The organism is Streptomyces sp. NPDC051452, assembly GCF_044454765.1.
Lineage (GTDB): Bacteria > Actinomycetota > Actinomycetes > Streptomycetales > Streptomycetaceae > Streptomyces.
The window spans coordinates 168,854-223,804 of the sequence record NZ_JBITEB010000015.1; the positions used below are offsets into that span (position 1 = coordinate 168,854).

General features: G+C 72.8%; 50 protein-coding genes and 1 pseudogene (1 of these 51 running past the window's edge). 30 read left to right on the forward strand and 21 right to left on the reverse strand.

Annotated features, from left to right (window positions below; genetic code table 11):
- Together tgmB and ACIBA9_RS29315 are read left to right on the forward strand one after the other, a co-directional pair.
- Nucleotides 1-288, forward strand: the 3' portion of a protein-coding gene (gene tgmB, locus ACIBA9_RS29310; RefSeq protein ID WP_399367633.1) for an ATP-grasp ribosomal peptide maturase. It extends 666 nt beyond the left edge of the window; the window shows 288 of its 954 coding nt (coding positions 667-954); its start codon lies beyond the left edge, outside the window; it ends in the stop codon at nt 286-288.
- 65 nt (nt 289-353) lie between these two features.
- On the forward strand, nt 354-1,253 hold the full coding sequence (locus ACIBA9_RS29315; RefSeq protein WP_399367635.1) for a Gfo/Idh/MocA family protein: 900 nt from the start codon (nt 354-356) through the stop codon (nt 1,251-1,253).
- Nucleotides 1,254-1,344: 91 nt separating this feature from the next.
- Here the strand turns inward: ACIBA9_RS29315 and ACIBA9_RS29320 are convergent, their stop codons facing one another.
- The gene (locus ACIBA9_RS29320; protein ID WP_399367637.1) at nt 1,345-2,244 is read right to left on the reverse strand and encodes a GNAT family N-acetyltransferase; all 900 of its coding nucleotides are present in this window, start codon (nt 2,242-2,244) and stop codon (nt 1,345-1,347) included.
- 330 nt (nt 2,245-2,574) lie between these two features.
- On the opposite strand from ACIBA9_RS29320, the gene ACIBA9_RS29325 reads away from it, so the two are divergent.
- From ACIBA9_RS29325 to ACIBA9_RS29350, 6 genes are all read left to right on the forward strand, one after another.
- On the forward strand, nt 2,575-3,681 hold the full coding sequence (locus ACIBA9_RS29325) for a PP2C family protein-serine/threonine phosphatase (protein WP_399367639.1): 1,107 nt from the start codon (nt 2,575-2,577) through the stop codon (nt 3,679-3,681).
- Between the two features lie 255 nt (nt 3,682-3,936).
- A complete protein-coding gene (locus ACIBA9_RS29330; protein WP_399367641.1) occupies nt 3,937-4,404 on the forward strand; it encodes a hypothetical protein in 468 nt (155 codons plus the stop codon).
- Between the two features lie 165 nt (nt 4,405-4,569).
- Nucleotides 4,570-5,811, forward strand: a complete 1,242-nt coding sequence (locus ACIBA9_RS29335) for a serine hydrolase domain-containing protein (RefSeq protein ID WP_399367643.1) — start codon at nt 4,570-4,572, stop codon at nt 5,809-5,811.
- Nucleotides 5,812-6,169: 358 nt separating this feature from the next.
- Nucleotides 6,170-6,790, forward strand: a complete 621-nt coding sequence (locus ACIBA9_RS29340) for an L-threonylcarbamoyladenylate synthase (RefSeq protein WP_393899750.1) — start codon at nt 6,170-6,172, stop codon at nt 6,788-6,790.
- A 120-nt stretch (nt 6,791-6,910) separates the two neighbouring features.
- The gene (locus ACIBA9_RS29345) at nt 6,911-7,666 is read left to right on the forward strand and encodes a dienelactone hydrolase family protein (RefSeq protein WP_399367645.1); all 756 of its coding nucleotides are present in this window, start codon (nt 6,911-6,913) and stop codon (nt 7,664-7,666) included.
- A gap of 285 nt (nt 7,667-7,951) precedes the next feature.
- A complete protein-coding gene (locus ACIBA9_RS29350; protein ID WP_399367647.1) occupies nt 7,952-9,151 on the forward strand; it encodes a glycoside hydrolase family 64 protein in 1,200 nt (399 codons plus the stop codon).
- Between the two features lie 65 nt (nt 9,152-9,216).
- Here the strand turns inward: ACIBA9_RS29350 and ACIBA9_RS29355 are convergent, their stop codons facing one another.
- Nucleotides 9,217-11,586, reverse strand: a complete 2,370-nt coding sequence (locus ACIBA9_RS29355) for a M4 family metallopeptidase (protein ID WP_399367649.1) — start codon at nt 11,584-11,586, stop codon at nt 9,217-9,219.
- A 377-nt stretch (nt 11,587-11,963) separates the two neighbouring features.
- On the opposite strand from ACIBA9_RS29355, the gene ACIBA9_RS29360 reads away from it, so the two are divergent.
- From ACIBA9_RS29360 to ligD, 6 genes are all read left to right on the forward strand, one after another.
- Complete coding sequence (locus ACIBA9_RS29360) at nt 11,964-13,268, forward strand: low temperature requirement protein A (RefSeq protein ID WP_399367651.1); 1,305 nt, start codon at nt 11,964-11,966, stop codon at nt 13,266-13,268.
- 120 nt (nt 13,269-13,388) lie between these two features.
- Nucleotides 13,389-14,891, forward strand: a complete 1,503-nt coding sequence (locus ACIBA9_RS29365; protein WP_399367653.1) for a metallophosphoesterase family protein — start codon at nt 13,389-13,391, stop codon at nt 14,889-14,891.
- A gap of 88 nt (nt 14,892-14,979) precedes the next feature.
- Nucleotides 14,980-16,008 (forward strand): LLM class flavin-dependent oxidoreductase, encoded by a 1,029-nt coding sequence (locus ACIBA9_RS29370; RefSeq protein ID WP_399367655.1) that lies wholly within the window; start codon nt 14,980-14,982, stop codon nt 16,006-16,008.
- A gap of 221 nt (nt 16,009-16,229) precedes the next feature.
- Nucleotides 16,230-16,952, forward strand: coding sequence for a YoaK family protein (locus ACIBA9_RS29375; protein WP_399367657.1), 723 nt, complete (start codon nt 16,230-16,232; stop codon nt 16,950-16,952).
- A gap of 155 nt (nt 16,953-17,107) precedes the next feature.
- Nucleotides 17,108-17,716: a DNA polymerase ligase N-terminal domain-containing protein gene (locus ACIBA9_RS29380; protein ID WP_399367659.1), complete on the forward strand. Its 609-nt coding sequence runs from the start codon at nt 17,108-17,110 to the stop codon at nt 17,714-17,716.
- 3 nt (nt 17,717-17,719) lie between these two features.
- Nucleotides 17,720-18,739 carry a non-homologous end-joining DNA ligase gene (gene ligD / locus ACIBA9_RS29385; RefSeq protein ID WP_399367661.1) on the forward strand — a complete coding sequence of 340 codons (1,020 nt, stop codon included), beginning with the start codon at nt 17,720-17,722 and terminating at the stop codon, nt 18,737-18,739.
- Nucleotides 18,740-19,063: 324 nt separating this feature from the next.
- Here ligD and ACIBA9_RS29390 read toward each other — a convergent pair whose 3' ends face one another.
- The 3 genes from ACIBA9_RS29390 to ACIBA9_RS29400 are packed head-to-tail and all read right to left on the reverse strand — an operon-like array spanning nt 19,064 to nt 22,297.
- Complete coding sequence (locus ACIBA9_RS29390; RefSeq protein ID WP_399367663.1) at nt 19,064-21,394, reverse strand: SpoIIE family protein phosphatase; 2,331 nt, start codon at nt 21,392-21,394, stop codon at nt 19,064-19,066.
- Between the two features lie 55 nt (nt 21,395-21,449).
- Nucleotides 21,450-21,917, reverse strand: coding sequence for a peroxiredoxin (locus ACIBA9_RS29395; protein ID WP_399367665.1), 468 nt, complete (start codon nt 21,915-21,917; stop codon nt 21,450-21,452).
- Nucleotides 21,914-22,297 carry a DoxX family protein gene (locus ACIBA9_RS29400; RefSeq protein WP_399367667.1) on the reverse strand — a complete coding sequence of 128 codons (384 nt, stop codon included), beginning with the start codon at nt 22,295-22,297 and terminating at the stop codon, nt 21,914-21,916. The genes ACIBA9_RS29395 and ACIBA9_RS29400 overlap by 4 nt, the downstream gene beginning before the upstream one ends.
- A gap of 251 nt (nt 22,298-22,548) precedes the next feature.
- On the opposite strand from ACIBA9_RS29400, the gene ACIBA9_RS29405 reads away from it, so the two are divergent.
- The 3 genes from ACIBA9_RS29405 (at nt 22,549) to ACIBA9_RS29415 (ending at nt 25,092) form a co-directional block, all read left to right on the forward strand.
- Entirely contained in the window at nt 22,549-23,148 is a 600-nt protein-coding gene (locus tag ACIBA9_RS29405; RefSeq protein ID WP_399367669.1) for an SH3 domain-containing protein, read from the forward strand.
- A 188-nt stretch (nt 23,149-23,336) separates the two neighbouring features.
- A complete protein-coding gene (locus ACIBA9_RS29410) occupies nt 23,337-24,107 on the forward strand; it encodes an XRE family transcriptional regulator (protein ID WP_399367671.1) in 771 nt (256 codons plus the stop codon).
- Nucleotides 24,108-24,195: 88 nt separating this feature from the next.
- Entirely contained in the window at nt 24,196-25,092 is an 897-nt protein-coding gene (locus ACIBA9_RS29415) for a transglutaminase domain-containing protein (protein WP_399367673.1), read from the forward strand.
- On the opposite strand, the pseudogene ACIBA9_RS29420 reads toward ACIBA9_RS29415, so the two are convergent.
- Nucleotides 25,043-25,691: pseudogene (locus ACIBA9_RS29420) on the reverse strand (TetR/AcrR family transcriptional regulator). The gene ACIBA9_RS29415 and the pseudogene ACIBA9_RS29420 overlap by 50 nt on opposite strands.
- Nucleotides 25,692-25,925: 234 nt before the next feature.
- On the opposite strand from ACIBA9_RS29420, the gene ACIBA9_RS29425 reads away from it, so the two are divergent.
- Entirely contained in the window at nt 25,926-26,879 is a 954-nt protein-coding gene (locus tag ACIBA9_RS29425) for an ATP-dependent DNA ligase (RefSeq protein WP_399367674.1), read from the forward strand.
- Nucleotides 26,880-26,929: 50 nt separating this feature from the next.
- Here ACIBA9_RS29425 and ACIBA9_RS29430 read toward each other — a convergent pair whose 3' ends face one another.
- From ACIBA9_RS29430 to ACIBA9_RS29470, 9 genes are all read right to left on the reverse strand, one after another.
- Nucleotides 26,930-27,358: a hypothetical protein gene (locus tag ACIBA9_RS29430; RefSeq protein ID WP_399367676.1), complete on the reverse strand. Its 429-nt coding sequence runs from the start codon at nt 27,356-27,358 to the stop codon at nt 26,930-26,932.
- A 242-nt stretch (nt 27,359-27,600) separates the two neighbouring features.
- On the reverse strand, nt 27,601-28,215 hold the full coding sequence (locus tag ACIBA9_RS29435; RefSeq protein WP_393902453.1) for a TetR/AcrR family transcriptional regulator: 615 nt from the start codon (nt 28,213-28,215) through the stop codon (nt 27,601-27,603).
- A gap of 58 nt (nt 28,216-28,273) precedes the next feature.
- Nucleotides 28,274-29,176, reverse strand: a complete 903-nt coding sequence (locus tag ACIBA9_RS29440; protein ID WP_399367678.1) for a 3-hydroxybutyryl-CoA dehydrogenase — start codon at nt 29,174-29,176, stop codon at nt 28,274-28,276.
- Nucleotides 29,177-29,211: 35 nt separating this feature from the next.
- Entirely contained in the window at nt 29,212-30,384 is a 1,173-nt protein-coding gene (locus ACIBA9_RS29445) for an acyl-CoA dehydrogenase family protein (protein ID WP_399367680.1), read from the reverse strand.
- A 109-nt stretch (nt 30,385-30,493) separates the two neighbouring features.
- A complete protein-coding gene (locus tag ACIBA9_RS29450) occupies nt 30,494-31,666 on the reverse strand; it encodes an acyl-CoA dehydrogenase family protein (RefSeq protein ID WP_399367682.1) in 1,173 nt (390 codons plus the stop codon).
- A gap of 106 nt (nt 31,667-31,772) precedes the next feature.
- The gene (locus ACIBA9_RS29455; protein WP_399367684.1) at nt 31,773-33,827 is read right to left on the reverse strand and encodes an acetate--CoA ligase family protein; all 2,055 of its coding nucleotides are present in this window, start codon (nt 33,825-33,827) and stop codon (nt 31,773-31,775) included.
- 1 nt (nt 33,828) lies between these two features.
- A complete protein-coding gene (locus ACIBA9_RS29460) occupies nt 33,829-34,020 on the reverse strand; it encodes a ferredoxin (protein WP_399367686.1) in 192 nt (63 codons plus the stop codon).
- 103 nt (nt 34,021-34,123) lie between these two features.
- The gene (locus ACIBA9_RS29465; RefSeq protein ID WP_399367688.1) at nt 34,124-35,410 is read right to left on the reverse strand and encodes an NADH-ubiquinone oxidoreductase-F iron-sulfur binding region domain-containing protein; all 1,287 of its coding nucleotides are present in this window, start codon (nt 35,408-35,410) and stop codon (nt 34,124-34,126) included.
- Nucleotides 35,407-36,291 (reverse strand): hypothetical protein, encoded by an 885-nt coding sequence (locus ACIBA9_RS29470; protein ID WP_399367690.1) that lies wholly within the window; start codon nt 36,289-36,291, stop codon nt 35,407-35,409. The genes ACIBA9_RS29465 and ACIBA9_RS29470 overlap by 4 nt, the downstream gene beginning before the upstream one ends.
- 419 nt (nt 36,292-36,710) lie before the next feature.
- Here ACIBA9_RS29470 and ACIBA9_RS29475 point away from each other — a divergent pair, with 419 nt between their 5' ends.
- The 8 genes from ACIBA9_RS29475 to hemC all read left to right on the forward strand — a co-directional run bounded on the left by ACIBA9_RS29475 (nt 36,711) and on the right by hemC (nt 45,878).
- Entirely contained in the window at nt 36,711-37,886 is a 1,176-nt protein-coding gene (locus ACIBA9_RS29475) for an aromatic ring-hydroxylating dioxygenase subunit alpha (protein WP_399367692.1), read from the forward strand.
- A 197-nt stretch (nt 37,887-38,083) separates the two neighbouring features.
- Entirely contained in the window at nt 38,084-39,259 is a 1,176-nt protein-coding gene (locus tag ACIBA9_RS29480; protein WP_399367694.1) for a spermidine/putrescine ABC transporter substrate-binding protein, read from the forward strand.
- Nucleotides 39,260-39,262: 3 nt separating this feature from the next.
- Nucleotides 39,263-40,165, forward strand: coding sequence for an ABC transporter permease (locus tag ACIBA9_RS29485; RefSeq protein WP_399367696.1), 903 nt, complete (start codon nt 39,263-39,265; stop codon nt 40,163-40,165).
- Nucleotides 40,162-41,043 carry an ABC transporter permease gene (locus tag ACIBA9_RS29490; RefSeq protein WP_399367698.1) on the forward strand — a complete coding sequence of 294 codons (882 nt, stop codon included), beginning with the start codon at nt 40,162-40,164 and terminating at the stop codon, nt 41,041-41,043. The genes ACIBA9_RS29485 and ACIBA9_RS29490 overlap by 4 nt, the downstream gene beginning before the upstream one ends.
- A gap of 5 nt (nt 41,044-41,048) precedes the next feature.
- Nucleotides 41,049-42,128: an ABC transporter ATP-binding protein gene (locus ACIBA9_RS29495; protein WP_399367700.1), complete on the forward strand. Its 1,080-nt coding sequence runs from the start codon at nt 41,049-41,051 to the stop codon at nt 42,126-42,128.
- Between the two features lie 27 nt (nt 42,129-42,155).
- On the forward strand, nt 42,156-43,475 hold the full coding sequence (locus ACIBA9_RS29500) for a flavin monoamine oxidase family protein (protein ID WP_399367702.1): 1,320 nt from the start codon (nt 42,156-42,158) through the stop codon (nt 43,473-43,475).
- A complete protein-coding gene (locus ACIBA9_RS29505) occupies nt 43,468-44,901 on the forward strand; it encodes an aminobutyraldehyde dehydrogenase (protein WP_399367704.1) in 1,434 nt (477 codons plus the stop codon). The genes ACIBA9_RS29500 and ACIBA9_RS29505 overlap by 8 nt, the downstream gene beginning before the upstream one ends.
- A 41-nt stretch (nt 44,902-44,942) precedes the next feature.
- On the forward strand, nt 44,943-45,878 hold the full coding sequence (gene hemC / locus ACIBA9_RS29510; RefSeq protein WP_399367706.1) for a hydroxymethylbilane synthase: 936 nt from the start codon (nt 44,943-44,945) through the stop codon (nt 45,876-45,878).
- Between the two features lie 68 nt (nt 45,879-45,946).
- On the opposite strand, the gene ACIBA9_RS29515 is transcribed toward hemC, so the two are convergent.
- From ACIBA9_RS29515 to ACIBA9_RS29530, 4 genes are all read right to left on the reverse strand, one after another.
- Complete coding sequence (locus tag ACIBA9_RS29515; RefSeq protein WP_399367708.1) at nt 45,947-46,477, reverse strand: hypothetical protein; 531 nt, start codon at nt 46,475-46,477, stop codon at nt 45,947-45,949.
- 191 nt (nt 46,478-46,668) lie between these two features.
- Nucleotides 46,669-47,529, reverse strand: a complete 861-nt coding sequence (locus tag ACIBA9_RS29520; RefSeq protein WP_399367710.1) for an ABC transporter permease — start codon at nt 47,527-47,529, stop codon at nt 46,669-46,671.
- The gene (locus ACIBA9_RS29525; RefSeq protein ID WP_399367712.1) at nt 47,489-48,361 is read right to left on the reverse strand and encodes an ABC transporter ATP-binding protein; all 873 of its coding nucleotides are present in this window, start codon (nt 48,359-48,361) and stop codon (nt 47,489-47,491) included. The genes ACIBA9_RS29520 and ACIBA9_RS29525 overlap by 41 nt, the downstream gene beginning before the upstream one ends.
- A 15-nt stretch (nt 48,362-48,376) precedes the next feature.
- Nucleotides 48,377-48,862, reverse strand: a complete 486-nt coding sequence (locus ACIBA9_RS29530) for a MarR family winged helix-turn-helix transcriptional regulator (protein WP_399367714.1) — start codon at nt 48,860-48,862, stop codon at nt 48,377-48,379.
- A 248-nt stretch (nt 48,863-49,110) separates the two neighbouring features.
- On the opposite strand from ACIBA9_RS29530, the gene ACIBA9_RS29535 reads away from it, so the two are divergent.
- The gene (locus ACIBA9_RS29535) at nt 49,111-49,902 is read left to right on the forward strand and encodes an RNA polymerase sigma factor SigF (RefSeq protein WP_393902473.1); all 792 of its coding nucleotides are present in this window, start codon (nt 49,111-49,113) and stop codon (nt 49,900-49,902) included.
- 169 nt (nt 49,903-50,071) lie between these two features.
- Complete coding sequence (locus ACIBA9_RS29540) at nt 50,072-50,899, forward strand: VOC family protein (RefSeq protein WP_399367717.1); 828 nt, start codon at nt 50,072-50,074, stop codon at nt 50,897-50,899.
- Between the two features lie 49 nt (nt 50,900-50,948).
- On the opposite strand, the gene glgX is transcribed toward ACIBA9_RS29540, so the two are convergent.
- Together glgX and ACIBA9_RS29550 are read right to left on the reverse strand one after the other, a co-directional pair.
- Entirely contained in the window at nt 50,949-53,117 is a 2,169-nt protein-coding gene (gene glgX, locus ACIBA9_RS29545; protein WP_399367719.1) for a glycogen debranching protein GlgX, read from the reverse strand.
- Nucleotides 53,114-53,617 carry a pep a2 gene (locus tag ACIBA9_RS29550; protein ID WP_399367721.1) on the reverse strand — a complete coding sequence of 168 codons (504 nt, stop codon included), beginning with the start codon at nt 53,615-53,617 and terminating at the stop codon, nt 53,114-53,116. The genes glgX and ACIBA9_RS29550 overlap by 4 nt, the downstream gene beginning before the upstream one ends.
- 303 nt (nt 53,618-53,920) lie before the next feature.
- On the opposite strand from ACIBA9_RS29550, the gene ACIBA9_RS29555 reads away from it, so the two are divergent.
- Together ACIBA9_RS29555 and ACIBA9_RS29560 are read left to right on the forward strand one after the other, a co-directional pair.
- Nucleotides 53,921-54,220 carry a DUF5133 domain-containing protein gene (locus tag ACIBA9_RS29555; protein ID WP_362165320.1) on the forward strand — a complete coding sequence of 100 codons (300 nt, stop codon included), beginning with the start codon at nt 53,921-53,923 and terminating at the stop codon, nt 54,218-54,220.
- Between the two features lie 107 nt (nt 54,221-54,327).
- Nucleotides 54,328-54,951, forward strand: a 624-nt coding sequence (locus ACIBA9_RS29560; RefSeq protein WP_399367724.1) for a maltotransferase domain-containing protein, incomplete at its 3' end; no start/stop codon positions are given.

Consider the following 54,951-nt stretch of genomic DNA (forward strand, 5'->3'; position numbering starts at 1 on the left):
CCGGACGCGCACCCGGACGACGTGGACGTCCGCTTCGCCCCGTCGGTCTCGCCCTGGCTGCCCGCGGACGTGCCCCGGCGGGTCGCCGAGAGCGTGCGGCGCTACCTCGGCGACGCCGGACTCGCCTACGGCGCCTTCGACTTCGCGGAGGACGCCGACGGCATCTGGTGGTTCCTGGAGTGCAACCAGTCCGGTCAGTTCGGATTCGTCGAGATGGACACGGGGCAGCCGATCGCCGCCACCATCGCCGGCTGGCTCGCCGAGGCGGGGGACGGCGAGCGTACGTAGAGGACGGATGGCCGCGGCCCGGCGTCTTGAGGCCGCGGGGAACGGCACGGAGAAAGGAACGCGACATGCGCATCGGACTGCTGGGGACGGGCCCGTGGGCCCGGGCGGCGTACGCACCCGCCCTCGCCGGGAACACCGGCGTCGACTTCGCCGGAGTGTGGGGACGCCGGCCGGAGGCGGCCACCGGGCTCGCGGAGCAGTACGACGTCACCGCCTACGCCGACGTCGACGCGCTGCTGGCCGACGTGGACGCCGTGGCAATGGCCCTGCCGCCGGCGGTGCAGGCGGAACTGGCGGTCCGCGCGGCGCGGGCGGGGCGGCATCTGCTGCTGGACAAGCCGCTGGCGGTGTCGGTGGCCGAGGGGCGCGCCGTCGTGGAGGCGGTGGAGCGCGCGGGAGTGGCCTCGGTGGTGTTCTTCACCGCGCGCTTCCAGAAGGAGCCGGAGGCCTGGATCGAGGATCAGGCGGCGCAGTCCGGCTGGTTCACCGCGCGGGCGCAATGGCTGGGAGCGGTGTTCACGGCCGACAGCCCGTTCGCGGCCTCGCCGTGGCGCCGGGAGAAGGGCGCGCTGTGGGACGTCGGCCCGCACGCCCTGTCGGTGCTGCTTCCGGTGCTCGGCGACGTGCGGCAGATCGTGGCTGCCGCACACGCGCCCGCGGACACCGTCCACCTGGTCCTCGACCACACCACCGGCGCGTCGAGCACTCTCACGCTCAGTCTGACGGCGCCGCCCGCGGCGGCCGGTGCCGATGTGGAGCTGAGGGGCGAGGCCGGGGTGGCGCACCTGCCGGGAAGCTCCGAGGGCGCCGTACCCGCGCTCTCGCGTGCCGCCGACGCCCTCGCGGCGGCCGCCCGCACGGGCCGCCCGCACGCCTGCGACGCCGCGTTCGGTCTGCGTGTCACGGAGATCCTGGCGATGGCGGAGGCCCGGTTGGCGGCGGCCGGCCCGGACCACAGCGACTGACCCGACCGAGCCGGCCGTCCCCGGCCCGTCCGGCCTGCCCCGGCCGGACGGCCCGGACGGATCGGACGGGCCGGACGGGTCGGGCAGAGGGTCACCGGCCGCTGTCGGCCCAGTAGCTGATCCGTTCCCGTACGACCGGGTAGCCGGCCCGGGTGAAGTGCGCGGCCATGGGCGAGTTGCCGCGGTCGGTGGCGGCGGCGATGAACTCGGCGCCGTGCCCGGCCAGGAAGTGGGTGCAATCGGCGAGCAGATCGAAGGCGTAGCCGTGGCCTCGCTGCTCCGGCACCACACCGATGAAGCCGACGCACGGTCCGGAGGGGTTGCGGGCCGGGATGTGGATACCGACCGGCTCGCCCCCGGGGGTGCGGGCGATCCGCCACCAGGTGCGCGGGGAGGGCATCCAGTGGAAGACGTCGAGTTCCTCGCGCGCGGCCAGCTCCACGCCGCCCCGCTCGATCGCCCGGCGGGCGTGGGCGTCCAGGGTGATCGAGTGGATGCGGCGCAGCAGGCCGAGGAAGACGGCGTCGTCCGCTTCGGGGTGGAACACGAGGCGTCCGGGCCGCTCCGGCAGCCCGCACTGCGGCGTCCAGCGGTAGAGGTAGCGCTCCACCAGCGGTGTGTAGCCCGCGGCACTGGCGGCGGCCGCACGGGTGTCGACGGCTCGGCGCAGCCGCGGGTCGTCGCGCCAGCCGGCGGGCACGTCGATTTCGACTTCGTCGGTCTGCCAGGGCGCGGTGCGCAGCAGCTCGGCCCCGGCCTCCTCCTCACCCTCGGCCACGTCGAACCAGTTGATCACGAGCGGCTCGGGGTCCTCGGGCCCCGCCCACCAGGCGGCGCGGGCGACGACGCGGCCGTCACTCAGGGCGACGCGCCGCCAGTCGGGGCGGTAACGGGTCTGCCGGTGCTTCTCGCGAAAGCCCAGCGGGTCGGGCATGGTGTCGAACAGGTGGGCGCTGCTCTCGTCGAGCGCGCGGATGACCGGATCGGTCACGGATCCTCCGGGGTGCATGCTGTGTCCAGCGGGGAGCGCTCCCGGTCAGGCCTGGCACACCCGGGCGACGGGGACGAGGGAGCGCGGGATGACAGTGGCCATGACGCTCGCCTCCTTCCGTCGGTCTCGGGCGTGCGTGACGACCATATGCGGGCCGCGACCCGGGCGTCCACCGCTTTTCGACCGGCCGTCCGGCGCCGCGCCTCTCCGACGGCGGCGCCCGGCGCCGCGCGCGCCTCTCCGACCGTGGCGCCCGGCGCCGCCCCCTTTCCACCGGCGCCCGGCGCCCGGCGGGAGGCCCGGTCCTGGTGGGCGGCGTAGCGTGGGGATGTGGGATCGGTGCGCGGCTCGGCGTCGCGGAGGCACCCGGAAGACCGCGGCTGGTTGCGGGGCGCGCCGCCACCGTGGTGGGTCAGGGTGCTGCCCGTCCTGCTGCTCGCGGCGGTGACCACGGCCTCGCTGGTCACTCCGCACGCGAGTGATCTCGGTTTCCTGCTGGGCGCGATCCCCCCGCTGGCGGTCCTGTCCTACGGCCCGTTGGCGACCGCGGTGCTGGGCGTGGGCGTGGTGGTGGTGCTGCACCTTCCCGCCACCCATCTCAACCGCCCCGGCAACACCGATCTGCTCACCATCGTCTTCGTGGCGGTCCTGAGCGTTTTCGTGTCCTATGTGCGCAGTCGCCGCGACGCCCAGCTGGACACGGAGCGGGCGATCGGGGAGGCGGTGCAGCAGGCCGTCATGCCACCGCTGCCGGAGCGGGTCGCGGGCATCGGGTGCACCGGCTTCTACCGGGCCGCGCAGAACGGCACGCTGGTGGGCGGCGACTTCTTCGACGTGCGCGAGGGGCCGCGGGGTGTCCGGGCGGTGATGGGAGACGTGCAGGGGCACGGGCTGTCGGCGATGGCGACGGTGGTGTCCCTGCTCGGCGCGTTCCGGGAGGCGGCGCTCGACCAGCCGGACCTGGAGTCGGTGGCGGCGCGGATGGACCGCAGGCTGGGACTGGACTCCGCGGCCGTGCGGCACGGGGAGCTGTTCGCCACCGGGGTGCTGCTGGAGTTCTCGCCCGACGCGCGTGTGATGCGCGTGGTGGCCTGCGGGCATCCCGCGCCGGTCCTGCTGCGCGCTGGGCAGGCCAGGGAGGTGACCGCCCCGCCCGGCGCACCCTTCGGGCTCGGGCTGGCCGACATCGGTCCGCCGAAGGAGGTCGCGGTCCCGCTCGGCCCCGGTGACCGGCTGTTCCTGGCCTCCGACGGCGTGTGGGAGGCGCGCAACCCCGCCGACGCCTTCTATCCGCTGATCGAGCGGCTGGCCGCCATGACCGGCACGGCGTCCACCGAACTGCCGGACGCGGTGTGGACGGACCTGCTGGGGCTGCGCTACGAGGTCCGCGACGACGCCACGATGCTGGTCCTGGCCCCCGGCACGCCGCCCGCCTGACGTGCGCGGGACGCGCCGGGATCCCGGCGGCCCGGTCGGGGCGTGGCGCGCGCCATGACGAACGGGTGAGCGGTGTTCGAACGCACCGACTCAAACGCCAGGCCCCGCCACCCCTTCCGCCACGTAGAAGTATCTACGAGCATGCATATGCCGGGTTGCTGTGCGGACGCACGAACTGCCCGGTCGCACACGAAGTGCCCGGCCGCGGCCGTACCCCGCGACCGGAGCGGCGAGCGAGGACACCCGGAGCGGTGCATGACGAACACGATGTGGACGCGGGGCGTGGAGTGGCTGGCCGCGGCGGCGGCCGACCCGCGCGTCTGCAAACGGGAGTGGGACCACGGTGAGGGCATCGCGCTGCTGGAGGCGGGTCGCTTCTGGGAGGTGCTGAGCGTTCCGGAGCGGCTGGGGCTGCTCACCCTGGACCTGCTGTGGCGGCCCACGCTGCCGGTACCGGGTCCGACTCTGGTGGACACCGCCGCGGGCCGGGTGGGCTTCTTCCTGCCGCCGGACCCGTCCGGGGGCTGGGTGGGTGCCGGCCTGCGGCACTGCGGTAAGGGGTCCTGGGTCGCCGTGCCACCGCCGTACCGGCCGGCCCGCTTCCTCGAGTGGCTCGTGCCGCCCGACGGCAGCGGCGCGCTGCACTCCCCCGCCACCCTCGAGGAAGCGCTCCGGCAGGCCAACGGCACCCTGGCCGTCCTGACGCCGCCCTGCGGGCCGTAGCGGACCGGGCGCGACGCGCGAGGAGCGCGCGCCGGTCTGCGCGCCGTACCGTGTGCGGGCATCCGGTCCGACGGGCGTGGCGGGGCGGCCGCTCCTATGCTGGGTAGGTCGGGGCTCCGGCGTCCCGCTCATCGCGTGGTCGCGTCTCACGGCTTGGAGTCGCCCATGTCGCACCCATCCGCGCGTCTGCGCAGGGGAGTTCTGGCCGCCGCGACGACCGCGACGCTACTGGCACCGCTCGGCGCGGGAGCCGTCCCGCTCTCCGCACCGGCCGCGTTCGCCGCCGAGTCGCCCGGCCCGTCGCCCCCGGCGTCGGACCCGCGCCCCCTCACCTCCGACGTGGCACGCCAACTCGACGCGTCCGTAAAGCGGGTGATGCGCGAGGCGAACGTCCCCGGTGTGACCGTGGGGATCTGGTCACCCGGACAGCGGGACTACGTCCGCTCGTTCGGGGTGGCCGACAAGGCAACCGGCCAGAGGATGGCGTCCGACCTGTACATGCGCATCGGCAGCGAGACCAAGACGTTCACCGTGACCGCGCTGCTGCAACTGGTGGACCAGGGAAGGGCCGGCCTGGACGATCCGATCGGCAAGTACATCGACGGCGTCCCGAACGGCGACCGGATCACGCTGCGCGAACTGGCCGGCATGCGCAGCGGGCTGTTCAACTACTCGGAGGACGACGGCTTCTTCAAGGCGCTGACGTCGAACCCCGAACGTCCCTTCACACCACGGCAGTTGCTCGACTACGCCTTCAGGCATCCGGTGCTCTTCGAGCCGGGGAAGAAGTTCTCCTACTCCAACACCAATCTGATCCTGCTCGGTCTGGTCGTTGAGAAGGAGAGCGGGCGGCCGCTCGGGGACTACATCAGGCAACACATCCTCGATCCCGCCGGCATGAAGGACACGCTCTTCCCGACCGGGAACGAGTTCCCCGCGCCGCACGCGCAGGGTTACACGAACCAGACGGCCGACGGAAAGGTCGCGGACTCGGCCGACTGGAACCCCTCCTGGGGCTGGGCGGCCGGAGCGATGATCTCGACCCTGGACGATCTGCGCGTGTGGGCGCGCACCGTCGCCACCGGCCAACTGCCCGACGGCGACCGGATGATCAGCCCCGCCGCGCAGCGGGAGCGGCTCGTCACCCCGGCGACGACGATCCCGGACGCCGGTTACGGCCTGGGCATCTTCAACGTGCGGGGGTGGATCGGCCACAACGGCTCACTGCCCGGCTACGAGTCCCTGACCATCTACCTGCCGGCGACCCGGACCACCGTCGTGGTCCTCCTCAACACGGACATCGACCACGGCCACCAGGAACCGAGCACCCTGTTCGGGCAGGCGATCACCGAGATCATCTCCCCGCGGCACGTCTTCGACCTGCCGGCCGAGCCGGCCGCCAGGTGAGGACTCGGCCGGCGGTCGGGAAAGACCTGCCGGTCCCCTCCGGCCAGGCATGGCTTCGCCGCCCGGACATGGCTTCGCCGGCGGCCCGGGGGGGATGGGGCCGCCGGCGAAGACGCCGCGTCCGGAGCGGGGGGGGGTGGCCCCGGACGGCTAGAAGGTCGCATGCCCCGGAAATTTCGCGCTACACACGGGAACTCGCCCGCCGGGCCCGCGAGTGGCGAAAACGGTTCGGGCGGCCGGTTGGGCCGCGATCGGTGCCGGGGATCGGGGGCCCGGGGATCCGGTTGCCCGACGGCCCCGGGGCGGGGAGCCGGCATCCCGGCGCGTGGAACTCCGGGCGACGGCTTAAGCTCGGCGGATGGCGAAGTACTTCGACGTGCACCCCGAGAACCCGCAGCCGCGCAGCATCGGACAGGTGGCCGACGCGGTCCGCTCGGGCGCGCTCATCGCATATCCCACCGATTCCTGTTACGCGCTGGGCTGCCGCCTCGGCAGCCGGGACGGCATGGACCGGATCCGTTCCATCCGCCATCTCGACGACCGGCACCACTTCACTCTGATGTGCCGGGACTTCGCGCAGCTCGGCCAGTTCGTACGGGTGGACAACGACGTCTTCCGGGCGGTGAAGGCCTCCACTCCGGGGAGTTACACGTTCATCCTCCCCGCCACGCGCGAGGTGCCGCGCAAACTGATGCACCCGAAGAAGAAGACGGTCGGCGTGCGCATCCCGGACCATGTCGTCACCCAGGCCCTGCTGGCCGAGCTGGACGAGCCGCTGCTGTCCAGCACGCTGCTGCTGCCGGACGAGGCGGAGCCGTTGACCCAGGGCTGGGAGATCAAGGACCGGCTCGACCACGCCGTCGACGCGGTGGTCGACTCGGGCGACTGCGGTACCGAGCCGACGACGGTGGTGGACTTCTCCAGCGGTGAGGCGGAGATCGTCCGACGGGGCGCGGGTGACCCCAGCCGGTTCGAGTGAGGCGGAGCACACCGGGTGCGCCGGGTGGGGATCTTGCGTGACAGCATGGGGCGGTAGCCGCGGCGTCGGGCGGCTCCGCGCCGGCTGACGCCCATGCCCCGAAGGGAGCGCCTTCTCACCATGCCCGATGTACGAGGATCCGCCGTCGACATCCCCACCGAGGACGGCGTCGCCGATTCCTACCTCGTCCACCCGGCCGACGGGCGCCCCCGTCCGGCCGTGCTGTTCTACCAGGACGCCTACGGCCTGCGCCCGCACCTGAGGTCGATGGCCGACCGGCTGGCCGGCGCCGGCTACACGGTGCTCGTGCCGAACGTGTTCTACCGCGCGGGCCGGGCCCCGGTCCTCGACCTGCCCGAGTTCATCGACCCGGCCGCCGACCCGACGATCTGGGACCGGCTCGGCCCGCTCGTGTCCTCGCTGACGCCGGACCTGGTCGAGCGGGACGCGGGCGCCTATCTGCGCTGGCTGGCCGACAGTCCGCTGGTCGCCGACGGTCCGGTCGCGCTGACCGGTTACTGCATGGGGGCCAGGCTGGCGCTGTGGACGGCCGCCGCCTTCCCGGACCGGGTCGCCGCCGCGGCCGGTTTCCACGGCGGCCGGCTCGCCACCGACGATCCGGGCAGTCCGCATCTGGGCGCCCCCGACATCACGGCGGAGCTGTACTTCGGACACGCCGACGACGACCCGTCACTGCCCCCGGAGCAGATGGCGCGGTTCGAGGAGGCCCTGACCACCGCCGGAGTACGGCACACCTGCGAGGTCTACCCGGATGCCGGACACGGCTACACGCAGGCGGACACGCCGGCCTACGACCGCGAGGCCGACGAACGCCACTGGGCGGCACTGCTCGGCCTACTCGAACGCACCTTCTGACCTCGGCTCGGGATACCACCACGGCGAACCGCCGCCGACGACCGCCCGCGGACCGGAACGCCCCGCCCGCCGGGCGGTCGGCAGGGGTGCGCACCGCACTCGGGCGCAGTGCTGCGGCACGGCCCGCCACTCGCCGCGCCGGCGGCCGCGGTGCCAAAGTCGGCTCATGGCCGCGGATCGCGTCCGAGTCATTGACATGGACGCACCTCCGCACGACTCTGAGAGCGCTCTCATAGCTGGTACGGACCAGATCCGTACGACCCCGACCCCACACGGAGGTGGAGAGTGCCTCACACGCTCGCACGCCCCGCGCTGCCCCTGGCGGCCACGGCGGCACTGATCGGCGGACTCCTCGCGTTCGGCGCACCCGAGCGCGCCGATGCCGCCGTGCCGGACACCATCCCCTTGACCATCACCAACAACTCCGGCCGTGCCGACGCCGTCTACGTCTACGACCTCGGCACCCAGCTGTCCTCCGGGCAGCAGGGCTGGGCGGACGCGGGCGGCACCTTCCACGCCTGGCCCGCGGGCGGCAACCCGCCCACGCCCGCTCCGGACGCGTCGATTCCCGGGCCGGCCGCGGGACAGTCCAAGACGATCCGCATACCGAAGTTCTCCGGGCGGATCTACTTCTCCTACGGCCGCAGACTCGACTTCCGGCTCACCACCGGCGGGCTGGTGCAGCCGGCCGTGCAGAACCCCACCGACCCCAACCGGGACATCCTGTTCAACTGGTCCGAGTACACCCTGAACGACTCCGGGCTGTGGCTCAACAGCACCCAGGTGGACATGTTCTCCGCGCCGTACGCGGTCGGGGTGCGGCGGGCCGACGGCAGCACGCTCACCACCGGCCACCTCAAGTCCGGTGGCTACACGGGCTTTTTCAACGCCCTGCGCGGACAGCCGGGCGGCTGGGCCAACCTGGTCCAGACGCGGTCCGACGGCACGGTCCTGCGCGCCCTGTCCCCGCTGTACGGCGTGGAGACCGGGGCGCTGCCGGCGAACGTGATGGACGACTACGTCAACCGGGTCTGGCAGAAGTACTCGACCTCCACGCTGACCGTCACGCCCTTCACCGACCAGCCGAACACCAAGTACTTCGGCCGGGTCTCGGGCAACGTCATGAACTTCACCAACTCCTCCGGCGCGGTCGTCACCAGCTTCCAGAAGCCGGACGCCTCCAGCATCTTCGGCTGCCACAAGCTGCTGGACGCGCCGAACGACAACGTGCGCGGGCCCATCTCCCGTACGCTGTGCGCCGGTTTCAACCGCTCGACGCTGCTGACCAACCCCAACCAGCCGGACACCACGGCCGCGAACTTCTACCAGGACACGGTGACCAACCACTACGCGCGCAAGATCCACGCGCAGATGGCGGACGGCAAGGCCTACGCGTTCGCCTTCGACGACGTGGGCAACCAGGAGTCGCTCGTCCACGACGGTGGCCCGCAGCAGGCGTATCTGACGCTGGACCCACTGAGCTGAGCGGGTATGGCACGGTCCCGCACCCGAGGACAGCGGGGTGCGGGACCGTGGCCGTAGGGCGGGGCTCAGCTCGTCGTCAGGGCCGTGTCGTCCACGACGAAGCTGGTCTGCAGCGAGGAGTCCTCCACGCCGTTGAACTTCAGCGTGACCGTCTGACCCGCCAGCGAGGACAGGTCGAAGGTCTTCTGGCTGTAACCCGAGGCCTTGTTCAGGTTCGAGTAGGTCGCCAGGGTCTTCGAACCGGCGGTCACCGTCAGCTTGTCGTACTGGGCGCTGGTGGTGGTCTCCGCCGAGTCGATGTGCAGGTAGAAGGTCAGGCTCGCCTTGCAGCCGGCGGGGATCGTCACCGACTGGGACAGGGTGTCGGTGTGCGTCGTGCCGTAGCCGTTGAGCCAGGCCTTGTACGAGCCGCCGTGGGCCGCCTCACCGGTGTCGTTGGTGATGACGCCGCTGGTCGCGGTCCAGCCGCTGCTGCCGGACTCGAAGCCCGGGTTGCCCAGCAACTGTGTCGAGGTGCAGCCGCCACCGCCGCCGGTGGAGACCGTCCAGGTGAAGGTCGCGGTACCGGTCGCACCGGTGGAGTCGGTGACCGTGACCGTGGTGCTGGAGGTACCGGCCGCCGTGGGCGTGCCGGTGATCAGGCCGGTGGAGCTGTTGATCGACAGACCCGCGGGCAGACCGGAGGCGCTGTAGCTCAGCGCGCCGCTGTTGGTGCTGCTCGCCTGAACCTGCAGACTCACGGCCGTGCCCACGGTCGAGGACTGGTTGCCCGGGTTGGTGACCGTCACCCCGTTGCTCGGCGGGGTGATGTGGCTGCCGACGTTGATACCGGCGAAGGCGTTGCCCACCCCGGCGTACTGCGTGGAGTTGGTGCCGTACAGCGCGGCGGCCGCGTTGAGGGCCGCGGTGCGCGCGCCCGCGTAGTTGGTGCTGGACGTCATGTACGTCGTCAGCGCCTTGTACCAGATCTGCAGGGCGGCGGCGCGGCCGATGCCGGCGACGGCGACACCGTCGGAGGTCGGGCTGTTGTAGGTCACGCCGTTGATGACCTTGGTGCCGCTGCCCTCGGACAGCAGGTAGAACATGTGGTTGGCGGGGCCCGAGGAGTAGTGCACGTCGAGGTTGCCGACGCCGCTGTACCAACTGTCGGCCGAGCCGCCGTCCTTGCTCGGCTTGTCCATGTAACGCAGCGGCGTGCCGTCACCGTTGATGTTGATCTTCTCACCGATGAGGTAGTCACCGACATCGGTGGAGTTGTTGGCGTAGAACTCCACGCCGGTGCCGAAGATGTCGCTGGTGGCCTCGTTCAGGCCGCCGGACTCGCCGGTGTAGTCGAGGTTGGCCGTGGCGGCGGTGACGCCGTGGCTCATCTCGTGGCCGGCCACGTCGAGCGAGGTCAGCGGGTCGGAGTTGCCGGAGCCGTCGCCGTAGGTCATGCAGAAGCAGGTGTCGTCCCAGAACGCGTTCACGTACGCGTTGCCGTAGTGCGTCCGGGAGTACGCGGCGACACCGTCGTTGCGGATGCCGCTGCGGCCGAAGGTGTTCTTGTAGAAGTCCCAGGTGGTCGCGGCGCCGTAGTGCGCGTCGGCGCCGGCCGTGGCCGCGTTGGAGGTGGTGCCGTTGCCCCAGGTGTCGCTGGTCTGGGAGAACAGCGTGCCGGTACCGGAGGTGCCGTGGTTGAGGTTGTAGGTCTTGTGGCCGCCGCGCGAGCCGTCGGTGAGGGTGTAGTTCGAGCCCGACTGCGTGGTGGTCAGCGTGACCTGCCCGCTGTACTGGGTGTTGCCGATACCGGTCCTGACCGCCTGGAAGCGGTACAGCTCGGCGCCGGTGGTGGCGTCCGTGACGACGTGCAGCTGGCTGGGCGTGCCGTCGTCCTGGAAGCCGCCGATCACGCTCTCCCAGGCGAGCTTCGGGGTGCCGCTGCCCGCCCAGATCACCTTGCGGACACTGTCCGTGGTGGCCTTCTCGGCGTCGAGGGCCTTGGCTGCCTTGAGCGCCTTGCTCTCGGCGGCGGACTTGGTGAAGACGGCGGTCGTCCCGGCGACCTTGATGGCCCGCTTGTTGTTGAAGGTGGTGCTCACGGATCCCGCGGCCAGGGAGGCGGGCGGAGTGTGCACGACGAGGTCGCCGCCGAGGACGGGGAGGCCGGCGTAGGTGCGCTCGTAGCGTGTGTGCACGGTGCCGTCGTTGTCCTTGACGACGTCCTTGACGACCAGCTTCTCCTTGGCGCCGAGGCCGAGGGTGCGGGCGGTCGCCGCGGTGTGCTGCCGGGCGCTGTCGAGCAGCGCCTGGCGCTGCGCAGGGGAGAGCTTGGCCTCCAGGCCGCCGCTGCGCAGCGGCGCGGGGTGGGCCGCCGCCGGCGTGGCGGCGGCGGAGCCCGTCTGCATGCCGACGGCGAGGAGGGCCGCGGTGGAGACCAGGGCGGCTCCGACCATGGCCCGCTTGTGGCCTCTGGGGGGAAGGGGTCTGTGGGGAAGACGTCTCACGCGTACTCCTCCTGCTGCGGCCGCCGGGTCGCGGCCGGTGACAGACCGGGCAGAGGGGTCTGCTGCCCGGGAGAGCTGGGCTGTGCGGGACCGTGATCCGTGCGCACACCAGGGAGGTGCGGTGTACGGCGCACACCAGGTGGTGCGGTGTGCGGCCTACACCAAGGAGGTGCGGTATGCGGGGGAACACTTGCAGATTGACTCGAACATGTCAGTCAGATAGAGGTCATTCGAGGGTTTTCCCTATGCCCCCTGCGGCCCGGAGCCCGGGCGGAACGGGGCCTGTCGCGCGGCAGGACCCGCCGGTGGGCGGCATGATCCTGCCCATGAGCGCAACACAACCCCCCGACGGCAGGCTGGCCCACAGCCGGGTGCCCATGACCGGCCGCGACCCGGAGCAACACGGCCGGGTCTCCTCCCCCTTGGAGCTGTTGTACGACCTGACGTTCGTGGTCGCCGTCGGCACCGCGGCGTCCCACCTCGCGGAGATGGTCGCCGAGGGGCGCCCCGGGCCGGCGGTCACCGCGTTCGTGCTGGCCATGTTCGCGATCAGCGTCGCCTGGATCAGCTTCAGCTGGTTCGCGTCCGCATTCGACACCGACGACTGGCTCTACCGGGCCCTGACGATGCTGCAGATGATCGGGGTGGTGGTGTTGTCCCTGGGGCTGCCCGCCCTGTTCGACTCGGTCCGGGAGGGCACCCACCTCGAACTGCGGGCGATGGTGATCGGCTACGTCGTGATGCGCGTCGCGATGGTGCTCCAGTGGCGGCGCGCCGCCCGGGAGTCGAGGGAGTTCCACGCGGTGGGCAGCGCGCAGATCCGCTGGACCGTCATCGCGCAGGCCGGCTGGCTCGTGATCGCCTTCGTGGCTCTGCCACTGCCGTTCGTGTTCCTCGCCTTCGCCCTCCTCGGCGCGTTGGAACTGCTGTTGCCGGTGCTCAGCCAGGGAGGCGCGGGCACCACGCCCTGGCATCCGCACCATGTCGCCGAGCGGTACAGCCTGTTCGCGATCATCACCCTCGGCGAGGGTGTCGTCGGCACGGTCGCCTCGTCCGGCGATCTGCTCGGCGGCGCCACGGGCACCCACTGGACCGGCAACGCGGTCGCCGTCGTCGTGGCCGGTGTGGGGCTGACCTTCGGCATGTGGTGGGTGTACTTCACCACGCCCTTCGGCGATGTCCTCGTCCACCGCCGCGACCGCGGCTACCTCTTCGGCTACGGACACATTCCCGTGTTCATCGGCATCGCCGGGGCCGGCGCGGGGCTGCACGTGGCCGGACTGCACCTGGAGCACCACTCGGAGATCGGGGGCGTGGCCGTGGTCCTCTCGCTGGCCCTGCCCGTGGGCCTCTTCCTGCTGATGGTGTATCTGTTGCACACCCTGCTGCTGTCCCAGGCGGACAGGTTCCACCTGCTGCTGATCTCCGTCACGCTCGCCGTCCTCGCCCTCGCCGTCCTGCTGGCCGCGGTGGGCGTGCCGGTCGCGGTCTGCCTGCTCGTGGTGATGCTCGCTCCCTTCGTGACCGTGGTCGGCTACGAGACGGTCGGCCACCGGCACCAGCGGCGCATGCTGGAAGCCCTCGCCGCACGCCCCGCCGGCCAGGCCCGGCCCGGGAGTTCCACCGGCTGAGGGCGGACGTGGGCCCGCGCCGCCCGGGCTCGCCCCACAACACCCCTGACAGGCCCCCGGGATGGGTGTTCGCGGGCCCCGCATCCCGTCATTGACCGGCGCGTTGTTACCGTGCACCGCGTGTCTGACTCCTCACGCGATACCGCACAGGGCGCCGGCTGGGGCTCGGCCGAACGCGGCGCCTACCAAAGGCTGATGCCCGGCCATGTCGAGAAGCTGTCGTGGCTGAACCCGAAGACGCTGTGGGCCGCCCGCAACGGCGTACTGGCGTCCTGGTTCGGCGACCCCACCGGCCGCACCCGCGGCCGCTGGGTGGCGCGGCGGGAGGCGGCGGGGGCACCAGCCGACAAGGTGATCCGGCGCGAGGTCCCGGACCGGTTCTCCTTCATGGTCCTCGGGGACACCGGCGAGGGCGACGCCTCCCAGTACGCGGTCGTGCCAGGGTTTCTGAAGGTCGGTCAGGACACCGAGTTCGCGGTGATCGCGAGCGACGTCATCTACCCGGTGGGCAGCGCCGACGACTACGGTGACAAGTTCTTCCGGCCGTACCGGGACTACCAGGCGCCGATCTACGCGATACCGGGCAACCACGACTGGTACGAGGACCTCGGCGCCTTCATGCGCGTCTTCTGCGCCGACACCCCGCCGCTCGATCCCGGGCCCCGGCCCCGTCCGCTCACCCGAGCCTGGTGGCGCGCCCGGCTGTGGCACCGGCCCGGCCCCACGGACGAGCAACGCCTCGCGGCGGCGCGGCAGTTGCGGGCGGCTCCGGCGCAGCGGGCCGAACAGCCCGGGCCGTACTGGGCGATCGACGCCGGGCCGGTCCGGATCGTCGGCATCGACACCGGCCTGCTGGGCACGGTCGACGCCGAACAGGGCGCGTGGCTGCGCGAGGTGTCGCGAGGGCCGATGCCGAAGATCCTGATCACCGGGTCACCCCTGTACGTCGACGCCGAGCACCACCCCTGCCCCATCGAGGGCGGCGGCACGGTGGACGACATCGTCCGGGCCCCGGAGCACCGCTACGTGGCCGCGATCGGCGGCGACATCCACAACTACCAGCGCTATCCGGTCGACGTGGACGGCCGCCTCGTCCAGTACGTGGTCGCGGGCGGCGGCGGCGCCTTCATGCACGCCACGCACACCATCCCGCGGGTGTCGGTCGCGGGAGTCACCGAGCGCGACTTCCGCTGCTACCCGCTGCGCGGGGACTCGCTGGCCTTCTACAGCCGCCTCTACGGCCGCCGGCTGCGGATGCCCCGCTTCTTCGACCTGACCGAGGCCGAGGCGACCGCGGTCGTCAGCGAACGCCTCGGTGTCGAACCGGGCCGGGCGCCGAGCCCCGGCGCCCGGGTCACCAGGCGCGCGCGGCTGGTCGCGGACCTCCTCGGCGCCGGACGGCGACCCGAGCGGGCCGCGCGGTTCCGGCTGCCGGTGCGCAAGATCTACACGCAGTTGTTCTCGCCGTCCTCCACCACCTACAGCCCGCCCTTCTTCAAGTGCTTCCTGCGCCTGGACGTCACGCCGGACGCGGTCCGGCTGCGCTGCTTCGCCGCGACCGGAAACCGCGCGCAGGAGCTGGATCCTCCGGTGGAGGACGAGGTGGTCATCCCGCTGCGCTGATCACACACGCATCACACGGCTGTCACACTCGCCTGCCACAATCGCGGCAGGACCGACGTACGAAGCCGTGCGACCGCTGGAGGAACCCGTGCCGTCCACCCCCCGCCCCCTGCGCAGGCTGGGCTTCCTCACCATCGGCCTGTTCGACGCGGCGGATCCGGCCCGGGGGCACGAGTCCACGCTGGAGATCATCGAACTGGGCGAGCGGCTCGGTTTCGACAGCGCATGGGTCCGTCACCGGCATCTGCAGTACGGCATCTCGTCCCCGGTCGCCGTCCTGGCCGCCGCCTCCCAGCGCACCCGGCGCATCGAGCTGGGCACCGCGGTGACACCGCTGGGCTGGGAGAACCCGCTGCGGCTGGCCGAGGACCTGGCGACCGTGGACATCCTGTCCGGCGGCCGGCTGAACCCCGGTGTCAGTGTCGGTCCGCCGACCCACTTCGAGCAGGTCGCGGGCGCCCTGTACCCGGACACCGCCGACGTGGAGGACTTCGGCTACGAGCGGGTGCGGCGGTTGCTGGACCTGGTGCGCGGCAAGCCGGCCACGGACTTCAGCGGGGTCGAGGGCTTCGAGGTGTTCTCCGATGTGGTCCAGCCGCACTCCCCCGGTCTCGGCCGGCGCCTGTGGTACGGCGGCGGCAGCCTCGGCTCGGCGCGCTGGGCGGGCGAGCACGGCATGAACCTCCTGACCAGCAGCGTCGTCAAGGCCGAAGGCGACGGCGCCGCGCCGGACTTCGCCGCGGTCCAGCTGTCCCACATCCGTGAGTTCCGGGCCCGTCATCCCGACGGTGAGGCGGCCCGTGTCTCCCAGGGGCTGGTGGTGATACCCACGGACTCGGCGACACCGGAGCAGCGCGCCAGGTACGCGGAGTACGCGGCGAGGCGCCTGCCCCGTACCTCCTCACCGCAGGGTCCGGCGCGGCTGCTGTTCGCGCCGGACCTGGTCGGCACCTCGGCGGAGCTGGCGGAACGGCTGCACGCGCACGCCGCGTTCCGGGAGATCGACGAGGTGGCGTTCGCGCTGCCGTTCACCTTCGAGCACGCGGACTACGTGCAGATCCTGAAGGACATGGCGACGAAGCTGGGGCCGGCCCTGGGATGGCGGCCGGCGGACTGACGTACGGGCGGGTCGGGCGCCCGCGCCGGCTCACCACCGATGCTCGTCGATGGGCCCCCGACAGATCGTGACACCGCCGCCCCTCCCACGGTGCACTCCTGCGCGACGGAAGTACTCCGGGATGCGGTCCACCGCTCGGCGCCGGAGGATGGGGGCGGCTGGTGTGCCCGGGCCGATGGGCGCCCGGCACTTCCTTGTCGGGCAGTCGATCGGCGGACGATGTGAACGGTGCCCCGGCGCCCCCGCGGTTGCGCATCGCGGTCGTGCTGTTCGCGCTGACCGTGACGGCCGGCGCGGTCGACGCGATCACCTTCCTCGGGCTCGGGCACGCGTTCGCCGCGCTGACGACGGGCAACGTGCTGTTCCTGGGATTCGGTGTGACACGGGCGGGAACGCCCGTCGCCCGCCCCGCCGAGGCTCTCGTGGCTTTCGTCCTGGGGGCCGTCGCCGCCCACACGGTCGTCACCCGGCTCGGTCGTCGTGGAGGCCGGTGGTTCGTGCCGGCCCTCGCCCTGGAAACGGCGATGGTCCTGCTCGCCGGGCTGGTCGTCGTCCTCACGAGCGGACAGGGGGCACCCGCCGAGCTCGTCACGGCGATCGCCGTCGTGCTGCTCGCGGCCGCCATGGGCTGGCGCAACCGCGTGATGGTGCAGGCGAGCATTCCCGACATGCCGACCACGGTCCTGCAGATCACCCTGGTCAAACTGCTCGCCGGGCTGCTGCCCGGGCGTACGGCGGAGGCACGGGAACCGGCGCTGACCCGGGTCCGGCGGCTGGCGACCGTCCTCGGTGTCTTCGTCGGCGGGGTCGCCGGCGCCCTGCTGCTGCGCCTCGGCCCCGGACCCGCCCTGTTGTGCGTGGCGGGGCTGTCGGGCCTGGTCACCGCACTGTATGCCAGGGCGCGCCGGCTGCGGCCCGCGCCGGAATCCGCACGTGTGCGGTGAGCTACGGCCGCTCGACGCGTTCCCGCGCGACGTCCGCGGTGGCGGCGTCGGGGGCCGAGCGCACCGCACGCCCGGCCGGACGGTCTCGCGGGCTGACCGCCCCGCCGCGGGGTACTCGGGCGCCGCTGGGACCGACGCACGGAAGGGAGCCGGACGTGGCGGCGGAGGACCGGCTGCGGACGTACCGCGGCAAGCGAGACTTCGAACGGACCCGGGAGCCGTCCGGCCAGGCGGCCCGGGAGGACGGCGACCGGCCCCGGTTCGTGGTCCAGATCCATGACGCGCGCCGGATGCACTTCGACTTCCGGCTCCAGGTGGGCGACGTCCTGAGATCCTGGTCGATCCCGAAGGGGCCGTCCACCGACCCGGGCGACAAGCGGCTGGCCGTGCCGACGGAGGACCATCCGCTGGACTACGAGAACTTCGAGGGCGTGATCCCGAAGGGCGAGTACGGCGGCGGCACCGTGATCGTGTGGGACCACGGCACCTACGAGCCGGCGAGCCACGACCGGCGGGGGCGTCCGGTGGACTTCGCGGAGTCGCTGGAGCGCGGGCACGCCACGTTCCGGCTGAACGGCACGAAGCTGCACGGCGAGTACGCCCTCACCCGCTTCAGGGGCAGCGACGGCGAGGACGCCTGGCTGCTGGTGCGCAAGGGCGCGGCGCGCTCGGACGGGCACGGCACCCCGGACCCCCGGCGGGCCCGCTCGGTGCGCAGCGGACGCACTCTCGCCCAGGTGGCGGCGGCCGACGGCGAGGAGTGAGAGGTGGGGTCCGGATCCGGGGTGCTGGACGCCCTGCCCGACGATCGGCGGCGGCTGCTGCGGCCGGCCGCGCCGGGCACCGAGCTGGCCGCGTCCCCGATGCTGGCCACCCTCAGCGACCGGCGGGACTTCGGCGCGGGCTGGGTGTTCGAACGGAAGCTGGACGGCGTGCGGCTGCTGGCGGTGCGGGAGGGTGAGCGGGTGCGGCTGCTCTCGCGCACGGGGCAGCGGCTGGACGACACCTATCCGGAGATCGTCGCGGCGCTCGCCGGGCAGGAGTGCGCGGACTTCACCGTGGACGGCGAGGTGGTCGCGTTCTCCGGCGGCCGTACCGACTTCGCGCGCCTGCAGCGGCGGATGGGGCTGACCCGGCTCCGGGACATCGAGGCGTCCGGGGTCGCGGTGACGTACTACGTCTTCGACGTGCTGCGGCTGGAGGGCGCCGACACCCGCGCGCTCCCCTTGCGGGCGCGCAAGTCGCTGCTGCGCCGGGCGCTCACCTACCGGACCCCGCTGCGGCTGACCCCGCATCGCAACGCGGGCGGCGCCGAGCTGCTCGCCGAGGCCTGCGGCCGGGGCTGGGAGGGGCTGATCGCCAAGCGGGCCGACGGGCCGTACCGGACCCGTAGGTCCACGGACTGGCTGAAGCTCAAGTGCGAGCAGGCGCAGGAGTTCGTGATCGGCGGCTTCACCGAGCCGGCGGGCAGCCGCGTCGGGCTGGGGGCGCTGCTGCTCGGCCACTACGAGGGTGACCGGCTGCGTTACGCGGGCAAGGTCGGCACCGGTTTCGACCGGCGCACCCTGCTGGCGCTGCGCGAGCGGCTGGACGGGGCGCGCCGGGACACCTCGCCGTTCACCGGGGTGGTACGGGAGTCACGCGCCCGCTGGGTGGAGCCGGAACTGGTCGCGCAGATCGCCTTCACCGAGTGGACCCGGGACGGGATGCTGCGGCACCCGCGGTTCCTCGGCCTGCGTACGGACAAGCGGCCGCAAGACGTGGTGCGGGAGCGTCCGGCGGCCTGAGACGCGGCCTTGCCGCGGGCGCAGCACGTACACCGCCCGTTCGGCCGGCGTCAGTCGCTCCAGCAGGACCGGCATCGCCGTCGAGACCTGCTCCGATCCGGGAGCGCTCGGCGCCGCTGAACCGCAGATATGCGTCCTGCACCGCGTCCTCGGCCTCCGTGGCGGAGCTGGGCAGCCGGTAGGCGAGGCCGAACAGCCGGGCGCGATGCGCTGCGAACTCGTCCGCCGACGACAGCCGGTGTGTCGCCGTCCGGTCTATCGCGGGCCGGTTCATTCGCGGGCCGGCCGCGGCCGTGGGCCGCCGAAGCCGGGTGGCCCGGTGGCTCAGGCGTCGGGCAGTGGCTGCTCCGCCCAGATCGTCTTGCCGCCGCCCGTCTGCCGGCTGCCCCAGCGCTGGGTGAGCTGGGCGACCAGCAGCAGGCCCCGGCCGCCCTCGTCGTAGGCGTGCGCCCGGCGCAGGTGGGGGGAGGTGGAGCTGGCGTCGGAGACCTCGCAGATGAGCGCGCGGTCGCGGATCAGGCGGAGCTGGATGGGCGGTGCGCCGTAGCGGATGGCGTTCGTGACGAGTTCGCTGACGACGAGTTCGGTGACGAAGGATGCCTCCTCCAGACCCCAGGCGGCCAGTTGCTCGCCGGTCGCCTGACGCAGGACGGCGACCTGCGCGGGGTCGGGCGGGACGTCCCAGGTGGCGACCCGGTCGGCCCCGAGGGCGCGGGTGCGCACGAGCAGCAGGGCCACGTCGTCTCCCGGCTGGTCGGGCAGGACGGCCTTCAGGACGCTGTCGCACAGCGCGTCGAGGGAGTCGCACGGCACGCTCAGCGCTCGGCACAGGTCGTCGGCCGCGGCGTCGGCATCCCGGCCACGGCCCTCCAGCAGACCGTCGGTGTAGAGGGCGACGACGGATCCCTCGGGCAGTTCGAGTTCCGATGCCTCGAAGGGCAACCCGCCGACGCCGAGCGGCGGCCCCGCGCTCAAGGGGACGGACTCGGCGCTGCCGCCGGGCAGGACGACGGCCGGGGCCGCGTGGCCGGCGGCGGCGAGCGACAGGCGGCGGGAGACGGGATCGTAGACGGCGTACAGACAGGTGGCGCCGGCTTCGGCGACCTCCTCGCCGCTGTCGCCGGAGGCCAGATGGGTGACCAGGTCGTCGAGGTGGGTGAGCAGCTCGTCCGGCGGCAGGTCCACGTCGGCGAGGGTGCGTACGGCGGTGCGCAGCCGGCCCATGGTGGCCGAGGACTGGATGCCGTGGCCGACCACGTCGCCCACGACCAGGGCGACCCGGCCGCCGGAGAGCGGGATGACGTCGAACCAGTCGCCGCCGATGCCGGCGACCGATCCGCACGGCAGATAGCGGTGGGCGACGTCGACGGCGGCCTGCCCGGGCAGTCCGCGCGGCAGCAGGCTGTGCTGGAGGGCGAGGGCGGTGGAGCGTTCGCGGGCGAAGCGGCGCGCGTTGTCGATGCAGACGGCGGCCCGGCTTGCCAGTTCCTCGGCGAACACGGCGTCGTCGGGGACATAGGCGTCCGGGTGGGCCACGCGGACGCAGAGGGCGACGCCGAGGGTGGTTCCGCGCGCCCGGAGCGGCACCGCGATCATGGAGTGGACGCCCTGTCGGAAGGATTCGCCCTCGGGTGATCGTGTGTTGCGCTCCTGGAGCCACGCTACGAACCCGGGCTCGCCGGCCTGGCCGATCACGGCGTGGCCGTCGCGCAGCGCGCGGGCGGGCGGCGAGGGCGGCTGGTAGAGGTGGGTCTCCCCCAGGGCCACGGCCGCGCCGGGGGTGCCCGACCGGGTGGATCCGTGGGCGACGCGCTGGAGGGTGACGCCGCCGTCGGGGACCACCGGCGGCTCGTCGGCGCCGAGCACCCAGTCGAGCAGGTCGACGCCGGCGAAGTCGGCGTAGCGCGGCACCAGGAGTTCGACCAGTTCCTCGGCGGTGCGGACCACGTCCAGGGTGGTGCCCAGAGCGGTCGCGGCCTCGTTGAGCAGGGCCAGCCGGCGCCGGGCCCAGTATTGGTCGGTGTTGTCGAAGGCCGCCATGGCGACGGCGGTCTGGTCGCCCGAGGCGTCCCGCAGCGGCCACATCTCGATGCTCCACAGGTGCTCCCGGTTCAGTGCGGGGGCGCGGGCGAAGCTCTCGTAGCGGACGGGACGGCCGGTCTCGGCGACCTCGCGCAGATGGCGCAGGAAGCCCCGGTCGTAGTCGGTGTCCTCGACGGTCTCGGGGAAGTGGCGGCCCGCGAGCGCGGATTCCGGGACGCCCATCACCTTGCAGGCGGCGTCGTTGACGCGCAGATACCGCTGGCGCAGGTCGAAGACCGACATGGCGGGCGAGGCCTGGTCGAAGGCCTGCGCGGCGAGGAGGGTGCCGGCCGGGGCCGCCGTGACGACGTATCCGGCCGGCTTGCCGGCGGCGCCGGTCACCGGGCAGGCGGTGAGGGCCAGCTCCACGCGCCGGCCGTCGCGGTGGCGCAGGGTGGCCGCGCCGGCCCGGGCGGCGACGGCGTCGGCCGGAACGTCCTCGGCGAGCAGGTCCGCCGCGGGCCGGCCCACGACGTCCTCGGCCCGATGGCCGGTGAGGAGCCGCGCGCCCTCGCTCCATCCGGTCACCCTGCCCTGGGCGTCCATGACCGCCACGGCGGCGACATGCTCCATATCACCAAGGATGATCCGATTGTTCCGGCGCATCAACCGCGGAACCGGGCGGGGGTCAGCCCCCGTGGGCGCGCAGGGCGGCCAGGGCCCGGTCGGCGTGGGAGTTCATGCGCAGTTCGCTGCGGACGATCTCCAGCACCGTGCGGTCCTTGGCGATCACGAAGGTGACGCGTTTGGTGGGGGCGAGGGAGAAGCCCCGCCTGACGCCGAACCGCTCGCGGACCGCGCCGTCCGCGTCGGAGAGCAGGGGCATGCCGAGGGTGTGGCGCCCGGCGAACTCGCGCTGCTTGTCGATGCCGTCCCCGCTGATCCCGACGGGGTGTGCGCCCACGGCGGCGAATTCGGCGGCCAGGTCGCGGAAGTGGCAGGCCTCGGCGGTGCAGCCGGTGGTGAGGGCGGCCGGGTAGAAGAAGAGCACGACGGGCCCCTCGGCCAGCAGCTCGGTGAGCCGGCGCGTGGTACCGGTCTCGTCGGGCAGGGCGAAGTCCTCGACCTTGTCACCGACCTCGACGCGTTCGGTCATGACCGCCCCTTCCCTTCGTTCCGGGCGACCCCGCGGGCCCACAGCACCAGCGGGATCTGGAGCGGCAGCCGCGCCAGGGCGGCCGTCCGCAGCGGCGCGGGGCGGTGTCGCCAGTCCACGGCCATCTGCACGTTGGCCGGGAACACCCCGACGAAGAAGGCCGCGGCCGCCTTCGCGGCGGCCGCGCGGGTGCGGGGCGCGGCGATTCCGGCCGCGAGGGCCAGTTCGAGAGCCCCGCTGCCGTAGGTCCAGGCCCTGGGTGAGCCCGGCAGCCGGCCGGGGATGGTGGCGTCGAACTGCCGGGGGGTGGTGAAGTGGGCGACTCCGGCCGCGGCCAGCAGACCGGCGAGCAGCAGGGGCGAGCGTTCGGACCGGGACACTGTTCCTCCTCTGGGCACCTGACGCCGGATATTACTCGAAAGTAGGCGCCGGCAGGGCCGGTTCCCCGCGCCCACCTCGGTGCGGACGCTCCGGCGAGGTCCCTCGAGCCGGATCCGGGGCCGACGCCCGTCCCGGGGGACGTCCCGGCCGTCCCGGGGGACGCGGGGACGGCATTCGGAGGGTTCACGGCGGTAACGCTGAGTGTCGTGACCGCTGCTCGTGGTCACGAGAACGACAGCCGGAGGTTTCCATGATCCGACGGACCCTGAAGAGCGGCCTGCTGGCCACGGTCGCGGTGCTCGCCTTCCTGCCCACGGCGGCCGGGGCCGCCTCGGCGAGCGCCGCACCCGTCCGTACGGCGCCCGCCGCCGCCGTACGGCACGACCACACCCAGCGCGCCGGTGACCGCTCGCGCCACATCGGGCTCCGTGTCCGCCACCACCGAAGCCACCTCACCCACCGCGCCCAGCACCGGATCCACCACCTCGAGTACCGGGTGGGCCGCACCGGCCGCTTCCCGCTGCCGGCCGCCGTGCACCGCCTCACGGCACGGACCACGGGCACCACGAGCGCCGCGTACCGCTTCGCGGTGCTCGGCACGGCGCGGCGCGTCGCCACCCCCGCGTCCGGCCGGGTCGCCACCCGGCACACCCGGCTCAATGTCCGCTCCGGCCCCGGCACCGGCTACCTGGTCACCGGCCACCTGCGCGCGCACCGGGTGGTGCGGCTGACGTGCCGGACCCACGGCTCCGGGGTGTTCGGCAACCACACCTGGTACCGCCTCCCGCACCACGAGGGGTACGTCTCCGCCCACTACGTGCGCGTCAACCGCGCCCTCCCCTGGTGCTGACGCCCCCTCACCACCACCTCCCCTGAACACCGAAGGCCCGTTCGACGACCCCCGAACGGGCCTTCGGTACGCCGTCGCCTCACCTTCCTCATACCTCACCGGCGTTCCGGGCACCAAGCGAACGGGAAGCCATTCCGAGCAACAGGGGCGAAACCGCCCATAGCGGAATGGGAGTCGAGGAAAGCACGATGCGGCACCCCCGAGGAGCGACCACGCCGAGCGAGCCATTGACGGCGGCCCTGCGCGAGCTGAAGGACCGAACGGGTCTGAGCCTCGCGGCACTGGCCGCGCGCACCCCGTACAGCAAGTCCGCCTGGCACCGGTATCTGTCCGGCGCCCAGCGGCCCCCCAGGCCCGCGGTGGAGGCGCTGTGCCGGCTGGCCGGCGCGGATCCCGCCGCCGTACTGGCCCGGTGGGACGCCTGTGCCGCGAAGCCGCCCGCGGACCCGCCCGAGGCGCCCGGCCCGAACCGCCCGGCCGGCCGGCGCGGCCGGTTCCCGCTGCCGGCGCTCGCGCTGTGCGGCGCGGCGGCGGCACTCGCCGCCACCTTCGCCCTGTCCGGGCACCCGGGGCCGGTGCCCACAGCGCAGCCCCTGTCGGGGGCGCCCCGCTGCCACGGCCGCTCCTGCCAGGGGCAGTTGCCCGAGGTGTCGGCCTGCGTCCGGGACGCGCAGACCCGGAGTACGGCGTCCGACCCGGCCTACGCCGTCCGGCTGCGCTATTCGCCGGCCTGCGGCACCGTCTGGTCCGAGGTCCGGATCCACACCCCGCGGCCGCGCGAGGTGTCCGTCCGGGCGGGCCAGGACGTGCTCTCGGCGACCTATCCGGCCGACGACTCCACCGGCTACAGCAGCCCGATGCTCCCGGTGTCCTCGCCGCGGGGCGTCGAGGCGTGCGCCGAGGTGGACGGGAAACTGGCCTGCACCGGCCTGGACGTGGAGCCGGACTCCCCTCGATGACGTTGCGACAGACATAATTGAACATGTTCAATTTTCCTGTCACGATACGTCACGCCACCGTCGGGTGCCGGACGAGAGGACCACGGTCATGACGAGTTCGCTTCTCACGCCCCGACGCCGGGCCCGCGCGCGCATCACCGGCGCCGCCACGACCGACAGCGGCGCGCACGCGGGGAGTCACACCGGGAGTACGGCCCCCACGCGCATCCTCGACTGGCGGCATCCGGCCGTCGCCTCCCTCGTCCAACGGCTCGACATGCCGACGTCGGCGGACGCGGCCGATCCCCTCCGGCGGACAGCGGCCCTGCGCCGGGCTCACCGCTGGATCGCCGCGACGGTCCGCCCGGTCTACTCGGTACGGGACGAGCGGCCCGTGTCGCAGGTGCTGCGCCGTGGCCGCGGCTCGTGCAGCCAGCGGCTGGCGGTGCTGGAGTCGGTGGCACGAGCCTGCGGGGTGGCCACCCGGGTGCGCGGACTGCTGGTGGACGGCAGGTTCTGGTATCCGCGCTTCCCCCTGGTGCGTCCGCTCGTCCCCCACCAGGTCGTGCTCGCCTGGCCCGAATTCCACGTCGAGGGCCTGCCACCGGCCGCCCACCCGGCAGCGCCCTGGCTTACGGCGTCCGAACTCTTCGGCGACCTGGAGGAGTTGAGCGGGCGGCCGGGCGGCGGCTTCACCAACTCCGGCCCGGAGACGCTGTTCGATGCCCTGTCCCGGACGGCGATCGACTGGGACGGCACCACGGCGTGCCCGGCCACCGGTCCGGCGTGCGACCTCTCGGCCCATGTGCTCGCGGACCTCGGCCACTTCGACTCGCGCGACGCGCTCTTCGCCCGGCACGGTCAGACCCTGTGCGGGTTGGCGAGGCTGCTCGCCGAGCCGGTCCTCGGCCACCGCTCGGCGGGCGCCCGGTGGGATCCCGCCGACGACACGTCCCTCACCGTGGACCGTCCCTCCGGCGGAGCGGCCGCCGGCGGGCGGGACTGACCGGCGCCGGCCACAGGCCGCCGATCGCGTCGGCGAGTCCCGTAACGGCCTCGCTCCGGCCGGCACGCGGCGTCGCGGAGCCCTCGGCCAGGGCCCGTTCCCGCTCGGCGCAGGTGAGCGGGATCAACAACACCCGGACCATCCGGCCGCGTTCGGCCCGCACCTCGGGCGGCGTCTCCGGCATGGCGCGGTCGAGCCCCTCGATCGCCCACCGCAGCGCCGGTGAGGCCGGCGACTCCTCGGCCATGATCTCGTGCAGCGCCGGGTCGGTCATCACGCGGGCGCGGAACCGTGCGTACCGGGTGGGGCTGCCGAGCCCGGCCAGATGGTCGGGCACCGGGCAGCCGACCCGGTCGCGTACGTCCCCGGAGTCGCCGGCCGCCGCGAGGGGAGCGCTCCCTGAGCGTCTCGATGCGTTCGGCGTGCCGACGGGCGAACGCGCGGACCGGGTCGGCCCTGGTGCCGAAGTGGTAGCCGACCGCGGCGTTGTGGCCCTGACCAGCGGCCTCGCTGATCCGGCGGTTGGCGACGGCGTACCCGCCGTGTTCGGCGAACAGCGGTTCCGCCGCGGTCAGGATGGCCTCCCGCGTCGCGCTCACCTGCTCGGCCCGCGCCGTCCTGCGCCATGCTCACCACCGCTCCGAGGTCCAGCCGGGGAAGCCTCCCGTCCATCCGCCACGCGCCACCCGCGCCGGGCGTGTCCCGGGACCGTGGCGCGGGCCCGTTCAGGGGAACGGTTACCGAAAGGCGCGTGAGGGCGCGGAGCGCGGTCGAGACCTTCAGCCGTGACCGCCGTGACCCCGCCCCTCCCGCCCCTCCCGTTGATTCCGCCGATGCTGGCGACACCCGGCAGCCTGCCGCCCCCCGCGCAGGACGAGCGGTGGGCGTACGAGACCAAGCAGGACGGCCAGCGGGTGATGGTCTACCTGCCCGGCGACGGCAGCGTGCTGTTGCGTGCCCGCTCGGGCGAGGACATCACCGCCGCCTACCCCGAACTCCACCCGCTCGGCGAGAGCCTCGGGGCCGCGCCCGCGGTCCTGGACGGCGAGGTGCTGGCCCTGGACGAGCGGGGCCGCTCCGACTTCCAGCTGCTGCAGAGCCGGATGGGCCTCGCGCACGCCCCCGCGCGTGCGGCACACCGGGCCGCCCGGGTGCCGGTGCATCTGGTCCTGTTCGACGTGCCGTTCCTGGGGGAATCCCTGGTGCGGCTGCCGTATCTGCGGCGGCGGGCCCGGCTGCGGGAACTGGGGCTCTCGGGACCGCACTGGTCGACGCCGGGCGCCGTGACCGGGCATGGCGCCGAGGCGCTCGCGGCGACCAGGGAGCACGGCCTGGAGGGCCTGGTGTGCAAGCGGCTGGACTCGGTGTACGAGCCGGGGGTGCGCTCCCGCGCCTGGGTCAAGATCCGGAACACGCGTGCCGAGGACGTGATCGTCGGCGGCTGGCTGCCCGGCAAGGGGCGGCTGACCGGGCTGCCGGGTGCGGTCCTGGTCGGTCAGCGGGCGGGTGGCCGGCTGCGGTACGTCGGTGGGGTCGGCACCGGCTGGAGCGAGGCGGAACGCACGGAGCTGGCGGCGCTGTTGCGGGCCGCCGCGAGCGACCGGTGCCCCTTCGACCCGGTCCCGCGCGTCACGGGCGCCCACTGGGTGCTGCCCCGGCTGGTGGGCGAGGTCGGCTACAGCACCCGTACCCGCTCCGGGATGCTCCGCCAGCCGTCCTGGCTCCGGCTGCGCCCCGACCTGGCACCCGAGGACTCCTCGGCGGACCTGCCGGAGGAACCGGGCTAGGTCGTGTCCGACGGGTCAGCCACCGGCGAAGGCCGACCCCGTCCATGAGGTCACTTCACTTCGACCGTGACCTTCCACGGCGTGATCACCAAGGGACAGACGTGGCCCGGGTCGGGGCGGCAGCGGCGTTGCGTGGTGACGGTCGCGGTACCGTCGTGTTCCGCGTGCAAGACCGCTGACGCGCCGCCGCTCGGTGCCGTAGCACCGGTGGTGCGCCGGAGAACGGTGGAGTCGCTGGACGTCGGGGTGCTCCAGCTCCAGGTGAGTCCGTTTTCGTGGGAGCTGGTGAGCCGGACTTCGATGTCGTCGCCCAGGGTCGCGGTCACGGACCGGCCGTTGTCCGAGTTCGTGAGCACAATGCGCTGGGCCCGGCCGGACGCCTGGCCGTGGGCAGCCGCCGGTGTCGTAGCGGCGGCCACGACGGCGACCAGGGCCAGTGCCGTGCCCCATGGAGCGGCAGACCACTTCGTTCCCACCATGATTACCTTTCCCTTGATCCCGCCGGGCGGACGTCACTCCCGCCGGCAACAGCAGACCCATCCTTCCGATCAGCTCAGCGCGACGGCGAACATTCGGGGGCAAACCACCCGACCGAGGGTGGACGACTGACCCATCGGACACGCCCTGGTCGCCATGGCGCCCCAGGCCCGAGCCATGTGCTGTCGGGGCGGTAGCTTCCCCAGGACACTGATGGCCGCCTTGTTGGCCCGCCGCCGCCGGCCTAGCCCTGCGGCAGGGTCGGTGGGAGGCCCAGTGCGCCGGCGACCTGGTGCCAGACGGCGGTGAGCGCCGTGTCCAGGGTGACGGCGGGATCGCGCAGCATCAGGCGGATGCCGTAGCCGTCGCTCAGGGAGAGGACGAGGGTGCTCAGCGCGTCCACGTCGGTCGGGGTGAACTCGCCGGACGCGATGCCGCGCCGGACCGCGCCGGCCACCCAGGCGTGCAGTTGGGCGTAGAGGTCGACTGCGAAGAGGCGGGTCGTCTCGTCGCGCAGCGCCCGGGCCCACAGTTCCTGCCACAGCCGCCAGTCCTGGTGCAGTTCGGGGTCGGTCGGCAGCAGGTTGCGCAGGATGCGGGCCAGCACGACCGCCGCGGGCGTGCTGTCCGCGTCGCGTTCGGCGTCCAGCGCGGTGTGGGCGAAGGAGTGCGTCATCGCCTCGGTGAACAGCTTCTCGCGCGTGTCGAAGTGGTAGTGCAGCAGCGCGGTCGACACCCCGGCCCGCTCCGCGACCATGCGCATCCGGATCTTCTCGAAACCGGTCTCGGCGATGACCTCGCACGCCGCGGTCAGGATGCGCTCGCGGGTCTCCGCCGTGCTGCGCACCTTGGTCGTCACCCTGCCGCTCCCCTCGTTCGCCGATCCTACGCCGCCACCATCTTCCCTCACGCTTCCCTCACGGCCGCCGCACCGGTACGGCCGTCTCCTCGCGCCGCCCCGTCGGATAGGTGTGGAAGCCCCGCCCGGACTTGCGTCCCAGCAGGCCCGCCTCCACCATCCGGCGCAGCAGGGGCGGCGGCGCGTACAGCGGCTCGCGGAACTCGGCGTACAGCGACTCGGCGATGGCCCGGGTGGTGTCCAGGCCGATCAGGTCCGTCAGGGCGAGCGGACCGAGGGGGTGCGCACAGCCGAGGACCATCGCCCGGTCGATGTCGTCGACGCTCGCCCCGCCCGCCTCGACCATGCGGATCGCGGCCAGCAGATACGGCACGAGCAGGGCGTTGACGACGAAGCCGGCCCGGTCCCGGGTGCGTACCACCTCCTTGCCCAGCCTGCCGGTCACGAAGGTCTCGGCCCGTCGCACGGTGTCCTGCGAGGTGAGCAGCGAGGGCACGAGTTCGACCAGCCGCAGGACCGGTACCGGGTTGAAGAAGTGCACGCCGACCACGCGTTCGGGCCGGCCGGTGGCAGCGGCCAGCCGGATCACCGGGATGGAGGAGGTGTTGGTGGCGAGGAGGGCGCGGTCGTCGGTGAGGACGGTGTCGAGGCGGGTGAAGAGGTCCGTCTTGAGCCGCTCGTCCTCCGCGACGGCCTCGATGACCAGGTCCCGGTCGTCCAGCGCCTCGAGCTGGTCGGCGACGGTGATCAGGGCGGAGGCACGCTCGCGGTGTACGGCGGTGAGCCTGCCGAGCGCGGTCGCCCGGTCCAGTGAGCGGTCGATCCGCAGGCGGCCGGCCCGGGCCGCCTGCGCGTCGCGTTCGACCACCGTCACAGGCAGCCCGGCCCGCGCACAGACCTCGGCGATGCCCGCACCCATCAGGCCGCAGCCGACGACTCCGACGCGTTCGATGTCGGTCATCCGAGCTTCCCTTCGATCCGTGTCGGCCGGTGTCTTCAGGCGCTGGGCAGGTCCAGCACCCCGGTGCCGCGTTGGACGAGTTCGTTGGCGATGATCAGCCGCTGGATCTCGGAGGTGCCCTCCCAGATGCGGTCCACGCGCAGCTCGCGGTAGAGCCGTTCGACGGCGTAGGAGCGGTCGTAGCCGCGTCCGCCGTGGATCTGCAGGCACCGGTCGATCACCCGGCCGGAGGCCTCGCTCGCCGAGAGCTTGGCGATGGCCGCCTTGGCGTGCAGCCGCTTGCGGTCCCCGGCCGAGGCCTGGTCGATCTCCCAGGCCACCTGGTGGGTGTAGGCCCGGTTGACGGCGATGTCCACGGCACTGTCGGCAAGCATGCCCTGGATCAGCTGGTAGGAGGCGATCGGCGCCCCGAACTGCTCCCGCTCCACGGCCCAGTCCCGGGCCAGCTCCAGCGCCCGCTCCGCCGCGCCGACCGTGCGCGCCGCGATCATCAGGCGTTCCTCGGTGAACCAGGAGCGGGTGATGTCGTACCCCTCGCCGACACCGCCGAGCACGGCGTCCTCGCCGACCTGGACGTCGGTGAAGGTGAACTCGGGGTGCTCGTAGACGAACGTGTGCATCCAGCGCGGGACGCGCGTCATCTCGATGCCGGGGGTGTCCTTGTCGACGAGGAACAGGGTGGGCGCGCGTTCCGGGCCCGCCGCGGCGAGGACGATCATGAAGTCGGCGTGGTCGCCGACGGTCACGAACCACTTCTCGCCGTCGAGGACCCAGCCCCGGTCGTTCCTGGTGGCGGTGGTCGCGAGGTTCTGCGGGTCCGAGCCGGCACCGGGCTCGGTGACGGCGTAGCAGTCCCGCCGCTCGCCCCGGATCACCGGGACGAGGAAGCGCTCGTGCTGCTCGGGGGTGCAGAACCGGAGGGCGTTGGCGGGGCGCCACACCATGTCCCACAGCGCGCCCGTCAGCCGTCCCAGCTCTTCCTGCACGGTGACCTGCTCGGCGATGGTGAGTCCGGCGCCGCCCCACTCGGCCGGCATGTTGACGGCCTGGAGCCCGGCGTCGAGGACCGCGTCACGGATCCTGGCGTGGGCGTCGGCCGGCAGGCCGTTGTTCTCCTCGCACTCCAGCTCGTAGGCGGCGATGAGGTCGGTCAGGGCGCGGGCGTCGGCCTTGAGGCGCACCTGGCGCGGGGTGAGACGGAAGTCCATGGAGGGTCCTCGCAGTTCGGGTGTGGGTGGCGCGGGCGGGCGGATACGGAAGGGGAGCGGGACGAGAGGCCAGAAGCCGGCGGGGGCGGGCGGGGGTCGGCGCCCGGTGTCAGGGCGTGGGCAGTGCCAGGGCGCGCGTGCCCCGCTTGATCAGCTCGTTGGCGATGATCAGCCGCTGGATCTCGGAGGTGCCCTCCCAGATCCGGTCCACGCGCAGCTCGCGGTACATGCGCTCGACGGGGTAGGTGCGGTCGTAGCCGCGTCCGCCGAAGATCTGCAGGCAGCGGTCGGCGACCCGGCCGGCCGCCTCGCTGGCGGCGAGCTTGGCGGTGGACGCCTTGGCGTGCAGCGTCTTGCGGTCGGTGTGCGGCTGGTCGGCCTCCCAGGCCACCTGGTGGGTGTAGGCCCGGTTGACGGCGATGTCCACGGCGCAGTCGGCGAGCATGCCCTGGATCAGCTGGTAGGAGGCGATCGGCGCCCCGAACTGCTCCCGCTCCACGGCCCAGTCCCGGGCCAGCTCCAGCGCCCGCTCCGCCGCGCCGACCGTGCGCGCCGCGATCATCAGCCGTTCGTCGGTGAACCACTCCTTGGTCAGCTCGTAGCCGTTGCCGACGCCGCCGAGGACGTCCTCGTCTGCCACGAACACGTCGGTGAAGGTGAACTCGGGGTGCCCGTTGACGGCGGAGTGCATGAAGCGGGGCAGCCGGGTCAGCTCGACGCCGGGCGCGGCCTTGTCCACGAAGAACAGCGTGGGCAGCCGCTCGGGGCCCGCGTCCGCCTGGACCAGCAGGAAGTCGGCGATGTCCCCGCAGGTGACGAACCACTTCTCACCGTTCAGCAGCCAGCCGCCGTCGGTCCGGGTCGCGGTGGAGGTGCCGGAGGACGGGTCGGATCCGGCGCCGGGCTCGGTGACGGCGAACGCGTCGAACCTCTCCGCGCGGATGACGGGCAGCAGGTACTTCTCGCGCTGGCGCTCGTCGCCGTGGGCGAGGACGTTGGCGGGGCGCCAGGGGATGTCCCACAGACAGTTGGTGACCTTTCCGAACTCCTCCTCGACGATGACCTGGTCGAGCAGGCTCAGCCCGGCGCCACCCCACTCGACGGGCATGTTGATGGCGTAGACGCCGGCGTCCATGGCGGCCCGGGTCAGTTCGGCGACCAGCGGCTCGGGCAGCGGGCCGCCGGCCTGCTCGGACTGGTCCTCGTAGCGCATCAGCAGCCGGGCGTAGTCGGCGGCGCGGCGCTTGAGATCGGCCTGTTCGGGGGTGTAGCGCAGGTCCATGGGGGCCTCTCGGTTCTCGCGGGACGGGTGCGGGGCGGTGGGGGCGGATGGCCGAGCCGTAACCGGGCCACGGTCGGGGCGGGGGCGGTCGGCCGGGTCGAAGCGGTCAGGCGAGTACGGCGCGGGAGTCCAGGGCGAGGACCCCACCGGGGCGTACCAGGAGGGGGTTGACCTCGATCTCGGCGATCTCCGGGTGGGCGGCGGCGAACGTGGTGATGCTCTCCACGGCGGCCGCGGCGGCGGTGATGTCGACGGCCGGCCTGCCGCGTACGCCGTCCAGCAGGGCGGCGGTGCGCAGCCCGCGCAGCAGGCGCTCGGCTCGGTCGGCGGGCACGGGGGCCAGTGCGAAGGCGACGTCGTGCAGCGCCTCCGCCAGGATGCCGCCGAGGCCCACCATGGCCACCGGACCGAAGCGCGGGTCGTGGTGGACGCCGACGATCAGCTCGATGCCGTCGGACAGGTCGGCCATGGCCTCCACCGAGTAGGCGGGTGCCGCGAGGCGGGCGTGCATCTCCCGGAAGGCTGCGAGCAGTTCGCCGGGGCCGGCCAGGTTCAGCGCCACACCCCCCGCGTCGGACTTGTGCAGCAGATGCAGGGCCTTGAGCACGTAGGGCCCGGAGAACTCGGCCACGGCGGAGCGGAGTTCCTCTTCGTCGTGGACCTCCCGCGCCTCGGGGAAAGGGAGTCCGGCCGCCGCGAGTGCGCGGCGGGTGTCGAGGTAGCCGCTCGCGCGCAGCGGCGGGGCGGGCGCGGGAAGGGGCGTGAGGTGGCCGCCGTCCCTGCCCGGTGCGGTGGCGGCGAGGGCGCGGGCGGCGTCCTCCGTGGCGTCGAACACCGGGACGCCGGCGGCCGCGAGGATACGGCAGCTCGGTGACCGCGGATACATCGACTGCACCACGAGGGGCTTGGCGGTGGACCGATGGCGGGCGGCGATGAGGCGCGCGGCCTGCTGCTCCCCGTGCGCCAGTGCCGTACCGCCACCGCCGAGCCCGCCGTCGGCCGCCGCGTAGCCGCCGAAGTATCCCGTCAGCAGGACGGCGTCGGCCTCCTCGGCGGCCAGGAGCGCGGCGACGGTCCGGGCGTAGGAACCGGGATCCTGCTCGCCCATGCCGGCCAGGTCGACCGGGTTGGCGACGGCGGACTGCTCCCACAGCGCCTCGCGCAGCAACCCCCGTGTCATCGCCGGCAGTTCGGGCACGGTCAGGCCGGCCGTCTCGACGGCGTCGGCGGCGACGACACCGTGTCCACCGCCGTCCGTGAGCACGGCGACCCGGCGCCCGGCGGATCGGCGTCCGCCGTCCAACGCGGCGAGGACGACGGTCAGTTCCCGGGGACTGGTGACGAGTTCGACGCCGGCGTCCCGGCAGGCGGCGCTCACCACGTCGGCGGAGGTGGTGAGGGCACCGGTGTGCGACTGGGCGCTGCGCGCGGAGGCGTCACCCCGACCGGCGGTCAGCAGCACCACCGGTTTCCCGGCGTCGGCGGCGGCCTCGGCGAAGGCACGCCCGTCGCCGAAGTCCTCCGCGTAGACGGCGATGGCGCGGGTGCCCTCGTGCCGGGCGCAGTCGGCGAGGAGGTCGACGAGGGTGACGTCGGCCTGGTTGCCCAGCGATACGAAGCGGGAGAAGCCCAGGCCGTGGGGGTCGAAGCGGAGCTGGAGTTCGAGGGCGAGGTTGCCGCTCTGGCTGAGCAGCGCCACGCCGCCGGGGGTGAAGGAGTCCGAGGCCAGGAAGAGGTCGGTGGTGTTGTCGGCCAGGCCCAGACAGTTGGGGCCGACCATGACGGCACCGGCGGCCCGCACCCGTTCCGCGACCGCCCGCTGGCGGGCGCGGCCCGCCTCACCGGTCTCGGCGAACCCGGCCGTGATCGCGACGATCGCCCGGGCACCGCAGTGCAGGGCCTCCTCGACGGCCTCCTCGAAGCCGGCGGCGGGCACCGAGACCACGGCGAGGTCGACGGATTCGCCGATCGCGCTCAGGCTGGGGGCCGCGGTACGGCCGAGCACGGTGCCGCCGCGCCGGTTGACCAGGTGGAGCGGGCGGCGTCCGTTCGCCCGAAGTGCCTGGGCGGCGATGGCGTGGCCGTACTTGGCGGGATCGTCGCTGGCTCCGACTACCGCGACGGAGACCGGGTCGAAGAGGGCCGACAGATCGCGCCCCATCTCACTTCACCAGCTTCAGCGCGGAGTTGGGGCACGCGGCGACGGCGGCCTCGGCGGCCTCCTCGCCGCCTTCGGCGACGGGCGCCCCGCGCAGTCGCGCATAACCCCACTCGTCGAGGTCGATCAGCTCGGGGGCGGGTTCCTGACACAAGCCGTAGCCCTGGCAGCGGGTGGCGTCCAGCAGCAGTTTCATGACGGTCCTCTCGGTACGGCGGGGACGGTGCGAGGCGGGGGCGGTGTGAGAGTTCGAGAGAGTGGCCGGGGGCGGGTAAGGCGCGGGGGGGGCAGGAGGCGGATCAGGGCACCGGCACGGTGAAGCGACGGCCGTCGTCCGGCGGTGCGCCGGCGTCGGCGCAGGCGGGGCAGCCGAAGACGCGGTGCCCCTCGACTCGGTCGGGGAAGTGGGTGAGCAGGGAGCCGGCGACGCGGGCGGCGGCGTCCGGCAGCCCGCAGGCTCCGCGCCCGGGGAGCCCTTGCGACCAGCGGCGCAGTCTGCCGGACGTCTCGGTGTCCGCCTCCCCGCGCGCGACGGCCTCGAGGGTTTCGGCCAGGGCCCTGGTGCCGGAGACGCACACCCCGCACTGCCGGGCGCTCTGCGCGGCCAGGTAGGCGACGGCCTCGGCGGCCACGGCGACCGGACAGTCCTCGGGGTGCAGGAAGTGCAGTGCCCCGCAGCCGAGGGCACCGCCGGCCGCGCTCAGGCGGTCGTGATCGAGGGGCAGGTCCGCCCAGCCCGTGCCGTGCAGACCGCCGAACAGGCCGCCCAGCAGCACGGAACCCGCACTGCGGCGGCCGCACAGATCGGCGAGGGCCCCCAGACGCGTACCGGCGGGCACCTCGGCGAGGACCGCCGTGTCCCCGGGGCCTGCGCCCGCTCGGGTGCCGCTCGTGCCGGAGAGGGTCACCAGATGGGCCCAGGCGACGGTGTCCGCCGCCTCGGGCCGTGCGTGCATCAGCGCGATGCGGGCGAGGGTCTCCACGTTGGCGACGAGGGTGGGAGCACCGCCGACCCCGCTCTCGAAGGGGCGCGGGGGTTTCGCCCGGGGCAGCGCCGGACCGCCGTCGACGCGCCGTACGACCGCGGTCTCCTCCCCGGCGACGTAGGTGTGCTCCGTTCGTACGACGTCGATGGGCGGCCCCGCCGGACGCTCGGCCAGCGCCCGGCGCACGGCCCGCTCGGCGGGGGCGTCGGAGAGGTAGACCCAGCCGCGTTCGGCGCCGGTCATGGCCGCGGCCAGCCGGATGCCGTCCAGCACGGTGTGCGGGCGGTGGCGCAGCAGCCAGCGGTCCTTCACCGAGCCCGGCTCGCCCTCCTCGCCGTTGGCGACGACCACGGGCACGCCCGGGGCGTCGCGGACGGCGCGCAGTTTGACGGCGGCGGGGAAACCGGACCCGCCCCGGCCCCGCAGGCCCACGGCGGCGATCCGGTCGAGCAGTCGGCCGGGGACGGGCAGTGCCGCGTAGCCGCCTGCGGCCAGGTACCGGGAGACGTCCTCAACGCCGCCGGACAGCCGGGCGGCGGCCGCCGGCGGTTCGAGGAGGCCGGGCCGTCCTTCGGGGAGGAGGGAGAAGACGCCGGTCATGCGGTGCTCCTGGGCTCGGAGGATCCGGAGGAAGGGAGGCCGCCTTCGGCCGCGTCGGCGCCGTCGCGGCAGCCGGATCCGGAGGAAGGGAGAGAGCCGGCCACGCCAGCACCGTCACCCCGGCCAGACCCGGAGGAAGGAAAGGAGCCGGCCACGCAAGCGCCGTCGCCACCGCCGGATCCGGAGGATGGGAGGGCACCGGCCGCGCCGTCGCCGTCGCCCGGGCCGGATCCGGAGGAAGACAAGGGACCGGCCGCGCCGTCGCCGTCACCCCGGCCAGACCCGGAGGAAGGAAAGGAGCCGGCCACGCAAGCGCCGTCGCCACCGCCGTCGACGTGGGTACGGTCACCGGTCGCCGTGCCGACGCCCGTGCCGTCTCCCCCGACGCCCGTGCCGTCTCGCCCGACGCCCGTGCCGTCTCCCCCGAAGGCCCCGGACCCGGCCCCGGACCCGGCCCCGGCCCCGGCCCCCGCCCGCAATCGGGCCAGCGCCCGCTCCAGGTCCCGCCGCCGGCCGGCGGTACGGGCGTAACCGGCCCCCGGCAGGCCGATCAGCATGCGGTGGTGATCGAGGACGACCTCCCCGGCCACGAGCGCCGGCCCCGGATCGGCGGGCGCCGGTCCCGTCGCGGAGGCCACGACCAGGTCGGCGACCTCGTCGAGGTAGCGCAGCCAGCCGCGCTGGGTACCGCGCAGCACCAGCCGCTCGACGCGACGCCGCTCGGCGGCGACGAGACCGGACGGCGGTCTGCGATCGACGGTGTCGTGGCCGGACGCCGGACGGTCGCCCGCGGCGGACCGCAGGGCGGCCACCACGGTGGGCAGTTCCTTCTCGGGCTCCGGGGTGAGACCGAGCCAGACCAGACTTCGGCGAGCGCTCATTGCGTGCCTCCGGGTGCGTGCCTTCGCGGTGGTAGCGGCGACGGCGCGGCGCGGCGATGGCGGACGGGGATGCTCCGCTGCCCGCTCCCGCTAGATGCGTCGGGGGAGCGACTCGGGCCGCGAGTCGGGCCGCGAGTTGAAGACCGGTCGGGCGGGGAGAGGAGCGGGGCGGCTCGGACGGGCCGCTACCACGGGACGCGCCCGGGCAGCCCTCTGCTGGAGCCGACGCGTCCGACCTGACACGACACTAACTAACTGATTAGTCAGCCCACAAGTCTTGACTTGGCCCCACCCTGGTCCCACTCTGACTAACCAATTAGTCAGTCGGGATCGCCGGCCGGGTCGCAGTGGCACCGGCCGGGCCTCCCGCCCGCAGCCTCACCGCCCATCGCCGCCGCCGCGGCGCGGAGGAGGACTCCATGCACCCCTCGACCACCGGGACGGACACCGCATCCGCGGCCCCGCCGCGACCACCCGCCGAAGACCCCGGCGCAGCGCTGGCCGCCCGCTACTACACCGATCCGGCCCTCGCCGAGGCCGAGACGGAACGCATCTTCGCCAAGTCCTGGCAGCTCGTCTGCCACGAGTCCGACCTCGCCGGACCTGGCGCCCGGCTGACCGCCACGGTCGCCGGCCGGGAGGTCCTGGTCGTGCGTACCGAGGACGGCTCGCTCGCCGCCCACCTCAACGTCTGCCGCCACCGCGGCACCCGTCTGGTCACCGGCCCGGAGCCGTCGGGCAAGGCGATCCGCTGCCCGTACCACGGCTGGACCTACAAGCTGGACGGCCGGCTCGTCGGCGCTCCCGAGGCGCGCCGGATCCCGTGTCTCGACAAGCCCCGGCTGGGCCTCCACCCGGTCAACGTGGAGTCCTTCCTCGGCTTCGTCTTCGCCAACCTCGACCTGGAGGCGGCGCCCCTGGCCAAGGCCTGCGCGGGACTCGCCGAGGCCGTCGGTCACTACGCCGGAGCGGACCTCGTACCCGTGGGCAGGCACCGCATCCACGACCTCGCCGGCGCGGAGGAGCAGAACGCCAACTGGAAGGTGATCGTCGACAACTACCTCGAGGGCTATCACGTCCCCGTCGCCCATCCCGCGCTGATGCGTCTGCTGGACTACCAGGCGTACACGGTGGACGTGCGAGAGAACTACGTCCTGTTCGAGTCGCCCCTGCGTGAGAAGCCGTCCTCGAACTGGACCGAGCGGCTCTACCAGCGCCTCGCCAGCCCGATGCCGGGGCTGACCGAGGCCGACCGGCGGGTGTGGCGGTACGCCGTGATCTATCCGAACACGCTCATCGACTTCTACCCTGACCACGTGCTCGCGTGGACCTCCCTGCCCACCGCCCAGGACCGGGCGGCGATCCCCGGCGCCTTCTACACCCGGCACGGCGAGAACGTGCGCACCCGGCTGGCCCGGCGGCTGAACATCCACATCGGCTGGGTCACCAACGACGAGGACGCCGAGCTGGTGGAGCGCGTGCAGGCCGGTCTGCGCACGCCGGGCTTCGAGCCGGGGCCGCTCTCCGGCCGAGAGGCCGCCGTCGGCTGGTTCGCCCGCCGGGTCCGGGACGACCTGGCCCAGGGCGCCCGGTGACGGCCGCCGAACCGCGCCCCCGCCCCCGGTCCTTCCCGCCGGGCCCCGGCTTCCACGTCGTGGGCTTACCCCTGCCCCGCTGAGCCACTTCCCGCAGCCTCCCCAGACCGGTCTTCCCTACGGAGTCAGGGCCCGTAGCGAGCCGACCAGCCGGTCCGCCCTGGACTTGTGCCGTTCCTCGACGGAGAGGACGCTTCATGTCCCCCGATCAGCCCGATCACCCCGATCGATCCGATCACCCCGAACCACTCCCCGGTCCGGCCTCCCCGCCGGGCCGCCGCGCCGTGCTGCGGGCCGGTGCCGTCGGCCTGCTGGGTGCCGCGGCCACCGGCTGCGGTTTCCTGCCGGCGAAGAAGCCCGACGCCAAGGCCCTCGCCCCCGTCCAGGCCCGCGTCGACGGTGATCTCGTGTACTTCAACTGGGCCGACTTCGTGGACCCGTCCGTGTTCAAGGGGTTCGAGAAGGAGTACGGCGTCCGGGTCGTCCAGTCGAACTTCGACTCCATGGAGGGCATGGTCGCCAAACTGAATGCCGGCAACCGCTACGACATCGTCTTTCCCACCGCCAAGTGGGCCCAGCGCCTGGTGCGCGGCGGCCGGCTACGCCGTATCGACCATGCGCAACTCCCGCACGCCCAGGCCGTGTTCGGCACCTACGACTACTTCGCCGACCCCTGGTACGACCCGGGCTCGGCCCACACCGTCCCCTTCACCGTGTACAAGACCGGCATCGGCTGGCGGCGCGACCGGATCGGCGAACTGACCGGCTCCTGGCGCGACCTGTGGAGCGACCGGGCGAAGGGGAAGGTCTTCCTGCTCGACGACCGCGACGAGGTCCTCGGCATGGGCGCCCTCGAACTCGGCCTCGACGTCAGCACCGGAGACGTCCGCGAACTGGACCGCGTCACCTCCCTGCTGGGCACCCTGCGTCCCCGCCTGCGCGGGTTCTCCAGCGACAGCTACAACAACCTCCTCAACGGCAACGCGGTCATGACCCAGGCCTGGAGCGGTGACATGGCCGCCATGCTCAACCAGGCCAAGGACCCTTCCGTCTTCGGCTTCCAGGCCCCGAAGGAGGGCACGCCGATCAACTCCGACTGCTACGCCATCCCCTGGAACGCCCCGCACCCCGGCACCGCCATGCTCTTCATCGACTACATGCTGCGGCCGGAGAACGTGCGGAAGAACATCGAGTACATCGGCTATCCGATGCCGGTGGCCGGCTCCGAGAAGACCTACGCCGACCTGGTCAAACCCTTCCCCCAGTGCCTCGTCACCGAGGCCGACCTCAAGGCCGACCTGTACTTCCGCAACGGCGGCCGCGCGGCGGAGGACGCCCGCGACACCGCCTGGACCCATGTGAAGGCGGGCTGAGCCATGGCACCGCTGCGTCACCGCTCCTCCCCCGCCCGCCGGCGCCGCCCGAACGCCTCCGGCGACCGGATGTGGACCTGGTTCATGCTGCCCGGGACCCTGTGGATGACCGGGTTCCTGATCGCCTCGCTGCTGCTCGTCGCCGTGCTCGCCGTCGGCACCACCGACGAACTCGGCAATCCCCGCTTCGGTTTCGACTTCGCCGGGATCCGCGCCCTGGCCGACCCCGCCTACACCGAGGTGCTGGCACGCTCCCTCGGCTACGCCGTCGTCACCTGTGTGGTGTGCCTGCTGATCGCCTACCCGGTGGCGTACACCATCGCCCTGTACGGCGGCCGGTACAAGAACGCGCTGATCGCCGCGATCGTGGTGCCGTTCTTCGCCAACTACCTGGTCCGCATGTACGGCTGGTCGGTGCTCCTGTCCGACGACGGGCCGGTGCTGCGCGCACTGCGCGCGATCGGACTGGCCGACGACCACACGAAGATCCTCAACACCGGCTTCGGGGTGATCGCCGGGCTGGTCTACGGCTTCGTCGTCTTCATGATCATCCCCTTGTACGCGGCCCTGGAACGGCTGGACGTCTCCCTCGTCGAGGCCGGGCGCGACCTGTACGGCGGTCCGGTGCGGACCTTCCTCTTCGTCACCCTGCCCGCCACCCGGCAGGGCGCCGCGGCCGGGCTCGTCCTGGTGTTCCTGCCCGCCATGGGCGACTTCGTCAGTGCTCAGCTCATGGGAGGACCGGACCAGGTCATGATCGGCAATCTCATCCAGGACAAGTTCTTCCAGGGCCAGAACTGGCCGCTCGGCTCGGCGCTCACCATGCTGCTGATGCTGGTGCTGCTGGTCGGGATGTTCGGCTATCTGCGGCGCACCCGCAAGGACGAGGCGGAGGCCCGCCGATGACCCTGCTGCGCCTGCCCTCGGCCACCGCCCCCGCCCGGCCCGCCGTAGGGTCCCGCTCGCGGCGCGGCCGCGCCGACCGGCGGCCGCGCGTCCTGATCGCCGTCACGGCGTCGTTCTTCGCGCTGCTGTACCTGCCCATCGCGATCGTGGCCCTGTTCTCCTTCAACTCCGAGAAGTCCCTGACCGTCTTCGGCGGGTTCAGCCTGCGCTGGTACCGCGCCTTCGCCCACGACGACGTGCTGATCTCCTCGCTCGGCACCAGCCTGCGGATCTCCCTGGTGGCCATGGCCGGTTCGGTGCTGCTCGGCGTTGCCCTGGCGCTCGGTCTGGTGCGCTGTCGCACCCGGCTCGGCACGCTCGCCGGCCTCGTGATGCTCGTGCCGCTGATCACCCCGGAGATCGTCACAGGGGTGGCGTCGATGCTGCTGTTCAAGGGGCTGGGCGTGGCCCTGTCCACCGGCACGGTGATGCTGTCGGAGATCACCTTCTCCATCTCCTACGTCACCGTCGTCCTGCGCTCCCGGGTCGCGGCGCTCAATCCCGAGGTGGAGGAGGCCGCGATGGACCTCGGCGCCACCCGCTGGCAGGCGGTGCGGCTCGTCACCCTGCCGGCCCTGCTGCCCGCCGTGCTCGCCAGCGCCGTGCTGGTCTTCGCGCTCGTCTTCGACGACTTCGTGCTCGCCTACTTCACCACCGGCGTCGACCCCCAGCCGCTGTCGGTGCGGATCTACTCCGCGATCCGCTTCGGCGTGCAGCCCACCATCAACGCCGTCGGCACCCTGATGCTCGCCGGGTCCGTCTGCCTGATCGCCCTGGCGCTGTTCATCCCGCGCCTCTTCGGCCGCCGCGGCGGCCTCGACATCCTCTCCGGGGAGTGACTTCCATGGACGCGACCGACGCGACCCCGGCCGTCCGGCTCGACGGCGTCTCCAAGCAATTCGCGGGCTCCTACGCCGTGCGCGATCTCGACCTCGACATCGCGGCCGGTCAGTTCTTCTCGCTGCTGGGCCCCTCCGGCTGCGGCAAGACCACCTCGCTGCGCATGATCGGCGGGTTCACCGATCCCACCGAGGGCTCGGTGCTGCTGGCCGGCGAGGACGTGACCGGGCTGCCACCGAACAAGCGCAACGTCAACACGGTCTTCCAGAGCTACGCCCTGTTCGACCATCTGAGCATCGCCGACAACATCGCCTTCGGTCTGCGGCGCAGTGGTGTGGAGCGGGGCGAGATCCGCCGGCGCGTGGCCGGGATGCTGGAGCTGGTCCAGCTCGGCGGGCTGGCCGAGCGCAAGCCCCGTACGCTCTCCGGTGGGCAGCGCCAGCGGGTGGCGCTGGCCCGCGCCCTGGTCAACCGGCCCGCCGTGCTCCTCCTCGACGAGCCGTTGGCCGCCCTCGACCTGAAGCTGCGCCGGCAGATGCAGGTGGAGCTGAAGCAGATCCAGCGTGAGGTCGGCATCACCTTCGTGTTCGTCACGCACGACCAGGACGAGGCGCTCACCATGTCCGACCGGATCGCGGTGCTGAACGCCGGCCGCGTGGAGCAGTGCGGCACCCCCGAGGACGTCTACGAGCATCCGGCGAGCCGCTTCGTGGCCTCCTTCATGGGCACCTCCAACCTGATGACGGGCACCTACCGGGACGGCGAGGTCGCCCTGGAGCGGGGTCCGGCGCTGCCGGTGGGCCGGCGCAGCGGCATCAAGGACGGCACCGCCGTCAGCGTCTCGGTGCGCCCCGAGAAGATCTGGCTGTCCGACTTCGAACCGGGCATGTCCGTGCTCACCGGCGTGCTTCGCGAGACGGTCTACAGCGGCCCCACCACCACCTATCTGATCGAACTCGGGCCCGGCGTCACGCTGTCGGTGCTGGAGCAGAACACGGACCGGGCGCGCATGGAGGACCGCTGGAGCGGCGGCGAGAGCGTGGAGTTCGGCTGGCGGCCCGAACACTGTCTGGTCCTGGCCTGATCCGCCCTCCTGACGAAAGCGAAGCTGATGCATCACGACGTGATCGTGCTGGGCGCCGGTCTGGCCGGGCTCGCCGCCGCCCGGGACCTGGCGGCCGGCGGCACCGACGTACTGGTCCTGGAGGCCCGGGACCGGGTCGGCGGCCGGGTCGAACAGATCCGTACGCCCGACGGCCGCACCGTGCAGCTCGGCGGTGAGGTCGTGGGCCGCGGCCACACTGCCTACCTCCAACTGGCCGGCGAGCTGGGCCTGAAGCTGATACCGAGCTACGTCGACGAACCCGGCGTGATCACCCGCGCCACCTCGGAGGGGCACTCGGCCGGCGATCCCCCGCACTGGTTCGGCCCCGGCGACGCGGCCGAACACGCCCGGCTCGGCGCCGAGTTCTCGGCCCTGGCCGCCACCGTCGACCCCGACGACCCGTGGTCGCATCCGCGGGCCACCTCCCTGGACCGGCTGTCCGTGGCCGACTGGCTGCGCTCACGGCAGGCCACGCCCGCCGTGGTACGGCTGTGGGACATCGGGCAGCTCGCCCTGGCCGGGGGGTCCTACGAGCGGATCTCGCTGCTGGCCGCGCTGCGCAAGAGCGCGGCGGTACCGGGTTCCGGCGGCGGTGACTACGACTACGAGGACTGGGAGGGACTGCGGCTGGCCGACGGCTCGGCGACCCTCGCCGAGGTCATGGGCCGCGAACTGGCGGGACGTATCCGGCTGGGCTCGCCCGTCACCGGTGTCGACATCCGGCCGGGTCGCTGCCGGGTGCGTCTGGTCACCGGCGAGGTCCTGACCGCGTCGGCCGTGGTGAGCGCCCTGCCGGTGGGGCCGCTGCGGGAGGTGAGCGTCACCGGCGTCGGCGAGGCCCGGCTGGCCTCGCTGCACCGCCAACGCCAGGCCCTCGCGGCCAAGTTCGCCGCCGTCTACGACGCCCCGTTCTGGCGCGCGGCCGGCCGGAACGGCCTGTCCGAGGCCGAGGGGGTACTGGGCAGCACCTGGCCGCAGAGCGAGGGCGTACTGTCCGCGTTGATACCGCCCGAGCGCTACGGCGTCCTGCTGGGCACCCCGCCCGCGCTGCGCACCGCCGAACTCCTCGGCGAGGTGGCGGCCATGTTCGGCGACGCGGCCCGCCGACCGCTCTCCTGCCATCTGCGGCTGTGGGGCACCGACCCGTGGACGCGCGGCTATGTCACCCAGTGGCCGCCCGGTGAGGTCATGGCCGTCGGCCCCCTGCACGGCACCCACGAACCCGCGTTCTACGTCTGCGGCTCCGACCAGTGGGTCGCCGGCTACATGGAGGGCGCGGTCCGCACCGGCCGCGCCGCCGCCGAGGAGGCCCTGCGCCGTGGCTGACACCGCTCGTTCGACGACCGTCCTCAACCACATCGGGGGCGAGGACGTACCGGCCGCGTCCGGGGCCATCTCGCTCCTGGTCGACCCGGCCACCGGACGCGTGCACGGCAGCGCGCCACTCTCCGGCGCCGAGGACGTCGACGCGGCTCTGCGCGCGGCCGAGGACGCGTTCACCGGCTGGTCGCTCACGACCCCGGCGCACCGTCAGGGGGCGCTGCTGCGGATCGCCGACGCCCTGGAGCGCGACGCCGGCGCCGTGGCGAGCGCGGAGGTCACCGACACGGGCAAGCCGCGCGCGCTGTTCCTGGCGGACGAACTGCCCGCGATCGTGGATGTGTTGCGGTACTTCGCCGGTGCCGCGCGCAATCTGCCGGGCGCGGCCGCCGCCGAGTACACGCCCGGCCGCACCTCGGCGCTGCGCCGTGAACCGGTCGGTGTCTGCGCGCAGATCACGCCCTGGAACTATCCGTTGATGATGGCGGTGTGGAAGGTCGCCCCGGCGCTGGCGGCGGGCAACACGGTGGTGCTGAAACCGTCGGACACCACACCGTCCTCCGCCACGATGCTGGCCCGGCTGGCCACCGAGCACCTGCCGCCCGGCGTGCTCAACGTGGTGTGCGGCGACCGGGACACCGGGCGGCTGCTGGTGGCCCATCCCGGCGTCCGGCTGGTGGCCGTTACCGGCAGTGTGCGGGCCGGGCGGGAGATCGCCGCGGCGGCGGCCGCCGACCTCAAACGGCTGCATCTGGAACTCGGCGGCAACGCTCCGGTCCTGATCCACGAGGACGCCGATCTCGACGACGCCGTCGCACGGCTGTCGTCCCTGGCCTTCTACAACGCGGGCCAGGACTGTACGGCCGCGACCCGGCTGCTGGTGCACCGCCGGGTGTACGACGCCTTCGTCACCGCCTTCGCCGACCGGGCCGCCCGGTTGCGGCCGGGCGGCCCCGACGAGGCGGACCCGGACTTCGGCCCGCTCGCCCACGCCACCCAACTCGCCTCCGTGCGCGGACTGCTGGCCGGGCTGCCGGACCACGCCGAGGTCGTCACCGGTGGCGCGGCCCTGGACCGGCCCGGGTTCTTCCATCAGGCGACGGTGGTCGCCGGGGTGCGGCAGGACGACGCCATCGTGCGTGAGGAGGTGTTCGGCCCGGTCGTCACCGTCCAGCCGTTCGGCGACGAGGAGGAGGCCCTCCGCCTGGCCAACGCCGTTCCCCAGGGGCTCGCGGCGAGTGTCTGGACCCGGGATCACGACCGTGCGATGCGGGCGAGCCGGGCGCTGCGCACCGGCATCGTCTGGGTCAACACCCATGGCACCACGGTCTCCGAGATGCCCCACGGGGGCGTACGGCACTCCGGCTACGGCAGCGACCTGTCGCTCACCGGCCTGCTCGACTACACCCAGGTCAAACACGTCATGCTGTGACCCGTCGGGCCCCTTCGCCCCCAGGGTCTATCGTGTCCCCCATGTCTGCGCCGGAACTGATCCGTATCGTCTCCCGCGACTCGCCCATGGCCCTGGCCCAGGTGGAGCGCGTCCGCGCCGAGTTGGCCGTGCTGCACCCGGGTGTGCGCAACGAGGTCGTCCCGGTGAAGACGACCGGCGACAAGTGGATGGGCGACCTGTCCATGGTCGAGGGCAAGGGGGCCTTCACCAAGGAGGTGGACGCGGCCCTGCTGGCCGGGGAGGCGGACCTCGCGGTGCACTGTGTGAAGGACGTGCCCGCCGACCGTCCGCTGCCGGCCGGGACCGTGTTCGCCGCGTTCCTGAAGCGGGACGACGTCCGCGACGCACTGGTCCACCCGGGCGGTCTGACCCTGGACGAGCTGCCGGCGGGCACCCGGATCGGCACCTCCTCGGTGCGCCGGATCGCCCAGCTGGCCGCCACCCATCCGGGGCTGCGGTGCGTGCCGTTCCGCGGCAACGCCAACCGCCGGCTGGAGAAGCTGGCCGCCGGGGAGGCGGACGCGCTGCTGCTGGCGGTGTCCGGTCTGGAGCGCATCGGCCGCACGGACGTGATCAGCGAGGTGCTGTCGCCGGAGACGATGATGCCGCCGATCGGGGCGGGCATCCTCGCCCTGCAGTGCCGGGAGGACGACACCGAGGTGATCGACGCGGTGTCCGGGCTCGGCGACCCGGCGACGCACCGCGAGGCCACGGCGGAGCGGATGTTCCTGCACGTACTGCAAGGCCACTGCAACAGCCCGATCGCCGGCTACGCGCGCATGGACCGCGGTGGTGAACTCTCCCTGCGGGCCTGTGTCTTCACCCCCGACGGCAAGGTCCGGCTGAACGCCCACGAGTGGGCGGGCCGGCTGGATCCGGCCACGCTCGGCACCTCGGTCGCGGTGGCACTGCTCAGGCAGGGCGCGCGCGAGATCATCGACGGCATCCCGCACTGACGGCCCGGCGGCGACCGCGCGGCCGCATGACGGCCGTCCGGCTGCCGTAGGACGGCGCGCGGCCGGGGTCAGGGGGTGCCGGGCTCCGTCTGGTCCTTCAGGAAGGCGCTGACCTGGTGGGCCAGACCGGACTGGCCGGTGCCCGTGGGCGCGGCCGGGGCGGTGCCCTCCACGATGCCGATGCCGATGCCGCCCGCCCACAGCCGGCGTTCGGTCCACTCCTCCTCCACCCGCAACTGCACCTGCACGTCCACCTGGGTGAGGGCGGCCTCGGGTGCGGCGGCGTAGAGGACGGCGGTGGCCCGGCGCAGCGGATAGACGTCGAAGCCCTCGATGAACTGGGAGCTGCGCCAGTCGATGAACGCGCCCTCGCCGTCGGGGCCGACCCGGACGTCGGCCTGGCCGTCCTCCAGGTGGATGCCGTAGTGGCGCACCCCGCGGTTCTCGACGGTGACCCGGACACTGAAGTACGTCAGCCCGTCGGCGGCGTCGTCGCGTCCGCGGGGCGGCTCGGCCGCCTCCAGACGATGGACGCGGACCCGCAGACCGGCATGCTCGTCGTACTCGTGCCAGTCCCCGACCACGTTCGGCTCGTACACAGTGCCCCTCTCGACCTTCGAGAGCTGCTGTCTATCTGTGCGCCGATCGCACTGTCAAATGAGCGGAATGCGCCGTGGCCAGGGGATTAACCCGCTTTGCTCGGTGATCAAGCGCTGCCCAGGAAGAACTCGTTTCGGGCGTCCCCGGGTGCGGCACGCGCGCGTGCCGCACATCACGTCCGGGGGCAAGATCAGCGGGCGAGGCGGCCGAGCAGCGAGGAGGCCGCGGTGATGCCGAGGGCGGCGGCGATCGCCAGCACCCCGAAGTCGGCGGCCAGATGCGCGGGTGTGCCGAGCAGCAGGCCGCGCAGGGCGTCGACTTGGTAGCTCAGCGGGTTGACCTTGCTGACGGCCTGTAGCCAGCCCGGCATCACCGAGACGGGGTAGAGGGCGTTGGAGCCGAAGAACAGCGGCATGGTGATCGCCTGCCCGAAACCCATGAGCCGGTCGCGGCTGAGGACGATGCCGGCGATGGTCATCGACAGGCAGGAGAAGAACACGGAGGCGAGGACCACCGCGACGGCGACGCCGACCAGCTTGAGCGGGTTCCAGGTGAGGGCGACCCCGAGCAGGGCGGCGATGACGATGACGACGATCGCCTGCACCAGCGACTTCACCCCGGCGGCGAACGCCTTGCCGGTGATCAGTGCCGAGCGCGGGGTCGGGGTGACGAGGAGCTTGTTCAGGATGCCCGCGTCCCGCTCCCAGATGATCTGGATGCCGTTGAAGATCGCGATGAACATCGCCGACTGGGCGATGATGCCGGGCGCCATGTAGTCGATGTAGGGAACGCCCCCGGTGGGTATCGCCCGGATCCTCGTGAAGGTCTGCCCGAAGATGAGCAGCCACAGGGCGGGCTGCACGGCCCGGGTGTACAGCTCGGTGCGGTCGTGGCGCAGCTTCTGCAGTTCCACGGCGCACATCGCGGCGACCCGGGCGGGCAGCAGCCGCCAGCCGGCGCGCGGCACCGGTGGGGTGAGCAGCAGCGCGGTGCCCTTCACGGCAGTGCCGTCAGCCGACGCGGCGCGCGGTGCGGCGGGTGCTTCGGACATCGCGGAAACCTCCTGCGGACGTGTCGTCGAGGCCGCTGCCGGCGACGTCGCGGAAGACGTCCTCCAGCGTGGGCAGGGTGGTGGTGCCCTGGCGTTCGGCGAGTCCGGCCCGCAGTTCGCCCGGGGTGCCGAGGGCGCGGACGCGGCCGCGGTGCATGAGGCCGATCCGGTCGCAGTACTGGTCGGCCTCGTCCATGTAGTGGGTGGTGACCAGGACGGTCATGCCGGTGGCGGCGCGCACGGTGTTGATGTGCTCCCAGACGCCGGTGCGGGCGATCGGGTCCAGGCCGATGGTGGGCTCGTCGAGGATGAGCAGCCGGGGGGCGCTGACCAGGGCCTGGGCGAGTTCGAGACGGCGGATCATGCCACCGGAGTAGGTGCCGGCGAGCCGGTCGGCGGCGTCGGCGAGGTCGACGGCGTCGAGGGCCTGCGCGACGCGCTCGGCGCGCTCGCGGCGCGGCACGTCGAAGACGCGGGCGAAGAGGGCGACGTTCTCCCGCCCGGTGAGCCCGCTGTCGGCGGAGAGCTGCTGCGGGACGTACCCGAGCAGGCGGCGCACGGCCATGCGCTCCTTCGCCGCGTCGTGCCCGAGGACACCGACCGTGCCGGCGGGCACGGGCAGCAGCGTGGTGATGCAGCGGATGGCGGTGGTCTTGCCCGCGCCGTTGGGTCCGAGCAGCCCGAACACCTCGCCGGTGCGGACGGACAGGTCGAGCTCGTCGACGGCGTTGGTCTCGCCGAAGGCGTAGGTGAGCCCGGTGCAGGTGACGGCTTCGGCGGGGGCGCCGGGCGGCCCGGACGGGGCCGCCGGGCCGGCGGTGTCACTCGTCATGGTGTCTCGGCTTCCTCATGTCTCCTCGGCCTCCTCGTGCAGGGTGAGGGCCAGCCTGCGCAGCGCCGGCAGGGCAGCGCGCAGGGCCTCGCGGTCGGTGTCGTCGAGCCGCGCGACGTGCCGGCCGAACAGCTCGGCCCGGCGGCGCTGCCAGTCCGCGAGCCGTCCGACGGCGGCGTCGGTCAGCAACAGGCGGGCGGCTCGACGGTCGGCCGGATCGGTCTCCCGAAGCAGATATCCGTCCCGGGCGAGCTGGTTGACCAGGGTGGACACGGAGTTGCCCGCCAGGTGCAGCTCCCGTGCCGCTTCCGAGATGCCGATGCCCGGCCGGGACTCCACCAGCCGCAGCAGCTCCACCTCGGCACCGCGCAGCCGGGGGCCGGTCAGCCCGCCGCGCAGCCGTCGCCGGATCAGTCGCTGGATGCGTACGAGCGCGTCGGCCAGTTCCACGGGAAAGGCCTCGGACGCCGCTGTCGCCCGTCGGCCCGCTTCGGTCTGCACATCCGGAGATTATCTCTGTTACAGAGGTAATTCCGCCCAAGGACCGGTCAAGAGGGGCCGATCCGTCCTTTATGGCACGATTGTTTTGTGATGTCCGTAAACGGGAAAGCGAACACCAGTGCTTCGGACAGGAGGCACGTCCGTGGAAGCGGCATCGCCGGACGCCCCGGTATCCCGATGTTCTCCTGCCGTCCGAGCGCCTTCCACGGTGTCCGTCCATCCGGCACCCGCTGAGAGAGGTGCGCACGATGCGTGTCACCGGCGGCACGAAACCACATCCCCACGATGACGCCCCCGACACGGCGGAGTCCTTCCAGCGGCTCTCGCGGATGACCGACGATCCCGAGCGGCAGGCGTTGCGGGACGAGTTGGTCCGGCTGTGGCTGCCCATGGCCGAGCGGATCGCCATCCGGTTCCGCGGCCGCGGGGAAGCCCTGGAGGATCTCTACCAGGTGGCCGCGCTCGGTCTGGTGAAGGCCGTGGACCACTACGATCCGATGCGCGGCCGCGCCTTCGAGGCGTACGCCGTGCCCACGATCACCGGGGAGATCAAGCGGCACTTCCGTGACCACATGTGGACGCTGCACGTGCCCCGCCGGGTGCAGGACCTGCGCAACCGGGTCCGTTCCGCCACGAAGGAACTGGCGCAGACCACCTCCGGCCGGGCGCCCACCGTCGCCGAGATCGCCGAGTTCACCCGGTTGACCGAGGACGAGGTGCGCACCGGCATGGAGGCGCTGGAGTGCTTCTCGGCGCTGTCGCTGGACGCCGAGGTGGCCGGTACGGACGGTTACGCCCTCGGGGACTCCCTCGGGGAGCCCGACCCCGGCTTCGACCTCGTCGTCGACCGGAACGCGGTCAAACCGTTCCTGGAGGCCCTGCCCGAGCGCGAACGCACCATCCTCTATCTGCGGTTCTTCCGCGGCATGACACAGAGCCGGATAGCCGAGCAGCTCGGCATCTCACAGATGCACGTCTCGCGGCTGCTCAGCGGCTGCTTCGACCGGCTGCGCGAGGAACTGCTCTCCGAGGTCCGTTGAGGACCGCCGCGCGCCCCCGCGCGTGGTCGGCGGCCCTGCCCTGGGCGCGCGGCCCGAGCGGCCCGTACCCCCCGCCACCCGGGGTACTCGACAGGCACCCGACGCCCGTCCGGCCGGACACTGGGCATGAGCGGTGGCCGCCGGGCCCCGAGAGCAGGACGCGACTGCCATGAACGAACACATCCCTGTCGGTGACGGCCCGAGCGCCACCGGATCGAGACGCAGAGAAGACGTCCTGTCCACGAACTCCGTCTTCGGCGCACCGTGCTGGGTCAGCCTGACCAGCCGCGACCTCCAGGCCACCCAGGACTTCTACTCGGCCGTCCTCGGCTGGCGTTGGCGCGGCGCGAAGCTGGGCGAGCACTTCCGCATCGCCCTGGCGGGCGGGGTGCCGGTGGCCGGGATCGCCGCCGTCGCCGCCATGTGGCAGATGGCGGTCGCCTGGACGCCGTACTTCGCCGTGCCGGACGCCGACCTGGCGGTGTCCCGGGCCCGGGAACGCGGCGGTACGGCGGCCGTCGGCCCGCTGTCCTTCCCGCCCGGCCGGGCCGCGCTGCTCGCCGACCGGGACGGGGCGACCTTCGGCATCTGGCAGGGAGAGCTGGTCTCCAACTGGGAGGCGTGGCGGCGGGCGGCACCGACGTTCATCCGGCTGCACACCCGCGACGCCTTCGACTCGGCCATCTTCTACGGCGAGATCCTCGACTGGGCGTCCGGGCAGGCCGGATGCTGCGAGGTCGAGTACGAGGGCGGCGAGGTGGTGCTGCGCAGCCAGGGCGACATCGTGGCGCGGATCGACTCGGGCGCGGTGGGCGCCGCCCCCGACCCCTCCGTTCGGCCGCACTGGCAGGTCCACTTCGCCGTGGCCGACGTGGCCGCCTGCGCCCGGGCGGCGGAGAAGCACGGCGGCAGCGTGCTGAGCGAGGGCGACGACGAGGCGATCCTGCGCGATCCCGACGGGGCGCAGTTCACGGTGACGTCTCGCCGCACTCGCTGAGCGGCCCTCGCGCGGTTCCCCGGGGACACGGGGGACCGCGCGAGGACCGCTACCCTGCGGTGCGTGAGGGCCGCCCGCCGACGGTGTGCGAGGGGCGGGACAACAGGATCAGGGCACGGGACTCCACCCGCAGCCGGGTGCCGGCCTTGCGCTCGCGCTCGTCGGGAACGCCTTCCGGATCCGCGGTGTCGATCAGGGTGGTCCAGCGCTCGCCGAAGGAGTCGGCGGGCAGCCGGAAGACGACCGGTTCCCAGTAGCCGTTGACCAGCAGCAGGAAGGAGTCGTCGACCATGCGGCGCCCGTAGGGGTCGCGTTCGGCGATGGCGTCGCCGTTGAGGAACACGGCGACCGAGTGCGCGTCCTCGCGCTGCCAGTCCCGCTCGGTCATCTCGCGGGCGTCGGGCCGCAGCCACATCAGGTCGGGCAGCGGCTGTGCGGCGTTGGTCGCGGTCTCGCCGCGGAAGAAGCGCCGGCGGCGCAGCACCGGATGCGCGGCGCGCAGGGCGATCAGACGCCGGGTGAAGTCGGCGAGGGCCCGCTGCTCGTCGGTGAGTTCCCAGTCGATCCAGGAGATCTCGTTGTCCTGGCAGTAGGCGTTGTTGTTGCCGCGCTGGGTGCGGCCGAGTTCGTCGCCGTGGCAGAGCATCGGGATGCCCTGCGAGAGCAGCAGGGTCGCGAGCAGGTTGCGCTGCTGGCGGGCGCGGAGTTCCAGGACGGCCGGCTCGTCGGTGTCGCCCTCCGCGCCGCAGTTCCAGGACCGGTTGTGGTTCTCGCCGTCCCGGTTGTCCTCGCCGTTGGCCTCGTTGCGCTTGTCGTTGTACGACACCAGGTCGCGCAGCGTGAAACCGTCGTGCGCGGTGACGAAGTTGACGCTCGCGCGCGGGCGGCGCCGGCTGTGCTGGTAGATGTCGGAGGAGCCGGTGAGCCGGGAGGCGAACTCGCCGAGCGCACCGGGTTCGGCCCGCCAGAAGTCCCGTACCGCGTCCCGGTACTTGCCGTTCCACTCCGACCACAGCGGCGGGAAGTTGCCCACCTGGTAGCCGCCCTCGCCGAGGTCCCAGGGCTCGGCGATCAGCTTGACCCGGCTGATCACCGGGTCCTGCTGGATCAGGTCGAAGAACGCCGAGAGCCGGTCCACCTCGTGGAACTGCCGGGCCAGCGTGGCCGCGAGGTCGAAGCGGAAGCCGTCGACGTGCATCTCGGTGACCCAGTACCGCAGTGAGTCCATGATCAGCTGGAGCACGTACGGATGCCGCATCAGCAGGCTGTTGCCGGTGCCGGTGGTGTCGTAGTAGTGCGCCCAGTCGCCGTCGACCAGCCGGTAGTAGGAGGCGTTGTCGATGCCCCGCAAGGACAGGGTCGGGCCCATCTCGTTGCCCTCGGCGGTGTGGTTGTAGACCACGTCGAGGATCACTTCGAGGCCGGCCGCGTGCAGCGCCTTCACCATGGCCTTGAACTCGGTGACCTGCTGGCCCCGGCTGCCGAAGGCGGCGTAGTCGTTGTGCGGGGCGAAGAAGCCGATGGTGTTGTAGCCCCAGTAGTTGGACAGCCCGCGGTCCTGCAGGACGCCGTCCTGGACGAACTGGTGCACCGGCATCAGCTCCACCGCGGTGACACCGAGCGAGGTCAGGTGCTCGACCACCGAGGGGTGGGCCATCCCGGCGTAGGTGCCGCGCAGCTCCTCGGGGACGTCGGGGTGGGTGCGCGTGAGGCCGCGCACGTGCGCCTCGTAGATCACCGAGTCGGCGTACGGGGTGCGCGGCGGGCGGTCGTCGCCCCAGTCGAAGAAGGGGTCGGTGACCACGCCCAGCATCGAGTGGCCGGCGCTGTCGACCGGGGCGGGTCCGTCGGGGGCGCGCTCGTAGAGGGAGGCGTGGTTGTCGATCTGGCCGTCCACGGCCCGGGCGTACGGGTCGAGCAGCAGCTTCGCCGGATTGCAGCGGTGGCCGAGCGAGGGCTGCCAGGGTCCGTGCACCCGGTAGCCGTAGCGCTGGCCGGGGCCGACGCCGGGCAGATAGCCGTGCCAGACGAATCCGTCGACCTCGTGCAGCCGGACCGGCCTCGCTTTGCCCGCGTCGTCGACCAGGATCAGTTCGACGCGCTGGGCGACCTCGCTGAACAGGGCGAAGTTGGTGCCCTGTCCGTCGAACGAGGCACCCAACGGGTAGGGGTGCCCGCTCCATACGGGCACCCCCTTCCGGGCCTTGCGGGCGGTCACCGGCTGCCCTCCGAAGCGTCGGCGGCGGGAGCGGCCAGCGCGACGACGGGCTCGGCCCGCGGTACCTTCAGGCCCGTGCGCAGGGCGGGCTCGGGGGTGAGGGGCACCAGCGGGACCCGCGGGCTGGCACGGGCGCGCTGCGAGAACCAGATGATCTTGCTGCCGGTTTCCGAGGCGCAGCAGCCCCAGCCGTCGCTCATCGCGGCGATGTCGGCCAGGCAGGCCCGCAGGTCCTGGTCGGGGCGGAGGTCGGGGTCGTCGTCACCGAAGGCGGTGATGAGGTGCTGGCCGTTCCACCACATCTCGATCGAGGTGTGTTTGTCGCTGGCGTGCTCGTTGATCGCCCGCAACAGCAGTTCGGCACCACGGCAGACGGGATCCGTGAGGTTCTCCAGATCCCAGTAGCGCAAGTGGGCGGCCAGGATGCGGCTGACCTGTCCCACCCGTTCCGGGCTGACTTCCACGTCGAGGTGGTAGTAGCAGGGCACTGCGGTCTTCATCGTCGCTTGCTCCTCACCGGCGAAGCTCTCGCTGCCCTCGCCCCTTCCGGGAGGGATCCCGGACACACAGCGTGAGCGCTGATCGCTTCTGAGTCACCTCCACGGTGCGGGCGCTACGCCATTCGTGCAACACGAACGCCCGACACCCGCAATGGTTGAAGGTCCAACAAGACGCTGGGTCATCGTCCGTGCACCATAAGTGAAAGCCTCGATCGCCGTAACGGTGCCGTGCCTCCCCGCGCGCGGACACCACCCGACCGCCGGGAACGCGCCCAGTCGAGAGCGTGGAGGGTGAACAAGGCGATGCTGCTACCCGCCAAGGCCGAAGTGGCCCGGCAGTTGCGGCGTTACCGGGCGTGGGAGCGCGTCATGCTCGCCTCGCCCCACGACCGCACGGTCCGGGCCACCTTCGAGGACTCGGGTTACACGCTGTGCGTTCTGATGGGCAAGCGCTGTGCCCGCGAGGCCGCGGAGGCCGCGGAGCGCTATCTGCGCACCACTCAGGTCACCTACCTGCGAGAGCAGGACGGGCGGCCGCAGCCGCGCCGGACGGCGAGAAGCGCGCCGCCGCCGGAGCGGCGTTCCACGGCGCCAAGCTCCTGACCTGGCACCGTACAAGGCGTTCCCCCACGGGACCGACGCGGTCGGCCCGTCTCGGACCGCGAAGCCGGGCCGCGGGCCCGGCTTCGCGCACGGCGGAGGTGAGATACATGCGCAGGACCCCGGCCATCGGCCGTGTACCGGTACGTGACGTCCGGCCGGCCGTTGAGTGCGGCAGGCGGCCCGCGAAGGCGGTGGTCGGGGAGACCTTCGAGGTCACGGCCACCGTGTTCCGCGAGGGGCACGATGCCGTGGGCGCCAACGTGGTCCTGCGCGATCCCCGGGGCCGGCGCGGCCCCTGGACGCCGATGCGGGAGCTGTCCGAGGGCAGCGACCGCTGGGGAGCGGAGATCACCCCGGACATCACGGGCCGCTGGACGTTCCGTGTGGAGGCCTGGAGCCATCCGCTGGCGACCTGGCGGCACACGGCGTCCGTCAAGGTGCCGGCCGGGATCGACACCGGTCTGGTCCTGGAGGAGGGCGCGGAACTGTACGAGCGCGCGGCCGCCGGAGTGCCGAGAGGACCGGAGCGGGACCTGGTGCTGGCCGCCGCGCACGCCCTCGGCGACGACCGCCTGTCGGTGCACGACCGTCTGAAGGCGGCGCTCGGCCCGCGGGTCGAGGCGCTGCTGTCCCGTTATCCGCTGCGCGAGCTGGTGACGGCTTCCGACGCGATGCCGTTGCTGGTGGAGCGTGAACGCGCGCTGTACGGCTCGTGGTACGAGTTCTTCCCG

What these genes read in the sequence shown, in the direction of transcription:
- ACIBA9_RS29315 (WP_399367635.1), top strand. Translation starts at nt 354, where the DNA reads ATGCGCATCGGACTGCTGGGGACGGGCCCGTGGGCCCGGGCGGCGTAC.
- ACIBA9_RS29330 (WP_399367641.1), top strand. Translation starts at nt 3,937, where the DNA reads ATGACGAACACGATGTGGACGCGGGGCGTGGAGTGGCTGGCCGCGGCG.
- ACIBA9_RS29335 (WP_399367643.1), top strand. Translation starts at nt 4,570, where the DNA reads ATGTCGCACCCATCCGCGCGTCTGCGCAGGGGAGTTCTGGCCGCCGCG.
- ACIBA9_RS29340 (WP_393899750.1), top strand. Translation starts at nt 6,170, where the DNA reads ATGGCGAAGTACTTCGACGTGCACCCCGAGAACCCGCAGCCGCGCAGC.
- ACIBA9_RS29345 (WP_399367645.1), top strand. Translation starts at nt 6,911, where the DNA reads ATGCCCGATGTACGAGGATCCGCCGTCGACATCCCCACCGAGGACGGC.
- ACIBA9_RS29355 (WP_399367649.1), bottom strand. Translation starts at nt 11,586, where the DNA reads ATGGTCGGAGCCGCCCTGGTCTCCACCGCGGCCCTCCTCGCCGTCGGC.
- ACIBA9_RS29360 (WP_399367651.1), top strand. Translation starts at nt 11,964, where the DNA reads ATGAGCGCAACACAACCCCCCGACGGCAGGCTGGCCCACAGCCGGGTG.
- ACIBA9_RS29390 (WP_399367663.1), bottom strand. Translation starts at nt 21,394, where the DNA reads ATGGAGCATGTCGCCGCCGTGGCGGTCATGGACGCCCAGGGCAGGGTG.
- ACIBA9_RS29395 (WP_399367665.1), bottom strand. Translation starts at nt 21,917, where the DNA reads ATGACCGAACGCGTCGAGGTCGGTGACAAGGTCGAGGACTTCGCCCTG.
- ACIBA9_RS29405 (WP_399367669.1), top strand. Translation starts at nt 22,549, where the DNA reads ATGATCCGACGGACCCTGAAGAGCGGCCTGCTGGCCACGGTCGCGGTG.
- ACIBA9_RS29410 (WP_399367671.1), top strand. Translation starts at nt 23,337, where the DNA reads ATGCGGCACCCCCGAGGAGCGACCACGCCGAGCGAGCCATTGACGGCG.
- ACIBA9_RS29415 (WP_399367673.1), top strand. Translation starts at nt 24,196, where the DNA reads ATGACGAGTTCGCTTCTCACGCCCCGACGCCGGGCCCGCGCGCGCATC.
- ACIBA9_RS29425 (WP_399367674.1), top strand. Translation starts at nt 25,926, where the DNA reads ATGCTGGCGACACCCGGCAGCCTGCCGCCCCCCGCGCAGGACGAGCGG.
- ACIBA9_RS29430 (WP_399367676.1), bottom strand. Translation starts at nt 27,358, where the DNA reads ATGGTGGGAACGAAGTGGTCTGCCGCTCCATGGGGCACGGCACTGGCC.
- ACIBA9_RS29440 (WP_399367678.1), bottom strand. Translation starts at nt 29,176, where the DNA reads ATGACCGACATCGAACGCGTCGGAGTCGTCGGCTGCGGCCTGATGGGT.
- ACIBA9_RS29445 (WP_399367680.1), bottom strand. Translation starts at nt 30,384, where the DNA reads ATGGACTTCCGTCTCACCCCGCGCCAGGTGCGCCTCAAGGCCGACGCC.
- ACIBA9_RS29450 (WP_399367682.1), bottom strand. Translation starts at nt 31,666, where the DNA reads ATGGACCTGCGCTACACCCCCGAACAGGCCGATCTCAAGCGCCGCGCC.
- ACIBA9_RS29455 (WP_399367684.1), bottom strand. Translation starts at nt 33,827, where the DNA reads ATGGGGCGCGATCTGTCGGCCCTCTTCGACCCGGTCTCCGTCGCGGTA.
- ACIBA9_RS29460 (WP_399367686.1), bottom strand. Translation starts at nt 34,020, where the DNA reads ATGAAACTGCTGCTGGACGCCACCCGCTGCCAGGGCTACGGCTTGTGT.
- ACIBA9_RS29465 (WP_399367688.1), bottom strand. Translation starts at nt 35,410, where the DNA reads ATGACCGGCGTCTTCTCCCTCCTCCCCGAAGGACGGCCCGGCCTCCTC.
- ACIBA9_RS29470 (WP_399367690.1), bottom strand. Translation starts at nt 36,291, where the DNA reads ATGAGCGCTCGCCGAAGTCTGGTCTGGCTCGGTCTCACCCCGGAGCCC.
- ACIBA9_RS29475 (WP_399367692.1), top strand. Translation starts at nt 36,711, where the DNA reads ATGCACCCCTCGACCACCGGGACGGACACCGCATCCGCGGCCCCGCCG.
- ACIBA9_RS29480 (WP_399367694.1), top strand. Translation starts at nt 38,084, where the DNA reads ATGTCCCCCGATCAGCCCGATCACCCCGATCGATCCGATCACCCCGAA.
- ACIBA9_RS29485 (WP_399367696.1), top strand. Translation starts at nt 39,263, where the DNA reads ATGGCACCGCTGCGTCACCGCTCCTCCCCCGCCCGCCGGCGCCGCCCG.
- ACIBA9_RS29490 (WP_399367698.1), top strand. Translation starts at nt 40,162, where the DNA reads ATGACCCTGCTGCGCCTGCCCTCGGCCACCGCCCCCGCCCGGCCCGCC.
- ACIBA9_RS29495 (WP_399367700.1), top strand. Translation starts at nt 41,049, where the DNA reads ATGGACGCGACCGACGCGACCCCGGCCGTCCGGCTCGACGGCGTCTCC.
- ACIBA9_RS29500 (WP_399367702.1), top strand. Translation starts at nt 42,156, where the DNA reads ATGCATCACGACGTGATCGTGCTGGGCGCCGGTCTGGCCGGGCTCGCC.
- hemC (WP_399367706.1), top strand. Translation starts at nt 44,943, where the DNA reads ATGTCTGCGCCGGAACTGATCCGTATCGTCTCCCGCGACTCGCCCATG.
- ACIBA9_RS29520 (WP_399367710.1), bottom strand. Translation starts at nt 47,529, where the DNA reads ATGTCCGAAGCACCCGCCGCACCGCGCGCCGCGTCGGCTGACGGCACT.
- ACIBA9_RS29525 (WP_399367712.1), bottom strand. Translation starts at nt 48,361, where the DNA reads ATGACGAGTGACACCGCCGGCCCGGCGGCCCCGTCCGGGCCGCCCGGC.
- ACIBA9_RS29535 (WP_393902473.1), top strand. Translation starts at nt 49,111, where the DNA reads ATGCGTGTCACCGGCGGCACGAAACCACATCCCCACGATGACGCCCCC.
- ACIBA9_RS29540 (WP_399367717.1), top strand. Translation starts at nt 50,072, where the DNA reads ATGAACGAACACATCCCTGTCGGTGACGGCCCGAGCGCCACCGGATCG.
- ACIBA9_RS29550 (WP_399367721.1), bottom strand. Translation starts at nt 53,617, where the DNA reads ATGAAGACCGCAGTGCCCTGCTACTACCACCTCGACGTGGAAGTCAGC.
- ACIBA9_RS29555 (WP_362165320.1), top strand. Translation starts at nt 53,921, where the DNA reads ATGCTGCTACCCGCCAAGGCCGAAGTGGCCCGGCAGTTGCGGCGTTAC.